At 61.9% G+C, this 55,730-nt stretch carries 55 protein-coding genes and 1 pseudogene (2 of these 56 cut by a window edge); 28 read left to right on the forward strand and 28 right to left on the reverse strand.

Going from position 1 to position 55,730, the window contains the following annotated elements; all coding sequences use genetic code 11:
- A protein-coding gene (locus tag ELX51_RS14720; RefSeq protein ID WP_127754233.1) for a DUF3224 domain-containing protein crosses the window boundary here: on the reverse strand, nt 1-265 show its 5' portion. 140 nt of this gene lie to the left of the window's left edge; the window shows 265 of its 405 coding nt (coding positions 1-265); it begins with the start codon at nt 263-265; its stop codon lies beyond the left edge, outside the window.
- A gap of 229 nt (nt 266-494) precedes the next feature.
- Between ELX51_RS14720 and ELX51_RS14725 the strand changes: the two genes are divergently transcribed.
- Nucleotides 495-2,792 carry a Tex family protein gene (locus ELX51_RS14725; RefSeq protein ID WP_127754234.1) on the forward strand — a complete coding sequence of 766 codons (2,298 nt, stop codon included), beginning with the start codon at nt 495-497 and terminating at the stop codon, nt 2,790-2,792.
- Nucleotides 2,793-2,820: 28 nt separating this feature from the next.
- Here ELX51_RS14725 and ELX51_RS14730 read toward each other — a convergent pair whose 3' ends face one another.
- The 6 genes from ELX51_RS14730 to ELX51_RS14755 all read right to left on the reverse strand — a co-directional run bounded on the left by ELX51_RS14730 (nt 2,821) and on the right by ELX51_RS14755 (nt 8,016).
- On the reverse strand, nt 2,821-3,042 hold the full coding sequence (locus tag ELX51_RS14730; RefSeq protein WP_127754235.1) for a hypothetical protein: 222 nt from the start codon (nt 3,040-3,042) through the stop codon (nt 2,821-2,823).
- 57 nt (nt 3,043-3,099) lie between these two features.
- Entirely contained in the window at nt 3,100-3,993 is an 894-nt protein-coding gene (locus ELX51_RS14735; protein WP_127754236.1) for an SDR family oxidoreductase, read from the reverse strand.
- 145 nt (nt 3,994-4,138) lie between these two features.
- On the reverse strand, nt 4,139-5,077 hold the full coding sequence (locus ELX51_RS14740; protein WP_127755307.1) for an ABC transporter substrate-binding protein: 939 nt from the start codon (nt 5,075-5,077) through the stop codon (nt 4,139-4,141).
- Nucleotides 5,078-5,153: 76 nt separating this feature from the next.
- Nucleotides 5,154-6,185 carry a zinc-binding alcohol dehydrogenase family protein gene (locus ELX51_RS14745; protein ID WP_127754237.1) on the reverse strand — a complete coding sequence of 344 codons (1,032 nt, stop codon included), beginning with the start codon at nt 6,183-6,185 and terminating at the stop codon, nt 5,154-5,156.
- A complete protein-coding gene (locus ELX51_RS14750; RefSeq protein ID WP_206524636.1) occupies nt 6,182-6,955 on the reverse strand; it encodes an ATP-binding cassette domain-containing protein in 774 nt (257 codons plus the stop codon). The genes ELX51_RS14745 and ELX51_RS14750 overlap by 4 nt, the downstream gene beginning before the upstream one ends.
- A gap of 41 nt (nt 6,956-6,996) precedes the next feature.
- Entirely contained in the window at nt 6,997-8,016 is a 1,020-nt protein-coding gene (locus tag ELX51_RS14755; RefSeq protein ID WP_127754238.1) for an ABC transporter permease, read from the reverse strand.
- A gap of 109 nt (nt 8,017-8,125) precedes the next feature.
- Between ELX51_RS14755 and ELX51_RS14760 the strand changes: the two genes are divergently transcribed.
- Nucleotides 8,126-9,028 (forward strand): GntR family transcriptional regulator, encoded by a 903-nt coding sequence (locus ELX51_RS14760; protein WP_127754239.1) that lies wholly within the window; start codon nt 8,126-8,128, stop codon nt 9,026-9,028.
- A gap of 17 nt (nt 9,029-9,045) precedes the next feature.
- Here ELX51_RS14760 and ELX51_RS14765 read toward each other — a convergent pair whose 3' ends face one another.
- Both ELX51_RS14765 and ugpC (ELX51_RS14770) read right to left on the reverse strand, forming a co-directional pair.
- A complete protein-coding gene (locus ELX51_RS14765; RefSeq protein ID WP_127754240.1) occupies nt 9,046-10,014 on the reverse strand; it encodes a sugar-binding transcriptional regulator in 969 nt (322 codons plus the stop codon).
- A gap of 108 nt (nt 10,015-10,122) precedes the next feature.
- On the reverse strand, nt 10,123-11,172 hold the full coding sequence (gene ugpC / locus ELX51_RS14770; RefSeq protein WP_127754241.1) for a sn-glycerol-3-phosphate ABC transporter ATP-binding protein UgpC: 1,050 nt from the start codon (nt 11,170-11,172) through the stop codon (nt 10,123-10,125).
- Nucleotides 11,173-11,406: 234 nt separating this feature from the next.
- Between ugpC (ELX51_RS14770) and ELX51_RS14775 the strand changes: the two genes are divergently transcribed.
- From ELX51_RS14775 to ELX51_RS14795, 5 genes are read left to right on the forward strand one after another with little or no spacing between them, the layout of a single operon-like run.
- Complete coding sequence (locus ELX51_RS14775; RefSeq protein ID WP_248305358.1) at nt 11,407-12,660, forward strand: extracellular solute-binding protein; 1,254 nt, start codon at nt 11,407-11,409, stop codon at nt 12,658-12,660.
- 58 nt (nt 12,661-12,718) lie between these two features.
- Nucleotides 12,719-13,639 carry an ABC transporter permease subunit gene (locus ELX51_RS14780; RefSeq protein WP_127755309.1) on the forward strand — a complete coding sequence of 307 codons (921 nt, stop codon included), beginning with the start codon at nt 12,719-12,721 and terminating at the stop codon, nt 13,637-13,639.
- 2 nt (nt 13,640-13,641) lie between these two features.
- Entirely contained in the window at nt 13,642-14,559 is a 918-nt protein-coding gene (locus tag ELX51_RS14785; protein ID WP_127754243.1) for an ABC transporter permease subunit, read from the forward strand.
- Nucleotides 14,560-14,583: 24 nt separating this feature from the next.
- Nucleotides 14,584-15,327: a glycerophosphodiester phosphodiesterase family protein gene (locus tag ELX51_RS14790; RefSeq protein WP_127754244.1), complete on the forward strand. Its 744-nt coding sequence runs from the start codon at nt 14,584-14,586 to the stop codon at nt 15,325-15,327.
- Nucleotides 15,320-16,099, forward strand: a complete 780-nt coding sequence (locus ELX51_RS14795) for an HAD family hydrolase (protein WP_248305135.1) — start codon at nt 15,320-15,322, stop codon at nt 16,097-16,099. Before ELX51_RS14790 ends, ELX51_RS14795 begins: the two co-directional genes overlap by 8 nt.
- A gap of 62 nt (nt 16,100-16,161) precedes the next feature.
- On the opposite strand, the gene ELX51_RS14800 is transcribed toward ELX51_RS14795, so the two are convergent.
- Complete coding sequence (locus tag ELX51_RS14800; RefSeq protein ID WP_127754245.1) at nt 16,162-16,395, reverse strand: hypothetical protein; 234 nt, start codon at nt 16,393-16,395, stop codon at nt 16,162-16,164.
- Between the two features lie 168 nt (nt 16,396-16,563).
- Between ELX51_RS14800 and ELX51_RS14805 the strand changes: the two genes are divergently transcribed.
- The 7 genes from ELX51_RS14805 (at nt 16,564) to ELX51_RS14835 (ending at nt 24,084) form a co-directional block, all read left to right on the forward strand.
- Nucleotides 16,564-17,370, forward strand: a complete 807-nt coding sequence (locus ELX51_RS14805) for an aspartate dehydrogenase domain-containing protein (RefSeq protein WP_127754246.1) — start codon at nt 16,564-16,566, stop codon at nt 17,368-17,370.
- A 116-nt stretch (nt 17,371-17,486) separates the two neighbouring features.
- Nucleotides 17,487-18,704, forward strand: a complete 1,218-nt coding sequence (locus ELX51_RS14810; RefSeq protein WP_127754247.1) for a pyridoxal phosphate-dependent aminotransferase — start codon at nt 17,487-17,489, stop codon at nt 18,702-18,704.
- 176 nt (nt 18,705-18,880) lie between these two features.
- Complete coding sequence (locus ELX51_RS14815; protein ID WP_127754248.1) at nt 18,881-20,143, forward strand: ABC transporter substrate-binding protein; 1,263 nt, start codon at nt 18,881-18,883, stop codon at nt 20,141-20,143.
- An 80-nt stretch (nt 20,144-20,223) separates the two neighbouring features.
- Entirely contained in the window at nt 20,224-21,171 is a 948-nt protein-coding gene (locus ELX51_RS14820; protein ID WP_127754249.1) for a sugar ABC transporter permease, read from the forward strand.
- Nucleotides 21,171-22,010, forward strand: coding sequence for a carbohydrate ABC transporter permease (locus tag ELX51_RS14825; RefSeq protein ID WP_127754250.1), 840 nt, complete (start codon nt 21,171-21,173; stop codon nt 22,008-22,010). Before ELX51_RS14820 ends, ELX51_RS14825 begins: the two co-directional genes overlap by 1 nt.
- Nucleotides 22,007-23,062 carry a Gfo/Idh/MocA family oxidoreductase gene (locus tag ELX51_RS14830; RefSeq protein ID WP_127754251.1) on the forward strand — a complete coding sequence of 352 codons (1,056 nt, stop codon included), beginning with the start codon at nt 22,007-22,009 and terminating at the stop codon, nt 23,060-23,062. The genes ELX51_RS14825 and ELX51_RS14830 overlap by 4 nt, the downstream gene beginning before the upstream one ends.
- 8 nt (nt 23,063-23,070) lie before the next feature.
- Nucleotides 23,071-24,084 (forward strand): ATP-binding cassette domain-containing protein, encoded by a 1,014-nt coding sequence (locus tag ELX51_RS14835; protein WP_127754252.1) that lies wholly within the window; start codon nt 23,071-23,073, stop codon nt 24,082-24,084.
- Between the two features lie 3 nt (nt 24,085-24,087).
- On the opposite strand, the gene ELX51_RS14840 is transcribed toward ELX51_RS14835, so the two are convergent.
- The 5 genes from ELX51_RS14840 to ELX51_RS14860 form a co-directional block, all read right to left on the reverse strand.
- The gene (locus tag ELX51_RS14840) at nt 24,088-25,596 is read right to left on the reverse strand and encodes a tripartite tricarboxylate transporter permease (protein ID WP_127754253.1); all 1,509 of its coding nucleotides are present in this window, start codon (nt 25,594-25,596) and stop codon (nt 24,088-24,090) included.
- 9 nt (nt 25,597-25,605) lie between these two features.
- Nucleotides 25,606-26,133, reverse strand: coding sequence for a tripartite tricarboxylate transporter TctB family protein (locus ELX51_RS14845; RefSeq protein WP_127754254.1), 528 nt, complete (start codon nt 26,131-26,133; stop codon nt 25,606-25,608).
- A gap of 66 nt (nt 26,134-26,199) precedes the next feature.
- A complete protein-coding gene (locus ELX51_RS14850; protein ID WP_248305136.1) occupies nt 26,200-27,237 on the reverse strand; it encodes a tripartite tricarboxylate transporter substrate binding protein in 1,038 nt (345 codons plus the stop codon).
- Between the two features lie 155 nt (nt 27,238-27,392).
- The gene (coaBC, locus tag ELX51_RS14855) at nt 27,393-28,607 is read right to left on the reverse strand and encodes a bifunctional phosphopantothenoylcysteine decarboxylase/phosphopantothenate--cysteine ligase CoaBC (RefSeq protein ID WP_127754255.1); all 1,215 of its coding nucleotides are present in this window, start codon (nt 28,605-28,607) and stop codon (nt 27,393-27,395) included.
- A complete protein-coding gene (locus ELX51_RS14860) occupies nt 28,604-29,479 on the reverse strand; it encodes a carbon-nitrogen hydrolase family protein (RefSeq protein WP_127754256.1) in 876 nt (291 codons plus the stop codon). The genes coaBC and ELX51_RS14860 overlap by 4 nt, the downstream gene beginning before the upstream one ends.
- Before the next feature lie 358 nt (nt 29,480-29,837).
- Between ELX51_RS14860 and ELX51_RS14865 the strand changes: the two genes are divergently transcribed.
- From ELX51_RS14865 to ELX51_RS14900, 8 genes are all read left to right on the forward strand, one after another.
- A complete protein-coding gene (locus tag ELX51_RS14865) occupies nt 29,838-30,992 on the forward strand; it encodes a Gfo/Idh/MocA family oxidoreductase (RefSeq protein WP_127754257.1) in 1,155 nt (384 codons plus the stop codon).
- Nucleotides 30,993-31,004: 12 nt separating this feature from the next.
- The gene (locus ELX51_RS14870) at nt 31,005-31,892 is read left to right on the forward strand and encodes a sugar ABC transporter permease (protein WP_127754258.1); all 888 of its coding nucleotides are present in this window, start codon (nt 31,005-31,007) and stop codon (nt 31,890-31,892) included.
- Nucleotides 31,893-31,987: 95 nt separating this feature from the next.
- On the forward strand, nt 31,988-32,830 hold the full coding sequence (locus ELX51_RS14875) for a carbohydrate ABC transporter permease (protein WP_127755312.1): 843 nt from the start codon (nt 31,988-31,990) through the stop codon (nt 32,828-32,830).
- A gap of 94 nt (nt 32,831-32,924) precedes the next feature.
- Complete coding sequence (locus ELX51_RS14880) at nt 32,925-34,148, forward strand: extracellular solute-binding protein (RefSeq protein WP_127754259.1); 1,224 nt, start codon at nt 32,925-32,927, stop codon at nt 34,146-34,148.
- A 64-nt stretch (nt 34,149-34,212) separates the two neighbouring features.
- On the forward strand, nt 34,213-35,289 hold the full coding sequence (gene ugpC / locus ELX51_RS14885; RefSeq protein ID WP_127754260.1) for a sn-glycerol-3-phosphate ABC transporter ATP-binding protein UgpC: 1,077 nt from the start codon (nt 34,213-34,215) through the stop codon (nt 35,287-35,289).
- A gap of 25 nt (nt 35,290-35,314) precedes the next feature.
- Nucleotides 35,315-36,181: a MurR/RpiR family transcriptional regulator gene (locus ELX51_RS14890; RefSeq protein ID WP_164854882.1), complete on the forward strand. Its 867-nt coding sequence runs from the start codon at nt 35,315-35,317 to the stop codon at nt 36,179-36,181.
- 123 nt (nt 36,182-36,304) lie between these two features.
- Complete coding sequence (locus tag ELX51_RS14895; protein WP_127754262.1) at nt 36,305-38,317, forward strand: beta-N-acetylhexosaminidase; 2,013 nt, start codon at nt 36,305-36,307, stop codon at nt 38,315-38,317.
- A 129-nt stretch (nt 38,318-38,446) separates the two neighbouring features.
- Nucleotides 38,447-39,340 (forward strand): LysR family transcriptional regulator, encoded by an 894-nt coding sequence (locus ELX51_RS14900; protein WP_127754263.1) that lies wholly within the window; start codon nt 38,447-38,449, stop codon nt 39,338-39,340.
- 12 nt (nt 39,341-39,352) lie between these two features.
- Here the strand turns inward: ELX51_RS14900 and ELX51_RS14905 are convergent, their stop codons facing one another.
- Nucleotides 39,353-39,895, reverse strand: coding sequence for a cupin domain-containing protein (locus ELX51_RS14905; RefSeq protein ID WP_206524637.1), 543 nt, complete (start codon nt 39,893-39,895; stop codon nt 39,353-39,355).
- 155 nt (nt 39,896-40,050) lie between these two features.
- Nucleotides 40,051-40,272, reverse strand: coding sequence for a hypothetical protein (locus ELX51_RS14910; RefSeq protein WP_127754264.1), 222 nt, complete (start codon nt 40,270-40,272; stop codon nt 40,051-40,053).
- A gap of 83 nt (nt 40,273-40,355) precedes the next feature.
- Here ELX51_RS14910 and ELX51_RS20350 point away from each other — a divergent pair.
- Nucleotides 40,356-40,537, forward strand: a pseudogene (locus ELX51_RS20350) (hypothetical protein); the annotation flags it as partial.
- A 168-nt stretch (nt 40,538-40,705) separates the two neighbouring features.
- Here the strand turns inward: ELX51_RS20350 and ELX51_RS14915 are convergent.
- The 7 genes from ELX51_RS14915 to ELX51_RS14945 form a co-directional block, all read right to left on the reverse strand.
- Entirely contained in the window at nt 40,706-41,683 is a 978-nt protein-coding gene (locus tag ELX51_RS14915) for a tripartite tricarboxylate transporter substrate binding protein (protein ID WP_127754265.1), read from the reverse strand.
- Between the two features lie 101 nt (nt 41,684-41,784).
- A complete protein-coding gene (locus ELX51_RS14920; RefSeq protein WP_127754266.1) occupies nt 41,785-42,417 on the reverse strand; it encodes a nuclear transport factor 2 family protein in 633 nt (210 codons plus the stop codon).
- Nucleotides 42,418-42,454: 37 nt separating this feature from the next.
- Nucleotides 42,455-43,960, reverse strand: a complete 1,506-nt coding sequence (locus ELX51_RS14925) for a tripartite tricarboxylate transporter permease (RefSeq protein ID WP_127754267.1) — start codon at nt 43,958-43,960, stop codon at nt 42,455-42,457.
- A gap of 9 nt (nt 43,961-43,969) precedes the next feature.
- Complete coding sequence (locus tag ELX51_RS14930; RefSeq protein WP_164854883.1) at nt 43,970-44,440, reverse strand: tripartite tricarboxylate transporter TctB family protein; 471 nt, start codon at nt 44,438-44,440, stop codon at nt 43,970-43,972.
- A gap of 36 nt (nt 44,441-44,476) precedes the next feature.
- Entirely contained in the window at nt 44,477-45,901 is a 1,425-nt protein-coding gene (locus tag ELX51_RS14935; protein ID WP_206524638.1) for an aldehyde dehydrogenase family protein, read from the reverse strand.
- 105 nt (nt 45,902-46,006) lie between these two features.
- The gene (locus ELX51_RS14940; RefSeq protein WP_127754270.1) at nt 46,007-46,768 is read right to left on the reverse strand and encodes an SDR family oxidoreductase; all 762 of its coding nucleotides are present in this window, start codon (nt 46,766-46,768) and stop codon (nt 46,007-46,009) included.
- A gap of 16 nt (nt 46,769-46,784) precedes the next feature.
- Nucleotides 46,785-47,558 carry an aldolase/citrate lyase family protein gene (locus ELX51_RS14945; protein WP_127754271.1) on the reverse strand — a complete coding sequence of 258 codons (774 nt, stop codon included), beginning with the start codon at nt 47,556-47,558 and terminating at the stop codon, nt 46,785-46,787.
- Nucleotides 47,559-47,760: 202 nt separating this feature from the next.
- On the opposite strand from ELX51_RS14945, the gene ELX51_RS14950 reads away from it, so the two are divergent.
- Nucleotides 47,761-48,654 (forward strand): 3-keto-5-aminohexanoate cleavage protein, encoded by an 894-nt coding sequence (locus ELX51_RS14950; RefSeq protein ID WP_127754272.1) that lies wholly within the window; start codon nt 47,761-47,763, stop codon nt 48,652-48,654.
- 31 nt (nt 48,655-48,685) lie between these two features.
- On the forward strand, nt 48,686-49,600 hold the full coding sequence (locus ELX51_RS14955; protein WP_127754273.1) for a hypothetical protein: 915 nt from the start codon (nt 48,686-48,688) through the stop codon (nt 49,598-49,600).
- A gap of 76 nt (nt 49,601-49,676) precedes the next feature.
- Here ELX51_RS14955 and ELX51_RS14960 read toward each other — a convergent pair whose 3' ends face one another.
- Nucleotides 49,677-50,615, reverse strand: a complete 939-nt coding sequence (locus ELX51_RS14960) for a DUF6282 family protein (RefSeq protein WP_127754274.1) — start codon at nt 50,613-50,615, stop codon at nt 49,677-49,679.
- A 118-nt stretch (nt 50,616-50,733) separates the two neighbouring features.
- On the opposite strand from ELX51_RS14960, the gene ELX51_RS14965 reads away from it, so the two are divergent.
- Nucleotides 50,734-51,540: a helix-turn-helix domain-containing protein gene (locus ELX51_RS14965; RefSeq protein WP_127754275.1), complete on the forward strand. Its 807-nt coding sequence runs from the start codon at nt 50,734-50,736 to the stop codon at nt 51,538-51,540.
- Nucleotides 51,541-51,796: 256 nt separating this feature from the next.
- Here the strand turns inward: ELX51_RS14965 and ELX51_RS14970 are convergent, their stop codons facing one another.
- Nucleotides 51,797-52,606 (reverse strand): SDR family NAD(P)-dependent oxidoreductase, encoded by an 810-nt coding sequence (locus tag ELX51_RS14970; RefSeq protein WP_127754276.1) that lies wholly within the window; start codon nt 52,604-52,606, stop codon nt 51,797-51,799.
- 47 nt (nt 52,607-52,653) lie between these two features.
- Between ELX51_RS14970 and ELX51_RS14975 the strand changes: the two genes are divergently transcribed.
- Nucleotides 52,654-53,031 carry a helix-turn-helix domain-containing protein gene (locus tag ELX51_RS14975; RefSeq protein WP_127754277.1) on the forward strand — a complete coding sequence of 126 codons (378 nt, stop codon included), beginning with the start codon at nt 52,654-52,656 and terminating at the stop codon, nt 53,029-53,031.
- A gap of 78 nt (nt 53,032-53,109) precedes the next feature.
- Here the strand turns inward: ELX51_RS14975 and ELX51_RS14980 are convergent, their stop codons facing one another.
- Complete coding sequence (locus tag ELX51_RS14980) at nt 53,110-53,424, reverse strand: SDR family oxidoreductase (protein WP_127754278.1); 315 nt, start codon at nt 53,422-53,424, stop codon at nt 53,110-53,112.
- Between the two features lie 162 nt (nt 53,425-53,586).
- Between ELX51_RS14980 and ELX51_RS14985 the strand changes: the two genes are divergently transcribed.
- Nucleotides 53,587-54,834, forward strand: coding sequence for an MFS transporter (locus ELX51_RS14985; RefSeq protein ID WP_248305138.1), 1,248 nt, complete (start codon nt 53,587-53,589; stop codon nt 54,832-54,834).
- A gap of 139 nt (nt 54,835-54,973) precedes the next feature.
- On the opposite strand, the gene ELX51_RS14990 is transcribed toward ELX51_RS14985, so the two are convergent.
- Nucleotides 54,974-55,730, reverse strand: the 3' portion of a protein-coding gene (locus ELX51_RS14990) for a LysR family transcriptional regulator (protein WP_127754279.1). It continues 134 nt past the right edge of the window; 757 of the gene's 891 nt are visible here — the last part of the coding sequence; its start codon lies beyond the right edge, outside the window — the gene reads right to left on this strand; the stop codon is at nt 54,974-54,976.

Consider the following 55,730-nt stretch of genomic DNA (forward strand, 5'->3'; position numbering starts at 1 on the left):
GGGTGGCCGCCGAATGAAGGAAGTTGAAGCTGCCCCGCTTGTCCCCAAGCGCACCTTCAAAACTCTCCATGGCAAGGTACGACCCCACGCCCGAGACGCGATCAAAGGCAAAGGTGAAGATCGTGGTTGAGCGGCCGCTGACCTCGCCGATGTAGAGCTTTTCCATCGTGCTCACCCCCACGGGCAAGCCGGTGACCACCGCGTCTGGCACGGCTAGGTCTGCCTGCTGGAACCCCGAGACGGTGAATGTTCCACTGACCTTCATTCCCAACCTCCCCTCCGGTTCTGCTGCTATCATGCACGAGAACATTCAAAGAACAATACCGCTGCGAGCGCAAGGTTCATCTGCCAGGGCGCGGGTTCCGACACCGGCATATTGCGGACATGGTTTATCCCCATGGGAACGCACAACCGGGGAAAAACCCGCCCGATCGGGTGTGACCTGCCGCGCGAGGCGACTATGGTCGCGCCAGCCGAACCCAAGAAGAAGAGCCATGTCCGAACTCGACACCCGCATTGCCGCCCAGATCGCCACCGAGGTGGGGGCCCGCCCGGCCCAGGTTGGTGCGGCGGTGGAACTGCTCGATGGTGGCGCCACGGTGCCCTTTATCGCGCGCTACCGCAAGGAAGTGACGGGCGGGCTCGATGACACGCAGTTGCGGCTCCTCGCCGAGCGGCTGACCTATCTGCGCGAACTCGAAGCGCGGCGGGCGGCGATCCTTAAATCGATCAACGAGCAGGGCAAGCTCACCCCCCAGCTCACCGCCTCCATCACGGGCGCGGCGACCAAGGCGGAACTGGAAGACTTCTACCTGCCCTTCAAGCCCAAGCGGCGCACCAAGGCGGAGATTGCGCGCGAGCGCGGGCTGGGGCCACTGGCAGAGGCCATTCTCGCCAATCGCAATGCCGACCCGGCAGTGCTGGCACAAGCTTACCTCAACGAACACGTACCCGGCACCAAGGAAGCGCTGGAGGGCGCGCGCGATATCGTGGTCGAGGGACTGACCGAGAATGCCGGTCTGCTCGGGCAATTGCGCAGCTATATGCGTGACAAGGCGATGCTGAGCGCCAAGGTGCTTAAGGGCAAGGAAGAGGCCGGGGCCAAGTTCTCGGACTATTTTGCCCATTCGGAACGCTGGAACAAGGTCGCCGGCCACCGCGCGCTGGCGATGATGCGCGGACGCGACGAGGAATTTCTGAGCCTCGACATCGAGGTGGACGCTGACCTGCCCGACCCCGTCAAGCCGGCCGAGCGACTGGTGGCGGGCGCGCTCAAGGCGCAGGGCAATAGCGCGGGCGACAACTGGCTGCGCGAGGTTGCCGGCTGGGCCTGGCGGACGCGGCTGCGTGCGTCCTTGTCGGTGGACCTGATGGTGGAACTGCGCGAGCGGGCTGAAGCCGAGGCCATTTCCGTGTTCGCCCGCAACCTCAAGGACCTGCTGCTCGCGGCTCCCGCTGGCGCTCGGGCCACGATGGGGCTCGATCCCGGCATCCGCACCGGGGTCAAGGTCGCGGTGATCGACCCCACCGGCAAGGTGCTCGATACGGCGACGATCTACCCGTTCCAGCCCCGCAACGACGTGGTGGGGGCGCAAGCGGCTATCCAGGCGCTGATCCAGAAGCATCGGGTTGAACTGATCGCCATCGGCAATGGCACGGGCAGCCGGGAAACCGAAAAGCTCGTCGCCGACCTCATCGAACGCCTGCCCGCGCCCAAACCCACCAAGGTGATCGTTTCGGAAGCGGGGGCTTCGGTTTATTCGGCCTCCCAGCTTGCGGCGACCGAGTTCCCCAATCTTGATGTGTCACTGCGGGGGGCGGTTTCCATCGCCCGGCGCCTGCAGGATCCGCTGGCCGAGCTGGTCAAGATCGAGCCCAAGGCCATCGGGGTCGGGCAATACCAGCATGATGTGGACCAGAACCGGCTCGGGCGCTCGCTCGATGCGGTGGTGGAAGATGCGGTGAATGCCGTGGGCGTTGATCTCAACACCGCTTCGGCGCCGCTCCTTGCGCGGATTTCGGGGCTTGGCGGCTCGGTTGCCGAAGCCATTGTCAGCTATCGCGATGCCAACGGGCCGTTCCAGTCGCGCAAGGCGCTGCTCAAGGTGCCGCGGCTGGGCCAACGCACTTTCGAGCAAAGCGCGGGGTTCTTGCGCATCACCGATGGCACCGAGCCGCTCGATGCCTCCTCAGTTCACCCCGAGGCCTATGGCGTCGCGCGCCGGATCGTTGCGGCCTGCGGGCGGGATTTGCGCACGTTGATGGGGGACAAGGCGGCGCTGGCCGGGCTTGATCCCAAGAGCTTTGTCGATGAGCGGTTCGGCCTGCCCACTGTACGCGATATTTTGGCGGAGCTGGAAAAGCCCGGCCGCGACCCGCGCCCGGCGTTCAAGACCGCGACCTTTGCCGAAGGCGTCGATGACATCAAGCATCTCAAGCCGGGCATGATGCTGGAAGGCACGGTGACCAATGTCGCCGCCTTCGGCGCCTTCGTGGATATCGGCGTGCACCAGGACGGGCTGGTGCATGTTTCCCAGTTGGCCGACAAATTCGTCAAGGACCCCCATGAGGTGGTCAAGGCGGGGGACGTTGTGAAGGTGCGGGTGGTGGAAGTGGACCTGCCGCGCAAGCGCATCGGACTGACCATGCGCAGGGATGGCGAGGCCGCCGCGCCGCGCGAACGTGGTCGCGAGCAGCCAATGCGCCCCAGCCAGCGCCCGCCGCAGGAGGCCAAGCGCAGCACCGGCTCGCTGGGCGACATGCTGAGCGCTGCGATGCGCAACAAGAAGTAGCGCCGCCGACTGTGAGCCGGCGGCTAAATCAGAACAGCCGCCGGCGGGCGCGGCTACCAGCCGAAACAATGGGCACTACCGCAAGCAGGATCATGCCGACCATGCCCCCGATCGCCAGGAACCCGGCGGGGGTAATCTCGGCATCGACCTCAAGGCTTGCCCGGCCCCAGGCCCAACGGACGCGGGCCCGCGCCGGCGCATTGGGTGTTGCCCGAACCGGCACGAGCTTGCCGGCAGCCTCCTCGTCCATGATGAACTCCGTTGCTGAGAAAAGGAGCCGGGCACAGGGGCCCGGCCCATGCTGGCGTCAGGCGATGCCGGCGCCGCCGGTGACGCCAAACACTTCGCCGGTGATGTAGCTGGCTTCCTGGGACGCGAGCAGCACATAGATCGGGGCCAGCTCGACGGGTTGGCCCGGGCGGCCAAAGGCGCTGTCCGAGCCCATCTGCATGACCTTTTCTTCGGGCTGGCCGCCGCTCGACTGCAGGGGCGTCCAGAACGGGCCGGGGGCCACGGAATTGACCCGCACGCCATTCTCGATCAGCTGCTTGGAGAGGGCCTTGGTATAGGCGACGATCCCGGCCTTGGTGGTGGCATAATCGAGCAGGATGGCGGAGGGCTCATAGGCCTGGATCGAGGCCGTGGTGATCACGGCGGCGCCGGGCTTGAGATGGGGCACGGCGGCCTGGGCGATCCAGTGCATGGCGTAGAGATTGGTCTTCATCGTCTTGTCGAAATCGGCCGAGGTGACCTTGTCAATCGACTCGCGGTTCTGCTGCCGGCCGGCATTGATGACGAGGATATCGAGCCCGCCCAGCCCCTCGACGGCCTGGCTCACCAGCTGCTGGCACCAGTTTTCATCGGTGATGTCGCCGGGAAGCGCGATGGCTTTGCGCCCTTCGGCTTCGATCAGCTTGATCACCTCCTGCGCGTCGGCGGATTCGGCTTCGAGGAAGGAGATCGCAACGTCGGCGCCTTCGCGCGCATAGGCGATGGCAGCAGCACGGCCGATGCCGGAGTCGCCGCCGGTGATCAGCGCCTTGCGGCCCTTGAGCTTGCCCGAGCCCTGGTAGGAGGTTTCGCCGTGGTCGGGCACCGGATCCATCTTGCCGGCGAGGCCGGGCACGGGCTGCGGCTGGCGGGGAAACGGGGGCTTGGGATATTGGCTGCGCGGGTCCTGCATGGTGAGGCGGTCGGTCATGGCTCTCTCTCGAAGTGGGATGCCATGACCAACGATGGGTGCGGGCGTGAGTTCCGCAGCAGGAGCGCACGGCAGCTTGCGATGGCGCTCGACCTTCGGATTGAAAAGTCCCGGACAGACGCGGTGCCTGCCCGGGTAGAGTTGCTTAGTACAGCACGTTCTGCGCTTCGGGCTGGTCGATATTGTCCTTGGTGACAAGGACGACGCCGGTATCGATCTGCTCCTCGAGGGTTTTGCCGCCCAGAAGATCGAGCACGGCCTGCACGCCCAGCTCGCCCATCTGATAGGAGCCCTGGACGAGAATGCCAGAGAGCGTGCCGTCCTTGACAAAGGCCTGGAGGTCCTCGTTGCCGTCAAAGCCGATAGCGGTGAGCTGGCCGGCCTTGCCGGCCTGCACGATGGCGCGGCCCATGCCGATGGCGGTGGGCTCATTGGCGCCGAAGATCGCCACCAGGTCGGGATTGGCGGCCAGCACGTCGGTGGTCTGGTTGAGCGCGGTGGCCATCTGGGACTGGGAGTAATAGGGGCCGACGATTTCGAGCTCGCTATTGCCCTTGAGATATTCGGTGAAGCAGCCGACGCGGCCGATTTCCGAGCCAACACCGGCGACATAAGACATGACGGCAACCTTGCCGGTGGTGCCGGCGCCATCGATCACGGCCTGAGCGGCCATCTCGCCGGCCTTGCAGTTATCGGTGGAAAGGAACGTCTGGTAGAGGCCTGCGCCGCTTTCGCCCAAGGCGGAGTCGATGATGGCAACGGGAATGCCCGCTTCGTTGGCGCGGCGCACGACCGGCACCAGTGCTTCGGGGTCGGAAGGGGCCAGGACGATGCCCGCGACGCCGCGATTGACCGCGTTTTCCACCAGGTTAACCTGGTCGGCCACTGCGGCTTCCGAAGCGGGGCCGTCAAAGCTCAGCGTGTGCTCGGAATTGCCTTCGAGTGCGGCGGCAGCGCCCTTGTTGACGTTCTGCCAGAAGTTCGAGTTGGTGGTCTTGACGATCACGGCGATTTCGCCGGCCGAAGCGGCGGCGATGGTGAGGCAAAGCGCGGATGCGACGGTGCCGAGCAGGACAGATTTCATCATGTTACTCCTCCGATAATGAAGCTTGGTGGTTAGGCGTTCTGACGAGCCGTAAGCCGGCGCGTTTTGCTGATGATCATGGCCGAACCACAGCCTTGATCAGGCTTTCCCGATCCTCCGCAAGTTCGGCAAAGCGGCGGGGCAAATCGACAAGGGCGATCTCTTCGGACAAGAGGGCTGATGTATCGATCTGCCCCGCCCGAATCGCGGCCATCACCCGCTCGAAATCGGCGCGCAGGGCATTGCGGCTGCCGACGATACGGGTTTCGCGCTTGTGGAACTCGGCGTCGCTAAAGCGGATGTCGTCCTTGACGACGCTGACCAGCACATAGGTGGACCCATGCGCAAGGAGAGCAAAGCCGGCCTCGATGGCGCGAGCGGAGCCCGTGGCATCGAACACGACATCGAAACCATCGGCGAGATCGCCAGCAAGAATGCTGCCAGGATCGCTATGGAGATGCTCAAAGCCAAAGCGCTTGCCGGCCAGCTCCAGCCGCCGAGGGCTCAGATCGAGCAGGTGCACTTCGGCACCCGCGAGCCGGGCGAACAGCGCCACGCCCAGTCCGATCGGGCCGGCGCCGGTCACGAGCACACGGTCGCCGGCGGCCAGTTCTGAGCGCGCTACGGCATGGGCGCCAATGGCGAGGAACTCGACCATGGCCGCCTGCAGATCGGAGAGACCGGTGGCGGGATAAAGATTGCCGATGGGTACGGCGATGCGGCTGCACAAGCCGCCGTCACGATGCACACCGAGAACTTCAATCCGGGTGCAGCAATTGGGCTTGCCCCGGCTGCAGGCGCGGCAGGTGCCGCAGGAGACATAGGGGTTGATGACGACGAGCTCGCCCGCGGCCATGTCCCCGGCCGCCTCGACCAGCCGACCTGAGAGCTCGTGCCCGATCACCCGAGGATATTGCAGATAAGGGTGCTTGCCCTCAAAGATATGGTAATCGGTGCCGCACAGCCCGACAGCGGCAATGTCCACCAAGGCCCAGCCTTCCGGCGCTTCGGATGGACGGGGAAGCTGGCGCAGCTCGAACAACCCCGGCTCCACGCAGGTGCCGGCGGTCATGGTGCCCAACGCGTTGACCTGAACGGCCTCGTTCATTGCAGAACTCCTTGTTGGCGCGACTGCCAGTTGTCGGGCAGCGCGCCCTTGATGATGAGGCTGAGCACGTCGTCCTTGCTGACCTCGCCGATGGCGTGGGAGCCCACTTTTTCGCCGCGGTTCATCACGACGACGCGGTCGCAAAGGTCGAACACGTCGTGCATGTCGTGGCTGATGAGGAAGATGCCCAGGCCCTCGTCGCGCAGCTGCTTGATGAGTTCGCCCACCATGGCGGTTTCGGCCGGCCCGAGCGCCGCGGTAGGCTCGTCCATGATGAGGATCTTGGCGTCGAAATAGATCGCGCGGGCGATGGCAATGACCTGGCGCTGGCCGCCCGAAAGGCGCGCCACAGCATCGGTCAGGTTGCGGAAATTGGGGTTGAGCCGCGCCAAGACACGCTTGGATTCCTCAAGCATGCGCTTGTCATCGAGATTGCCCCAACGCGTGCGCAATTCGCGCCCGAGAAAGAGGTTGGCCGGCGCATCGAGATGTTCGGCCAAAGCCAGGGTCTGGTAAATGGTTTCAATACCCTGGTCGCGGGCATCGGTGGGGGAGTTAAGGGAGGCAACTTCCCCCCGGATGCGGATTTCCCCCGCGCTCGGAGTCATGGCGCCCGAGAGGATGCGCATGAGGCAGGACTTGCCCGCGCCATTGTGGCCGAGCAGGCCCACCACTTCGCCGGCATGCAGATCAAGGCTGACGCCGTTGACCGCGCAAACGCCGCCAAAGTGCTTCTCGATATTGATCATCTCAACCAATGGCGTGGTCATGGCCTGCCCCTGATGTGACGCTGGTGTTTGCTGGGAGATGATCATCGGTGGCGCAACTGATCGATAAAGACAGCCAGGATCACCACGATGCCGATGACGATCTGCTGGATGAAGGATGAAACACCGGCCATGTTGAGGCCATTGCGCAGCACGCCGATGATGAAGGCGCCGATCAGGGTGCCCGAAATGGTGCCGACACCACCCATGAGGGAAGCGCCGCCGATCACCGCCGAAGCGATGGCGTCGAGCTCGTACATTACCCCTTCATTGGGCTGGGCGGTCACGAGGCGCGACATCAGCACATTGCCCGCAACTCCGGCGAGACCGCCCGACAGCATATAAGCGGCGATCTTGGTGCGATCGACATTGACGCCTGCCAGCCGCGCCGCTTCCTCGTTGGAGCCCGTGGCATAGAGATGCCGCCCCAACGGGCGGCGGCGCAGCACATAGGCGGCAACGAGGGCGATGATAACGAGAAGAATGACTGGGTAGGGGATACCCGGAAAGACGACGCGCGACAGGCCATTGGGCAGCTTTTCGACCATGCGCCAAAGCGCGCCATTGCCCAGCCACCCAAAGGCCTCGCCCAGCTGCGAAATCGGCGCGGCGCCGGTCAGCTGCAGCGCAGTGCCGCGCGCGATCAACATCATGCCGAGTGTGGCGACAAAGGGCGTGATCTTGAGCTTGGTGATGACCAGACCATTGGCAAGGCCGCAAAGGGCCCCTACCCCGACGCCGGCCAGCATGCCGAGCGGCACGGGAACGCCGGCCTTGACCAGCATGCCGGTGGCTGTTCCCGAGAGAGCGAGCACTGCGCCCACGGACAGATCGATGCCGCCGGTGATGATGACCATGGTCATGCCGATGCCCAAGAGCGCGATCACCGAGGTCTGCAGCAAAACGGTCAGGCCGTTATTAACCGACAGGAAGGCTGCATTGCCGAAGGCGAACACGGCAATGAGGATAGCCAGCGTGAACAAGGCGGAGAGCTTGTGCAGCGTTTCCCCGTTGATCCGGCCCGTGGACCAGGATGTGCCGGTGGTGCTTTGGACGGCCGCCATGACTCTCCCAACTTTTCTGTTTTAAATTATTGAAACCAGCCTTTCGCCATTGCCTCCACCCTGTCAATTGTTTTTAATCATTGTCGACAAATGTACCGGGAGGTGCTGCGTGGCCCGAACAGATGAGCGCTTTCGCGAAGCTTTCAACAGCTTGCTGGATCGTTGCGAGGCGCTTGTACCAGGCGACCAATTGCCAGCCGAACTGGCGCTGGCGGCCGACCTGGAGGTCAGTCGCACCGTGGTGCGGGCCGCGCTTGAGCGTATGCAGGCCGAAGGCTTGATCGAGTGGAATGGCCGGCAAAAGACCTTGGTGCGTTTGCCCAAGGCGACCGACAGGCTGGCGGTGCAGGCCGACCAGATTTCCCCCGAGGAGCTTGAGCGGCAGTTTCTTGACTGGATCTTGCGGTTCGACGTGGCGCCCAGAACCGCGCTCAACGTCACCTATCTGGCCAAGACCTTCCGGGTCACTGCCTATGGCTTGCAGGAGTTTTTGGCTTCACTCAGCCGTTTTGGGCTGGTGCGGCGGCGCCCGAGAGGCGGCTGGGAGCTGGTGGGGTTCACCCGGGACTATGCCGTTGAACTGTCCGACTTCCGCATGGTGCTTGAGCTCAATGCGGTTTCCCATGTGATTTCCTTGCCGCCGAGCGATCCCATCTGGGATCGGCTTGCCGTGCTCGAGGCGGATCACCGGCAACTCGCCGCTGAGATCGATACGCGCTACCATGATTTTTCGCTGCTCGATGAGCGCTTCCACACCACGATCGGCAAAACGGTGCGGAACCGTTTTGCCAGCGAGTTCCAGAAGGTCATCACCCTCGTTTTTCACTACCATTACCAGTGGGACAAAAAGGACGAGCGCGAGCGCAACACGGCTGCGGTGGGCGAGCATTTGCGGCTGATTGAGGCCTTGCAGGCGCGCGACGAGCAGGCAGCCCTCGCAGCTGCCCGGGAGCATCTGCAGACCTCCAAGCAGACCCTGCTCAATTCGCTCCGCATTCATGCCCTGCCCTGATGGCGGCAGTGCCGGGCCTACCTCTCCCGCGTTAGTGCAAGCGCCTTGCGAGCGGTGTCTTCGTCGCAGACCAGGGCGCTACCCATGCGGGAGCGCAGGGCCCCGGCAATAGCGGCGGCCTTGGACAAGCCGCCGGCGGCAAAGATGACACGAGGCACCTTGGCGAGGATGGCGAGGGGAAGAGCAACGGCCCGGCTGTTGATCTCGTGGTCGATCAGGGCGCCGTCCCGGTTGATGAACTGGCCCAGGATATCGCCGACCGCGCCGGCATCAAGGAGCGACTGCAGCTCCACGTCCTGGGGCAGGCCATAGCGCATCAGCAGTGAGCGATCCGACAGGTCCCCGATACTGACGAGGATGATGTCGTTCCGAGCGATGCGGTCAAAGGCGCTTTGAAACTCGCGTTGGTTGAGGATGGCGTCGCGCGACTGGGCACTGTCGGCATAAACCGGCGCGGCGAGATAAGCGCATTCGGCATTGAGCTGGCGGGCCAGATCGCTAGCGATATCGAAGGTGTTGATGGCCAGCCCGCGGGTGAGGCCGCCGATCACCGAGCTGACGCAAAGCTGGGGATATTTGGCGGCGGGCACGAAGCGCACCATCTCGCGCAAGGTCGCGCCCCAGGCGGTGCCGACGCCCGAGACCTCGTTGCTGCTGAGGAGCTGCATCAGATATTGCGCGGTGGCTTCCCCGATCAGCACCGGCACCATGTCGGGGTCCTTGGGGGTGGGCAGAATGATGGCCCGCTCCAGCCCGAACTCCGTCATCAGTTCCTGCTCGAGCTCGATGCAACTGGTCAGGCTGGTGTTGAGCGTGATGGTCACAAGCCCGGTGCGCCGCGCATCATTGATCAGCTTGTTGATGCGCGGGCGATTGGTCGAGAGCAGATCGGCTATCTCGGCCTGCGTGCGCCCTTCCTTGAAATAAAGCCAGGCGACGCGCACCAGGGTTTGGTCAAAAGGATGCTCGCCTGGCGTCAATTGCATGAAGATCTCTACCCGTCTGGCCGTAACACGGTCAGGCCCTTACCACAATTGCACAGTGGCCCGGCTCAGTTTCACTGTGCAAGCGCCTGCGGTCACTGCCATGCCCAACTATTGCGTGGCAATACGCTGGGTGGTTTCGGCGTTGAACTGGTGCAAGGCCGCGTGCTCTGCCCAAAGGGTGATGGTCTTGCCGTCCTTGATGCCGCTGGCATCGTCGAGGCTGGCGACCAGCGGATCGGCATAGCCGTCCATTCGTAGATGCACATGGAACTCGTTGCCCAGCGGCTCCACCAGTTCCACGACGCCGGTGAAGCTGATGGCGGGAGCGGTAGGCTGGACCAACGAAAGCGAGTCCGGACGAACGCCCACGATGTCGGCCGCAGGATCATAGATGGGATGACCGGCCGCAGCCGGTTCCAGCGCCTTGATCGGCAAAAGGTTCATCGGCGGGGAGCCGATAAAGCTCGCGACAAACAGGGTCGCGGGGGTCCGGTAGACCTCCATGGGCGTGCCGATCTGCTCGATCCGGCCGGCATTCATCACCACCAGCCGGTCGGCAAGGGTCATGGCCTCCATCTGGTCGTGGGTGACGTAAATGGAAGTCGTGCGCAGGCGGCGCTGCAGCTTGCGGATTTCCACCCGCATCTGCACGCGCAGTTTGGCGTCGAGGTTGGACAAGGGCTCGTCAAAGAGGAACGCGGCAGGGTTGCGGACAATGGCGCGCCCCATGGCCACGCGCTGGCGCTGCCCGCCCGAAAGCTGTCCAGGACGGCGATCGAGCAAGGGGCCGATCTCGAGAATGCGCGCGGCTTCTTCCACCCGGCTGGCAATATCGGCCTTGGAATAATGGCGATTGCGCAGGCCGTAGGAGAGGTTCTCGCGCACCGACATATGCGGGTACAGCGCGTAGTTCTGGAACACCATGGCGATGTCCCGATCGGCCGGTTCGACCGTGCTCACATCCTTGTCGCTGATGCGCAGAACGCCCGAACTGATCGATTCGAGCCCGGCCACCATGCGCAGCAGCGTCGATTTTCCACAACCCGAGGGCCCCACCAGGACGATCATCTCGCCATCCTCGATGCTGAGGCTAACCCCTTTTACCGCCTCAACATTTCCGTAGCGCTTGCGCAGGTTTTCAAGCTCGATGCTGGCCATATCCGGTCTCCTCCAATCACTGTCTTACATTTGTAACATGACGTTGACACTATTCAAGGGTCCCGCTAGCGTTGCTCATGCTCCGTTAGAGAGCGGACTGGCCGCCCAGTCTGGGCGAACCCCAATGAGGAGGGCTTAATGAAGATTTCCAAGTCCAGATTGCCTGGCTTTATCAACGCTGCTGCGGGCCTCGTGACCGCTTCGGTGTCGGTTCTGGCGCTGACCGCTCCCGCCATGGCGCAGGATCGCATCACCATAGAGTGGTGGCATGCACTGGGTGGGCGCCTGACGCCCATCGTCGACGAGCTCGTCACCAAGTTCAACGATTCCCAGGACGAGTTTCAGCTGGTTGCCACCAACAAGGGCAACTACGAAGAAGCCATGGCTGCCATGATCGCGGCTTATCGCGTCAAGCAGCACCCCGTGCTGTCGCAGACCTCAGAGCGCACCTTCCTGACCATGATCCATTCCGGCGCCACCAAGCCGGTGCCTGAGCTGATGGAAGAGCAGGGCTATGACATCGACTGGAGCAATTTCGTTGCCCCTGTCGCCGAATACTATTTCCAGGATGGCAAGCCGGCAGCGATGCCGTTCAACTCCTCCACCCCAGTGTTCTGGTACAATGCGGACCACTTCAAGGCCGCCGGCTTTGATGCACCGGGCGAAACCTGGCAGGAAGTCGAGCAGCAGCTTTATGCGATCAAGGAGCAGGGCATCAATGATTGCTCCATGGCCTTGGCGCGCGACTTTGTCTGGAGCCTGATCGAGAACTATTCGGCCATGCACGACCAGCAATATGGCACGCTTGCCAATGGCTTTGATGGGCTGGCAACCGAGTTCACCTTCAACAAGAGCCCACTGGTCGTCGGCCAGCTCGAGCGCCTGGACAAGTGGATGGATGACGGCGTCCTCCAGATCGCCGGCCAAGGCCTCAACCCCGAGGAGCTGTTTATTTCGGGCAAGTGCTCCACCATCACTGCCTCCACCGCCGCGCATGCCGGCGTGGAAGCGGGCGCGCAGTTCAACTGGGGTGCCACTTATCTCCCCCACGAAGAAGGTGTTGAGCCCAAGAACAGCACCATTGGCGGCGGCGCACTCTGGGTTTTGGCCAACAAGAGCGAAGAAGAATACAAGGGCGCTGCAGCGTTCCTGAACTTCGTGGCCTCTCCGGAAATCCAGACCTGGTGGGCTGGTGCGACCGGCTATGTGCCCGTGACCAACCAGGCCTATGACAAGTTCAAAGCCGAGGGTTATTACGACGAGCACCCGACCCGCGAGATCGCCATTCTCCAGCTCAACCGCGGCACCCCGACCGAAAACTCGCGCGGCTTCCGCTTTGGCAACCACAACCAGATCTTCGAGATCATGAACCAGGAAATCCAGGGCGTCTGGACGGGTCAGCAGACTCCCCAGGAAGCATTGGACAAGTCCGTTGCTCGCGGCAACGAGGTCCTGCGTCAGTTCGAGCAGCTCAATGCCAACAAGTGAAGACGTCATTCTAGCAGGGAGCGCCTCCGGGCGCTCCCCCAGCTTTGACCTGCGCGGCATGGCGGCAGGGCTCCTGCGTCCGTCCGATGCCGGGCTCAAAGCCAACCATTTCAAGCGGCCTGGCCTGGCTGCCGCGCTGCTGGCGCCGCAGCTGCTGATCCTGCTGTTTTTCTTCTTTATCCCGTCCTACAAGGCGCTCTCGCTGGCCTTTGTGCAGGTGGATCCGTTTGGCGGCAACACCATGTGGGTGGGCCTTTCCAACTTCACCCAGCTGTTTTCCAGCGCCGAATATCGCGCCAGCGCCTCCTTCACCGTGTTTTTCACCGTGGTGACGAGCGTCGCTACGCTCCTGCTTGCGGGCATCTTTGCTTTCGCCACCGATTTCGTGGTGCGCGGCAAGGGCATCTACAAGAGCATCATCCTTCTCCCCTATGCCATTGCCCCCGTGATCTCGGGCGTCCTTTGGGCTTTCCTGTTCAATCCGGCAGTTGGCCCCATCGCGCAGTTCCTCCACTCCCTCGGCATCCCGTGGGACCCCAATCGCCGTCCGGCCGATGCCCAGACGCTGCTGATCATCGCCGCGGTGTGGAAGCATATCTGCTACAACTACATCTTCCTGGCCGCCGCCTTGCTGGCCGTCCCTACCTCCCTGCTTGAAGCGGCCACGCTCGATGGCGCCAAGCCCCTGCGCCGGTTCTTTACCGTGTCGCTGCCGCTGGTGACGCCGACCATCTTCTTCCTGATCGTCATGAACTTCGTTTACGCGATGTTCGAGACCTTCGGCATTGTCGATGCGGTTACCAGAGGCGGTCCGGCAGCAGCCACCAATATCCTGGTCTACAAGGTCTACCAGGAAGGCTTTGTGCAGCTGAACCTGGGTTCATCGGCCGCCCAGTCGGTGGTGCTGATGATCGTGGCGATTGCCTTCACCGTCCTGCAGTTCCGCGCCCTTGAGCGCAAAGTCAATTACGGGGTCTGAGCATGATCCAGAACCGGACCCTCACCATTGTCTGCCATGGCATCCTGATCTTTGGTGCCTTGCTGGTCTGTCTGCCGCTTTACTTCGCCTTTGTGGCCAGCTCGCACACGCTTCAGGAAGTGCAGCAATCCCCTTTCCCGGTGCTACCGGGGCTGCACTTCTTTGACAATGTCGCCGAGGCCTGGAACGAAGGCAATTTCGGCCGGCTGTTCCTCAACTCGATCATCGTCACCTGCGGCATCGTCATCGGCAAGCTCGCCATCTCGCTGTTGGCGGCCTTTGCCATTGTCTACTTCCGCTTCCCCTTCCGGATGACGGCGTTCTGGCTGATCTTTGTGTCCCTGATGCTGCCCGTGGAAGTGCGAATTATCCCCACCTATGAGGCCGTTGCCGACGTGGCGGGGCCCCTGCGCTGGGTGGTGGATATTTCTGGCCTGTCCGGGTTGATCGCCTCCCTGACCGGCTACCGGGTGGAAACCGCGCTCAACTGGAGCCTCGTCAACACCTATCAGGGCCTGATCCTCCCCCTGATTGCCTCGGCTTCGGCGGTGTTCCTGTTCCGCCAGTTCTTCCTCACCGTGCCCGAGGAGCTCTGCGAAGCGGCGCGCCTCGACAAGGCGGGGCCCATGCGGTTCTTCTGGGATATCCTGCTGCCGCTCTCCAAGGCCAATATCGGCGCGCTGGCGATCATCCTCTTCATCTTCGGCTGGAACCAGTATCTCTGGCCCCTCCTCTTCACCACCGACAAGAGCATGGCCACCGCCGTGCTGGGCCTCAAGCAATTGGTGCCCGTTGCCGATGCGGAACCGGCCTGGAATCTGGCCATGGCCGCGGCGTTCTTCGTCATGCTGCCCCCAGCCGTCATCATCCTGGCGATGCAGGGCTTGTTCACCAAAGGACTTGTCGATTCCGGCAAGTAAGCTTCAACCAAGAGGGTATCTGAAGTGGTTCAAATCGTCGGTCACCGCGGCGGTCGCAACGTGTGGCCAGAAAACAGCCTGGGCGGCTTCGAGAAGGTGCGCGCGCTCGGCGTTGATGCCGTGGAGTTCGATATCCACCTGACCAAGGCGGGCGAGCTCCTGTGCATCCATGACGCCACGCTCGAGCGCACGACCCTGGGCACCGGTCTTGTGGCCGATCTGCCGGTGGATGGACGCAAGAACGTCATCTTGCGCGACAGCGACAACGAGCACATCCCGACTTTCCGCGACGTGCTCGAACTGTTCGCCGATAGCACGCTCGAACTCCATATCGAGCTCAAATCGGATCACGACCACAAGCCCTATCCGGGCATTGTGCCCGCCGTGCTCGCCGAGATGGAGCGCTTCAACTTCGGGGATCGGGCGGTGCTCACGAGCTTTGATCCCGATGTGCTGCGCGACATCCGTGCAGCGGTGCCCAATGGGCGGCGCCTCGCTTCGATTGACCGGCACTCGGCCGAGCGCCTCGGCGGGCTGCCGGCCGCGCTCACCATGCTCGGCGAACTCGTCGAGATCGTCGCGGTGGAACGCAGCGTCCTGCTCGAAAATCTTGATCTGGTGAAGTCCATCGTGCCGATGAACCGGTGGGCGGTATGGATGTGCAACGATGCGGAAAGTATCGAACACTGGCTGCAGCAGCCCGTGTTTTCCATCACCTCCGATGTTCCCGATCTCGCCGTTTCCGTAAAGGAAAAGCTTCGTGGCTGATTCAATACTCGATACGGATAGGGCCGCGGCCGACCCCATCATCTTGCACAACACCGACCTCGTGATCTTCGATTGCGATGGAGTGTTGATCGACAGCGAGATCATTGCCAGCCGCACCATGGCCGAAGCCCTTACCGATGCGGGCTTTCCCATGACGCAAACCGAAGCGCATGTGACTTTTACCGGCAATTCCGAGCGGGACACCAAGGCTTATCTGACTGAAAAGCTCGGCGTCACGGATCTCGACGCGCTGTTCACCGCCTGGGGCAAGCGCCTTTACAAGGGCTTTGAAGCCGTCGAAGAGATCGAGGGCATTGCCGATGTGGTGACACGCCTCAACCGCCCGATCTGCGTGGCCTCCAACAGCTCGCTCTACCGGCTGACTCGCAGCCTTGGGCGCGTCGGGCTCTGGAAGGCCTTTCATGGTCATGTGTTCAGCGCCGACCACGTTGCCCACCCCAAGCCAGCACCGGACCTGATGCTGCACTGCGCCGCTGAAATGGGGGCCGATCCGCGCCGCTGCATCATGGTGGATGACAGCCCCCACGGGGTCGAGGGCGCCCTTGCCGCCGGCATGATCGCCATCGGCTTTGTGGATCTGCGCGATCCCCGCGGCAAGCGGGCCGAAGTGCTGCTCGAAGCGGGGGCACATCTGGTCGCGAACGGCAGCGGCGAATTGCAGGCCTGCCTCGAGCAAGCAGATCTGCTGCTGGGCAACACTTCGGGCCGCCCTCAAAACGCTACCCTGGGCTCTGGCTCAGAGGCCCGCTAAACACGTCCCATATCCGGCCGCCCCTCGCGTGGCCGGGTATCCAGGCTCGAAATGCCCGAGCCCTACCAGTTGCTTTCCAGCGCTTCGCGAGCCTGATCGTCGCTCCAGCTGGCGGGCACCCAAACCCCGATCTGCTTGCCTTCGCGCTCGATATGAGCGTGCCGCATCGGCGTCGCGCCCGTAGCGCCAGGGCTTTCGTCATGCTCGTATTCGGCCAGCTCGTGGCTGAATTCCTTGCCGTGCCAGTCGCCGTGATGCAACCATCGGCCAGTGAATTTTTCTTGCGCAATGCTCATGGTAAACCTCGTTGTTACGGTAACAACGCCCAATCGGCTGATCCGGCTCCGCACAAAAGCTAGGGACACAGACCAGTTTGTGCCATTCCCGGCCTGCCCTCAGTGAAAGGCGCAAGATCGACAAGAAGAAGCCACGCACTCGATTGCCAAGCACGCGCCCGCAATAGTATGCCCGCAGGAACAAGCCAAAGCCGAGGTCACCAAATCTACCAGCACAAGAAAATTGGCCTGATCGGGGCGGGGGCAATCGGGCAGTCGCTGTTGCGTGCCATCGCCGCCATACCCGAGGTTGAACTGGCATTCATCTTGGTGCGGGATGCGGGCAAGCTGGAGGGCCTCGATGTGGACCCCAGCCTGGTTGTGACCGATCCCGCCGCGGCAATCGAGCGGGATGCCGACCTGGTGCTCGAGGCGGCAACGCCAGCCTTGGTTGCTGCGCTGGCGCCAGGCTGGCTCGAGCGAGCCGATTTTTGCGCCTTCAGCTGCTCGGCGCTGGCCGATGCCGAGACCGACCGGGCTGTCCGCGCTGCGGCGGCACAATCGGGGCGCCGGTTCTTTGTGCCCCATGGCGCGGTTCTGGGGCTCGACGGCATTGCCGATGGGCGCGACCTCATTGAACGCGTTACCATCACAACGACCAAGAGCGGCAAGAGCCTTGGGCTCGATCCGGAAACGGAGGGCCTGGTGTTCGAGGGATCTGTGCGCGAAGCCTGCCGGCTGTTTCCGCGCAACGTCAATGTTCACGCCGCAATTGCCCTGGCGGGGATCGGTTTTGACCAGACGACCAGCCGGATTATTGCGGAACCAGGCCTCGCCACCAATCAGCATCGCATCGAAGTCACGGGCGAGGGCTTCGACTGGGATCTTGGCGTATCCTCGCGCTCCTTGGGTGGGGTGACGGGATCCTACACGCCGCTCTCCGCTGTTGGCTCGCTTCGGCGTATCCTCGGGGGCACAGGCGTGGCCTTGGTCTAGTGGCTGGCGAGCAAGGACTAACTCGGATTTAACTGCCTCCCGAGCCCCTGGAGCTCAGTCTTCCCCTTCCAGGATGCCCCATCAAATGCCGTTCGGTTGAGAATAAAGGACGTTGAATGTCGATCCACAGCAAGTTCAGCAAACTAGGCACCCAGAATGCCCCCGGCCAGGAAACCCGGCAGGCAATTGCCGGCACCGAGAGCTTTCTGAGCGGCGAGAAGCTCGCGGGCACGCCCGTCGATTTTTCGCATGGCGATGTGGACGCCCATGAGCCCACGCCCGGTGCTCTCGATCTCTTCAACGCCGGCGTCGCCAAGGGCGGAGCGCAGGCCTATACGGAATATCGCGGCTCTGGCGAGATCCGTGACGCAGTGGCTGCCCGCCTCGCCGCCTTTACGGGCGCGCCGGTCGATGCCCGCGACGGCCTGATCATCACACCCGGCACTCAGGGCGCCCTGTTCCTCGCAGTGGCCGCAACCATGGTACGCGGCGACAAGGTCGCGATCGTCCAACCCGATTACTTTGCCAACCGTAAGCTCGTCGAATTCTTCGAAGGCGAAGTGTTACCGGTGCAGCTTGGCTATCGGCAAGCGCCAGCCGGACAGGCCGGACTGGATCTCGACCAGCTGGAAGCCGCCTTCCAGGCCGGCGCCAAGCTGTTTCTCTTTTCCAACCCCAACAACCCCACCGGTGTCGTTTATTCGAGCGACGAGATCGCCAGCATCGCCGCCCTCGCCACACGCTATGGCGCCAGCGTGATCGTGGATCAGCTTTATTCGCGGCTGCTTTATAAGGGCGTCGCCTATACCCATCTGCGCGCAGGCGCGGTCGACGCCGAGAACGTCGTCACCATCATGGGGCCATCCAAGACCGAATCCCTCAGCGGCTATCGCCTGGGCGTCGCCTTTGGCTCGAGCGAAATTATCGAGCGCATGGAAAAGCTCCAGGCCATCGTTTCACTGCGCGCCCCGGGCTACAACCAGGCTGTCCTGCGCAACTGGTTCAATGAACCAGCTGGTTGGATGGAGGACCGCATCGCCCAGCACCAGGCAATCCGCGACGATCTGGTGGAGCAGTTCCGCTCCATCGAGGGCTGCTTTGTCCGCACGCCCGAAGCGGGCAGTTACCTCTTCCCGCAATTGCCCGAACTGAGCATCGAGCCGGCGCAGTTCGTGACCGTGCTGCGCGTGCTGGCCGGTGTGACCGTGACACCCGGCACCGAGTTCAGCCCCCATTCGGGTGCCAGCATCCGGCTGAACTTCTCCCAGGATCATGCCGCGTCGGTCGCTGCCGTCCAGCGGCTTGCCACGCTGGTGGAGCGCCATCGGGGTTAGAGCGTAAACTCGCGTCAAGCTGGGCAAATAGTGGCGGGCTCGAGAGATTGGATTGACCGCGCCGATTGGGCCTGATGAAGTAAAACTTACAGGCAGCGGCGCAGCTTAGCTGCGCTCTGCCGCCCACACCGCAATAATAAGCTGCCCAATATGGGCGCGACCGGGAGACCACCAAGATGAAGCGAATTGTAACGGGACTGCTGCTGGCATCCACTTTCCTGGGCTCGTCGGGGCTGGCTTTCGCCCAGCAAACCACGCTGACCATCGAAAGCTGGCGCAACGACGATCTGCCCATCTGGAACGAGAAGATCATCCCAGCCTTTGAGTCCGCTCATCCCGAGATCAATGTCGAGTTCGCGCCGCTGGGCCCGACCGAATACAATTCGGCTGTTGGCGCCAAGCTCGAAGCAGGCACTGCCGGCGATCTCATCACCTGCCGCCCCTTCGATCTGGCGCTCGCCCAGTTCACCCAGGGCTATCTGGCCGCGCTTAATGACCTGCCCGGCATCGAGAATTTCTCCGATGTCGCCAAGTCTGCCTGGACCACCGATGATGGCGCCACGACCTTTTGCGTGCCCATGGCTTCGGTGATCCATGGCTTTATCTACAACAAGGACATCTTTGCCGAGCTGGGCCTTGAAGTGCCAGCGACGGAAGACGAGTTCTTTGCCGTGCTCGACGCCATCAAGGAAGATGGCACCTATACGCCCCTGGCCATGGGCACCAAGGACCAGTGGGAAGCGGCCACCATGGGCTACTACAACATCGCCCCCAATGCCTACAAAGGCGAGGAAGGCCGTCTCGCCCTGATCTCGGGCGAGCAGAAGCTGACCGACCCGCAATGGGTAGAGCCCTATACGACCCTGGCGCGCTGGAGTGCTTATCTGGGTGACGGCTTTGAAGCCCAGACCTATCCCGATAGCCAGAACCTGTTCACCCTCGGTCGCGCCGCCATCTTCCCAGCTGGCTCGTGGGAAATCTCGGTGTTCGAGCCGCAGGTCGACTTCGAGATGGGCGCCTTCAAGCCACCGGTGAAAGCCGCCGGCGACAAGTGCTATATTTCCGATCACAACGATATTGGTTTGGGGCTTAATGCAGCTTCCCCCAATGCGGAAGCTGCGCGCACCTTCCTGTCCTGGGTTGCTTCCACCGAATTCGCCGAAATCTACGCCAATGCTTCTCCGGGCTTTTTCAGCCTGAATTCGGCGGCAGTGCCGCTCGAGAACGAGTTGGCCCAGGAATTCGTCTCCTGGCGCGAGGATTGCGAGACCACCATTCGCCACCCAGCCGCCATTTTGGGCCGCGGCGAGCCCAATCTTGACATCGAGACCTGGCGTGAATCGGCCAATGTGATCAACGGCACCACCACTCCGGAAGATGCTGCCAAGATCACCCAGGATGGCCTCGCCTCCTGGTATGAGCCGCAGCAGTCCAACTAAGCGCCTATGACCATGGGGCTGCGAAGGCTTGATCCTTTGCAGCCCTTTTTGCTCGCCGCCCCCGGCCGCACTGGAACAGCATGACCGTCGACGCCCCCTCCCCACCCATTGCCGCCGCGTCCAAGCCACGGCGCTGGCACATCCTGGTGTTTCTGGCGCCAGCCCTGCTGGTTTACACGGTGGTGATGATCTATCCGCTGCTCGAGACCCTGCGCCTGTCCCTGTTTGTCGCCGGGCCCGAGGGGCAGCGTTACGTAGGACTCGACAATTTTGCCCGCCTGCTGGGTGATCCGCGGCTGGCCGCGAGCTTCTGGAACGCGCTTTCCAACAACTTCATCTTTTTTGCCATCCATATGCTGGTCCAGAACCCCATCGGCATCCTGCTGGCGGCGCTGCTATCCATGCCCGGCCTGAGGCTGCGTGGCTTTTACCGCACTGCCATTTTCGTGCCGACCATCCTGTCCTTCGTGATCATCGGCTTTATCTGGAAGCTGATCCTGTCCCCGCTGTGGGGCGTTTCGCCCTATCTGCTCGATCTGGTCGGGCTCAAGCATCTGTTCGCCCCCTGGCTCGGGCAGGCACAATCGGCTCTCATCACCGTGTCGCTGATCTCGGTCTGGCAATATGTCGGCATTCCCATGATGCTGATCTATGCCGCGCTGCTGTCGATCCCGGACGATGTGATCGAGGCGGCAGAGATCGATGGCGTCACCGGCTTTTCGCAGTTCTTCAAAATCCAGCTGCCGCTGATCCTGCCGACCATCGGCATCATCTCGATCCTGACCTTCGTCGGCAATTTCAATGCGTTCGACCTGATCTATGCGGTCCAGGGCGCCATTGCCGGGCCGGATGGATCGACCGACATCCTGGGCACGCTGCTCTATCGCACCTTCTTTGGCTTCCAGACCCAGCTGGGCGACCGGCATCTTGGCGCCACCATCGCAACGCTGATGTTCTTCATCATCCTGGCCGGCGTTGCCGTTTATCTCTTCGGCATCCAGCGCCGCATGCGGCGGTACCAGTTCTGATGGCCCAGACCCGCACGTCCCTCCGCAGCCAGATCGCGGCGCATGCCATCCTCGTCACCTATACGGTGATCGCGCTGTTCCCCGTCTTCCTGATCATCGTCAACTCGTTCAAGTCCAAGCGCGCGATCTTCAACTCGCCCCTCGAAGTGCCGACGCCCGAAACCTTCACCCTGATTGGCTACGAGACCGCGCTTGGACAGGGCAATTTCCTGCTCTACTTCTCCAACAGCTTGCTGGTGACGGTCGCGTCGCTGTTTTTCGTGCTGCTGTTCGGCGCCATGGCCGCTTTTGCGCTGTCCGAATACCGCTTCCGTGGCAACACGCTGATGGGGCTATACCTAGCGCTCGGCATCATGATCCCGATCCGGCTGGGCACCGTCGCCATCCTGCAGCTGATGGTGGCGGGCGGGCTGGTCAACACGCACTGGGCGCTGATCCTCGTTTACACCGCCCAGGGGCTGCCGCTCGCGATCTTCATCCTCTCCGAATTCATGCGGCAGGTGTCCGACGACCTCAAGAATGCCGGCCGCATCGACGGGCTTTCGGAATACAAGATCTTCTTTCGCCTGGTGCTGCCACTGGTGCGCCCGGCCATGGCGACCGTCGCCGTCTTCACCATGATCCCAATCTGGAACGATCTGTGGTTCCCGCTGATCCTGGCCCCGGGCGAGGCGACCAAGACCATCACCTTGGGCTCGCAGATCTTTATCGGGCAATATGTCACCAACTGGAATGCGGTGCTGGCGGCGCTGTCGCTGGCGATCCTGCCGGTTCTGGTTCTTTATCTCATCTTCTCGCGCCAGCTGATCCGCGGGATTACCTCGGGTGCTGTGAAATGACCGATCAACCTGTTCGCGTGCTTGTTGCCGGCTTAGGAACCATGGGGCGCAGCCATGCGCTGGCCTATCACAATGAACCCGGTTTCGAGATCGTCGGCGTGGTGACCCGCAGCGGCAAGGTGCCCGAAGAGCTCAAGGCCTATCCGCATTTTGCCGATTTCTACGAGGCGCTGGCGGCGACCAAGCCGGAGCTCGCTTCCATCAACACCTATACCGACACCCACGCCCCCTATGCCATTGCGGCGATGGAAGCAGGCGCCCATGTGTTTCTGGAAAAGCCGATCGCCGCCACGGTGGAAGACGCCCGGCGCGTGGTGGAAACGGCGAGGAAACACCAGCGCAAGCTCGTTATCGGCTATATCCTGCGCCACCATCCGTCCTGGATCGACTTCATCGCCAAGGCGCGCGAACTGGGCCCGCCATATGTGTTCCGCCTCAACCTCAACCAGCAATCGGCCGGCTCGTTCTGGAAGGTGCACAAGACCTTGATGGAGTCCACTTCGCCTATCGTCGACTGCGGCGTGCATTATGTCGACGTCATGTGCCAGATCACCGATGCCAAGCCCGTGCAGGTGCGCGGATTGGGCGTGCGGCTGACCGACGAGATCGCGCCCGAGCAGTTCAACTACGGGCATCTGCAGGTCGCGTTCGATGACGGCTCGGTTGGCTGGTACGAAGCGGGCTGGGGCCCGATGATCAGCGAAACGGCGTTTTTCGTCAAAGACGTGATTTCGGCCAAGGGGGCGGTGTCGATCGTCATGGACGAAGGCGCACGTTCCTCAGACCATTCGACCCACACCAAGACGGCACGCATCCGCACCCACCATGCTGAACTGCAGGCCGATGGCAGCTTTGCGCGGGCCGATGAATGGCTGTCCACCGAGGATGAGCCCGGCCACGATGAGCTGTGCGCACGCGAGCAGCGCTTCATGCTGCGGGCCATCCGCGAGGACATCGATCTGTCCAAGCACAATGAAGACGCGGTGCGCTCGCTCGAGATCGTCCTGGCCGCCGACCAGAGCGCGCGCGAAATGCGCGCCATCGACCTTTAGGACCAGACATGGCTGACATTGCTACCCGCCTGCGCCTCAATGCCGTAACCAAGAACTTTGGCTCGACCGAGGTTATCCGCGGCGTCGACCTCGAAGTGGGCGACGGGGAATTCGTGGTTTTTGTCGGCCCCTCCGGCTGCGGCAAGTCCACCCTTCTGCGCATGATCGCCGGGCTCGAGGACGCCAGTTCGGGCAGCATCGAAATCGACGGCAAAGTGGTCAACAACCTGCCGCCGGCCAAGCGCGGCATCGCCATGGTGTTCCAGACCTATGCGCTTTATCCCCACCTGACGGTGCGCAACAACATGGCGCTGGCGATGAAGCAGGCGGGCGAGCCGGCCGCCGACATCGAAGCACGGGTGGCGGAAGCCAGCCGCATGCTGTCGCTCGAGCCCTATCTCGAGCGGCGGCCCGCCGAGCTTTCGGGTGGCCAGCGCCAGCGTGTCGCCATCGGCCGCGCGCTGACGCGCAAGCCCAAGCTCTTTTTATTCGACGAGCCCCTCTCCAATCTTGATGCCGCGCTGCGGGTCAATACGCGGCTTGAGATCGCCCGGCTGCATCGGCAGCTCAAGGCGACGATGATCTATGTCACCCATGACCAGGTCGAAGCGATGACGCTGGCCGACCGGATCGTCGTGCTCAACGCCGGCAGGATCGAGCAGGTCGGCTCCCCCATGGAGCTTTACAACAAGCCCGCCAGCACCTTTGTCGCCGGCTTTATCGGTTCGCCGCAGATGAACTTCATTCCGGCTGAAAAGCTGGGTGTTGCCGACGCTGCCACCATCGGTATCCGGCCCGAGCACCTGACGGTCAGCACCACCGAGGGGCAGCTTGCAACCCGCGTGATGCATGTGGAGCATCTGGGCGCCGACACCAATCTTTACCTTGAAAGCGAGGCGGCGGGACTGATCACCGTCCGCTTGTTTGGCGAACAAGCCTTCACGCCCGAAACGACGGTATTTGTTACCCCCAACCCGCTTTACCTGCACCGCTTCGATGCACAAGGCCGGGCCGTAGCCTGACCGTCAGGACATTTGCCGTTTCAACACCGCTCCCGCCCGCCTCGACACAGCCGGCACCGACATGATTATCGTGATCACGATCACGAGGCAAAGGACGGCACTGATGGGGCGGGTGAAAAATGGCGAGGGATCGCCATTGGTCAATTGCAGGCCGCGGCGCAAATTGAGGTCGAGCAAGTCACCCAAGATGATGCCGAGCACCAGCGGGGCCATGGGGTATTTCATCTCTCGCAAAACGAACCCGACAATGCCAAAGCACAGCATCACATAGACGTCGAACATGCGTTGCGTGATGGCGAACGAGCCAACCACGCAGAGAACATAGATCACCGCCATCAGCCGTTCCCGCGGCACCATCAGGACCTTGATGAACAGCTTGGTGAGCGATAGCCCGAAGATGAAATTGGCCAAGGTGGCCAATAGCAGCATGGCGACCACCTGGTAAAGGAAGGCCGGGTTCTCCACCATCAGCATCGGGCCGGGTCTGATGTCGTGGATATACATGGCCGCGATCAGCACCGCTGCCGCGGCAGAGCCGGGCAATGCCAGGGTCAGGGTCGGGATCATGGCAGCCGAAACGACGGCATTGTCCCCGGTTTCGGCGGCGATCAGGCCTTCTTGGCTGCCTTTGCCGAATTCCTCGGGATGCTTGGAGGCGCGCTTGGCGGCGGCGTAGGACGTCCAGGAGCCAACGTCTTCACCGACGCCCGGGATGATGCCGACAAAGGTGCCGATCAAGCCCGAGCGAATGATCGTGCGCCAATAGCGAAAGACTTCCCCGAGGGTAGGAACGACCCGGTCATTGACCGCGGCAATCTGGGCCACCGCGCGCCGCTTCATCGCGGAAAGAATTTCGGCAAAGCCGAAGGCACCGACCATGGCGGGGATAAGGTCGATGCCGCCGCCAAGCGCCTGGATGCCGAAGGTGAAGCGCTGATGGGCATGCAGGGTTTCCATTCCGATCATGGCAATGAGCAAGCCCAATATGCCGGCGATATAGCCCTTGAGCGGCGTGTCGCTACCCGACATTTGGCCCGAGATCACCACCCCGAACAGCGCCAGCCAGAAATACTCATAGGAGCCAAACTTCAGCGCGGCCTCGGACAGAAGCGGGGCGATGATGGCGAGAAAGAAGATTCCGACCAAGGTGCCCAGTGTCGAGGAGGTTGTCGCGAGCCCCATCGCCAGCCCCGCCTTCCCTTGCAGAGCCAATGGGTGACCATCCAGCGCTGCGGCAGCATTGGCGGGCGTCCCCGGAATATTGAGCAGGATGGCGGTGCGGCTGCCGCCATAGATGGCACCCAGATAAACGCACATCAGCGTCAGGATCGCCTGATCGGGTGCCATTTTGTAGGTGAGCGTGACAAGGAGGGCAACGCCCATGGTGGCGGTCAGACCCGGCAGGATGCCAATCACGAGGCCGAGGAGCGTAGCCCACACGACATTGAACAAGGACTGGGGATTGAGGAAGTGACCAATCCCCTGCCCCAGCAGCAGCAATCCATCGAACATGAACAAATCCTAGGGCAAGCGCACCAGAAAAACGCGGGCAAAGACGAGGTAGATTCCGGTGCCGCCCGCAACCCCGATGCCGAGCGCCCAGACCGCACTTTGCAGCAGGGGCATTGGCGCATCGGTCAGAACGACCTCGAACAGCACGATAAAGCTGAAGATGAAGAGCATGGACGCCGCCCAGAACGGCAACCAACCCACGAGGATAAGGGTGTAAAACAGGGCGAGGGCCATCACCGCGAGTACGCGCCGCGCTTCGGGGGTCACCAGTAGTGCCGCAAGTCCCTGCCACGCACCAGGCGCCTTGATGCGCCAGGAGCGCACCGCGAGCAGAGCGCTACACAGTGTCAGCAAGACGCCCAAGACAAGGGGAACCAGCCCCGGGATTGTCGCAGGATTGATCCGGCGCGCTTCGAGCCGCGGCATGGTCCAAGATAGGTAGATCACGGCCAACCCCAGTGCGAGCAGCACCAGGGCCGTCAGGAGATCGGCGCGAGAGCGAATTGCTTCGTCCCCGGGGGTGTTCGTAGTGTCCATCGCGGTACTCTTGAGACGGCCTGACGAAGAGGGAGGAGGTGGCGGGCTCCCACCCGCCACGATGCTCTAGGGCGTGCCAACTTCGGCGCGGGTTGCGCAATCAATGCCGATGGTCGAAGGATCGTTGACGGCCTCCCCCCGGTCCACTGAAGAACAAGCCTCAAGAATAACAACAGGCATGGCCAGTTCACGCGCCTTGGGGCCGTAAGAAGGGGCGAACACGGCGCCGAAGGTTTCGGCATAGGACTTCAGTTCGGGCGAAGTCATTACCTTATCCTCCCAAATCCGGTCCAGCGTCGCCAGCACTTCGGGTGGCGAATCGGCAGGAAGGAAAATGCCGAAGTAATCGGGTGCCAGTTCCATTTCCGGCAGCCAGTTGGTGATCGGCGGAATGGGCTCAACACCCTCCAGCACCAGCGGCTGGTCGGACAACACGGCCAGAGCCTTGAGACGACCGCCTCGGATCAACTCGGTCTGCTCCACGGCCAATTGCGTGGTCACCATGGCTTCGCCCGATGCTGTCGCAATGGCGGCGGGGCCACCGCCATCATAGGTGATCATGTTGTATTCAAAGTCGGCAGCGTCGCTGAGCGCGGCAACAGCAGTACCCCCCGACGAGGTTATGCCGGCAGTGGCAACCGTAATCTCCTGGCCCCGGGTCTTAAGCGCTTCGAGCAACTGGCCGAAATCGGTGAATTCGCTATCAGCGGGAACGCTGACCACCGGCACATTGGCGACGGAAAGGTAGATATGCCAGTCGTCGATGTCGGTATCTTCGAGCAGTCCCGAAACCGAGTAGGTCGCGTTGTTGGCAATCGCGTTTGCCGTCCAGGTATAGCCATCATGGGGGGCGTTCAGCACCTCTTGGGTACCAATCGCACCAGAAGCGCCCGGCTGATTGACGACCACAACTTCAACGCCCAGGGCCTCAGCCAAGATGGGAGCTGTGACCCGGGTAACCTGATCAGTGGAGCCGCCAGCCCCCCAAGGCACGATCAGATTGATTGGACGATCGGGCTTCCACTCCTGCGCGGCCGTCAAGGACGTGCCCAGCATCAGCGCTGACGCGCCGCTCGCCAAGACAAACAGCATTCGTCTGTTCATCGAATTTCCTCCCAAGGTGCACGTGATCCGGATATTTCCGTGATCACCCCGCCAGATTGCTGTTCCTCCGCAGCCTCTGTCAACCACTAAGTAACCGCCTGGTTACAGAGTGAAGGCTTCTAGACCGACGTCTGCCCATCCCGGCAAGCGGACCGTCAAGCGCGACCAAAGAATTGGGCGACACGCTCGATTATGCGATCGGCCAGATCCTGTTTGGTTCCGGCGCCAAGATCGGTGACCCCGTCGGCGGCAACAAGATGAATGTGATTTAGCTCGCCGCCAAACACACCAGCGGCGGATGACACGTCATTGGCGAGGATCCAGTCGGCGCCCTTGGAGCGCAGTTTGGCCTGGGCATTGCTGATAAGGTCATCGGTTTCAGCGGCGAACCCAACGACTAATTGTGGCCTCTGATGATGGTGGCCGATGGTCGCGAGGATGTCAGGGTTGCGCACGAGCTGAATAGAGAGTTGTTCGTCGTCGCCGCCCTGCTTCTTGAGCTTGCTGGAAGCAATTGTTGCCGCCCGCCAGTCGGCCACCGCGGCGACAAAGACTGCGCCGTCTACCGGCAGAGCGCCGGTGGCGGCCTCCAGCATTTCCGCTGCCGTCTTGACGTTGATAACCGTTACACCTTTGGGGTCCTGCATGGTGGTTGGGCCGGAAACCAGCATGACGCCAGCGCCTTCGCGCGCCAGGGCGGCCGCGATGGCATGGCCCTGCTTACCCGAGGACCGGTTGGAGATGAAGCGCACAGGATCGATCGGTTCTTCGGTCGGGCCCGAGGTCACGAGAAAGGAAAGTCCGGCGAGCCTTTGCTGTTTTGGCGTGAGGGCTTGTCGGGCAGCCTCGAGTATTTTGATTGGTTCTGCCATTCGGCCAAGCCCGGCTTCCCCAGACTCCGCCATTTCCCCGCTCGCCGGTCCAACAAACAACACGCCGTCGGCCTTGAGTGTCGCGACATTGCGCCGGGTGGCGGGGTTGTCCCACATCTTTGGGTTCATGGCTGGGGCAACGAGGACCGGACTGTCGCGCGCCAACAAAATTGCCGTTGCAAGGTCGTTGGCGAGGCCAAGCGCCATCCGGGCCATGAAATCGGCGGTGGCGGGCGCGACCACAATGAGATCGGCCTCGCGTGCAATTCGGATATGGCCGACATCGGCTCCGGCGACCGGCTCGAAGAGGTCGGAAGCAACCGGCTGGCCGCTTACCGCCGCAAGGGTAGTCGGGGAGATGAAGTTGTGCGCGCCCTCCGTCATCACACAGCGCACCTTGGCGCCCTGTTCTCTCAGTCGGCGCACAAGATCGGGTGCCTTGTAGGCGGCAATGCCGCCCGAAACGATAACCAGGATCTGCTTGTCGCTCATACTCATGGTTGCTCCTGTCGCAGCCCGGCGATCTCAAAGCCCCGGGACCTTTGGTCGGCTCGCAACAAGCGGCCAGCTTCGAGATCGATGTCGAAAACGCGCACCTGACTGCGGCCAAGCAAGCTCAGGAGGTCTGCGGTGGTTTGGGGGTCAGGATGGGCGAGGCCGGCCACGCCCGAACTTGGGTGCTCGCCCCCACCGCCGCGCACCGGATAGGCCCAGTCGCTGACGGCGATATATGCGGCCTGTTCGAAGGCGCGCGCAATCATGGCATGTCTCCAGCGCGCCCGGGCCATGTGGGGAGTGCTTTTTCGGCTAACGGAGAGGGCTGGAACAAAGATGATTTCCGGCGGGATCTCAAGATGGCGGTAAGTCTCGACATGAAAGAAATCGGCACAAACCAGGACGAAACACTGCACCCCACCAATGTTGAAGCTGGCTCCCGCGCGTTCCCCCGCTTGGGAGATGTTCCGTTCCCGGCCGTAGGGATTAGCCTTCTGGTACCGTGCAATAACGGCGCCGCCGGGGTCGACAACAATGCCTTGGTTTACGGGGAGAGCGCCGAGGTTGTCGAACTGGCTGCCACCAACAACATGGCAGCCGAACTCTCGCGCCAGCTCGGCAACGGCCGTGTGGTAGTCCGCCGGTGAGTAGCCCTCCCCAACCAGCTCGGGCAAGAGAATGACGTCATCCTGATCACCCTTGAAAGCGCGTCTTTCAATGGTCTTTGCGATCCTGCCGATATCCTCTCCATCGAGCATTCGGACCTTGGGCTGTGTCAACACGACCTTCAACGGCGCGCTCCAATACGGTTCCAAAGGCACATGGCCGGTGCAAGCAAGAAAATCAACCGCTGCCCAGCGATCGACAAAGGCCAAGATAACAGCGGCGACAGACGCGGCTGCACCATCCGCTGCCTTGATAGGGATTTTCAGGGTCAGCGTTGAACGTGCCCTTTCCCCACAGCTTGCACAAGTGCCTCCAGCAGGCAGGCTGTGCCTTGCTGCACCAAGATGGAGCGCTCACATCGCCGGAGCGTGAACCGGGTTTTTGCCTGAACATACGGCAACTTGCTGCCGCTTTGAGCAGAATAATCGCTGTGCTGTTTGCTGTTGTGCGAGCCACACAATGAATGTTGACACGTGCTTTGAAAGCCGCCTAGCTTGAAAATACTTTACAAGAAAGTACTGGCCCCACCCGGGGCCCGCACAACAAGAACGCGGGGGTAGCGAATTCATGCGGGTCGGCATAATCGGTCTCGGATTTCGTTTGGGCTATCTAGCGCGGGTGTTTTCCGCAGCCCGGGACGACTTCGAGATTGTGGGCTATGTGGATCCCGCTCCCGCCGGCCTGTCCTATGCGCAGGAACACGGTGTTTCCGTCGGTTATGCCTTCCAAAGCCTTAAGGCGCTGATCGAAGAGGGCCAGCTCGATCTCCTGATGGTCGGTTCACCCAATCACCTGCATCTCGAGCACATCCGCATCGGGCTTGAGCGCGGCATGAAGATTTTTGCCGAAAAGCCCGTCGTCACCTCGGTCGATGACACCATGGCGCTGGCCGAACTGCTCGGGCAATACGGCTCGGATCGGGTTATGGTCGGCCTCGTGCTGCGCTATGCGCCGCTATACCAGGATTTGCGCCAGGCGCAGGCGGAAGGCCAGTTGGGCGATATCGCCGCCATCGAGGCTTCCGAGACCATCCCGCCCTATCATGGCGCTTTTTTCATGCGTGATTGGCGCCGTTATGAGCGCTATGCCGGCAGCTTCATGCTCGAAAAATGCTGCCACGACCTTGATCTTTATAATGGGGTAATGGGATGCCGGCCGCTGCATGTGGCGAGCTTCGGCGGTCGCCGCAGCTTCACGCCAGACAATTCACCACAGGGCGCCGGCGCCAACGATCTTGAAGTTTATCATCGCAAGCCCTCGGGCTGGGAAGGCTCCGACAAGGTCTTTGATAGCGATGGCGACATCATCGATTTCCAGACTGCGATCGTGCAGTACGAAACTGGCGCTGCGCTCACCTTCCACACCAATCTCAACGTGCCCGACGATTACCGGCGCTTTGCGGTGATTGGCGCCAGGGGCATGGCCGAAGGCGACTTCGTGCGCAATTACTTCAAGGTCACCGATAGTCGCACCTCTGAGCGGCTCGAAGACAAGAACTACAAGGCAAGCGACCTCTCGGTACATTACGGCGCCGATGAGCAGATGGCCGAGGACATTTTGCGGCACCTAACCGAGGGGGCGCCCCTGCCGGTGTCGGTCACCGACGCGCTTGAGGCAGGCTTGCTGGCGCTGGCCATGGACCAAGCGATGAAAACGCGATCGGTGGTCGACATGACCCCGATCTGGCAGCGCTTCGACACTGCACTCGGCCGAAGCCAGTAAGGGAAACCGCCGATGACCAGCACCAGAAGCGCAACAGTTTTCGCTCTCGCCCTGCTGGCTCCGGCCCTGATCTACATCCTGACCATTGTCGCCTATCCGCTGGTCGACACCGTCATTCTCTCCTTCACCAATGCCGCCCTGCGCCCCGGCTATGATTTCGTGGGCTGGGCCAATTACCAGCGCATCTTTGGCGCCGGCAATTTCACCGAAATCATCATCCGCACCATCATCTGGACCTTCTTTTCGGTCTCCATAAAGATGATCATCGGCATGTGCGGGGCCGTGCTGCTCAATGCGGCTGTCCCCGGCCAGACGCTGTTTCGCATCCTCACCATGCCGCCCTGGATCGTGCCCATCGCGATCGGCATCTTCATGTGGGGCTGGATGTATAATGGCCAATTCGGGATGATCTCGGGCCTGCTGCAGAATTTCGGTCTGATCAACGGTCCCGTCGCCTGGCTCGCCTATGGCCACACCGCCTTTTGGGCCACCATCGTCACCGATGTGTGGATCGGCGTGCCCATGGTCACGATCTATTTCCTCGCGGCCATGCAGTCGATCCCCAAGGATCTCTACGAGGCCGCCTGGACCGATGGTGCCGGGCGCTTTTATCGCTGGCGCCGCATCACCCTGCCGCTGATGGTGCCGGCTATCGTCACCATGAGCCTGCTCTCGCTTATCGCCACATTCAATTCGTTCGACATCATCTGGATCCTGACCCAAGGGGGCCCCTCGGGCTCCACCACGACGATGATTATCGACACCTACAAGACCGCTATGGGCAGCCGCAAATATGGCGAAGGCGCTGCGCGGGCCGTGGTGATCTGCATCTTCGTGTCGATATTCTGCCTCGTTTATTTCCGCGCCGTGCGCCGCCTCGGGCAAGGAGAAGCCAAATGACCGATGTGCCCCATTCCCAGGAAGTTGCGGCCCTCGATGAGGCGGCCCTGGCCTTGCGCCCTGGGCGCAAGGCCAGGGCACGCTCCACAAGGGCGATGATCGACCGCTACCAGTGGTACGAAGTGGTCGCGATCTATTCGGGGATCGCGCTATTCCTGTTCTTCGTGCTCGCGCCCTTTGTCGAGGGCTTCATGGTCTCGCTGAAGCCGCTCGCCCAGTTGTTCTCGACGCCCTACAGCTTCATTCCGAAAAACGGCTCCTTCAGCGCCTATTTCGATATGTGGTCCAGCGTCCCCATGCTGGGTCTGCACATCTTCAACTCGTTTTTCATCTCCAGCGTAGTGACCCTGATGGTCCTCGTCGTGGTGGTGCCGGCGGCCTATGCCTTCGCGCGCTTCAGATTTGCCGGCGCCGGCATGTTGCTGGGTATGTTCCTGGCCGTGAACATGTTTTCGGGCGCTGTGCTCTTGATCCCGCTGTTTCGCCTGATGCGGGCCATGGGGCTGCTCAACAGCTATTTAGCCATGATCGTGCCGGGCGCGGCGTTCCTGATCCCCTCGTCTATCTGGCTGTTGCGCACCTATATGCTGCGCATTCCGCGCGAACTGGACGAGGCCGCCTGGGTCGATGGCGCCTCACGCCTTTATACCCTGCGCCGGGTGATCCTGCCCCTGGCCATGCCCGGCATCGTGGTCGTCGCCATCATGACCTTTATCGGGGCGTATGCGCAGCAATTCATCTTTGCGCTGACCTTTAATTCCAAGACCGAGTTCATGCCGCTGCCGATCGGGCTTTATGCCTTTTTCGGCAAGCAGGAGGTGCTCTGGAACGAGCTGATGGCGGCCTCCTTCGTGGGCATCCTGCCCGTCATGATCGTGATCGTTTTTCTGCAACGCTATCTCGTGGCCGGCCTCACCGCCGGGGCGATCAAGCAATAAAGCAACCAAGGGTTTCGGACGCCGGGACCCTGCTCCCGGCCAAGGAAAGAAGCGGCTCTGGAAGGGACCGCGCATCACAAAGGGAGACTAACGCATGAAAATATCCAAGCGCTTCGTCCTGGCCTCGCTTGCCGCCCTGTCCGGCTCCACCGGACTGGCGGGAATGGCAGCCGCCGAGGAGATCAACATCATCTTGTGCGGTGATGTGGTGACCCCGGTCTACACCAAGCTCTTCGAAGAATGGAACGCCGCCAATCCCGAGTACCCCGTCGCGCCAGAACTCGTCGGCTGGGGTCAGTGCCAGGACAAGGTGACTACCCTCGCCGTCGCCGGCACCCCCGTCGACATCGCCTATGTCGGCTCGCGCACCCTCAAGCAATTCGCCCAGAACGACTTGATCGTTCCCGTCCCGATGTCGGACGAGGAGAAGGCCGCCTACTACAATTTCGTGCCCGAGACCGTGACCTTCGAAGGCGCGCAGTGGGGCATCCCGGTGGCGTTCTCCACAAAGGCGTTTTTCTGGAACAAGGATTTGTTCGAACAGGCTGGGCTCGATCCCGAAACTCCGCCCAAGACCTGGGAAGAGCAGCAGGCTTTTGCCAAGCAGATCACCGAGAACACTGACGCCGCGGGCTTTGGCATGATCGCCAAGACCTTTGATGGCACCGTGCACTGGTTCTTGCACTGGATCTACACCAACAACGGGCAGGTCATCGATGCCGATGGAAATATCGTCCTCAACAGCCCGCAGAACCTCGCGGCCCTGACCGCCTTCAAGGACATCGTTCCCTATTCCGAAGAAGGCCCCACGGCCTATGAGCAGAACGAAGTGCGCGCCATCTGGCTCGATGGTGGCCTTGCCATGATGCACTGCTCGGTCAGCTGCGCCAATCGCGGCACGGAAGCCGGCATCAACTGGGGCGTTGCTCCCCTACCGGTTGGTCCTGACGCACAGGGTCCGGGCACGCTGCTGATCACCGACTCGCTGGCCGTGTTCAAGGGCACCGGCCAGGAAGACAAGGTCATCGAATTTGGCAAGTTCCTGACGTCGCCGGCAAATCAGCTGGCTTACGAGCTGTCCGAAGGCGGTCTTACTCCGCTGCGGCCTTCTCCTGAAGTGGACGCCATGATCGCCGAAAAGCCGCACTGGAGGCCCTTCGTTGATGGCATCCAGTTTGGCGGTCCCGAACCGCTCCTCACTGACTATGTCGGCTTCCAGAACGTGATGATCGAGATGGTCCAGTCCGTGGTGACCGGCCAGGCCGAGCCGCAGGCTGCGCTGGAAAACGCCGCCGCCGAAATCGAGCAGTACAAGTAAGAAACTACAGCGATCTCGCCGCCGCCCACGGGCGGCGGTTTTCCCCATCGGAGACAGCAGATCCATGTCGCAGCTCAGCCTCAAAAGCGTTGAAAAGAGCTTCAATGAAGCCCGCGTCATCAAGGGAATCGATCTGAACGTGGCCGATGGCGAGTTCGTGGTGTTTGTGGGGCCTTCGGGCTGCGGCAAGTCCACCCTCTTGCGCATGATCGCGGGGCTCGAGGATGTGAGCGCCGGCGAGATCGTCATCTCGGGCAAGACCGTCAATGAGTTGCCGCCGGTGCAACGCGGCATTGCCATGGTGTTCCAATCCTATGCGCTTTATCCGCATATGACCGTGTTCGAGAACATCGCTTTTCCCCTGCGGGTGGAAAGGCTGCCCCAGGCCGAGGTGGACAAGCGCGTCCATGCCGCGGCCAAGGTGCTGCAGCTGGAGCCGCGCCTGCAGCATCGGCCGGGCCAGCTTTCGGGCGGGCAGCGGCAACGCGTGGCCATCGGGCGGGCGATCGTGCGCCAGCCCAAGATCTTTCTCTTTGACGAGCCGCTATCCAATCTGGATGCGGCGCTGCGCTCGGAGATGCGCATCGAGTTGATGGAGCTCCATAAGCGGCTGGGCTCGACCATGATCTATGTGACCCACGACCAGGTGGAAGCCATGACCATGGCCGACAAGATCGTGGTGCTCGACGCCGGCCAGATCTCGCAGGTCGGCTCCCCGCTCGATCTGTACCACAAGCCCGATAATCTGTTTGTGGCGGGGTTTATCGGCTCGCCCAAGATGAACTTCATCAACGGTACGGTGGCCGCCTTCGATGGCGCGATGGTGAGTTTTGATCTGGGCGTGCTCGGGACTCTGTCCCTGCCCCGTCGGTCGGCGCCCGCTATCGGTGAGCCCGTGACGCTGGGCGTTCGTCCCGAGCATCTCAATCTCGGGCCCGGCGCCTTCACGCTCACCATCATGCCGCGCATTGTCGAGCATCTGGGCATCCACACAGTGATTTATTCCGGGCTGCCGGGCGGCGAGAACTTTATCGGGCTCTTTGAAGGGGATCCCAGGATCACCGAAGGCGCGCCGATCGAGGTTAGCTTCGAGCCCGACCAGGTGCATGTGTTTGATAGCCGGGGGCTCGCCAGCTACTAGGCGGGCGCGCGCTCGGGGAGGGCCGATGCTGGACATTGTCGGGCTACTGCAGAGCGAAAAGACTGGTTTTACCCGCTCGGAGCAGGCCCTTACCGGAATCGTGCTGGCCGATGTGGAGGGCGTGCTCAAGATGAGCATTGTCGATCTTGCCGCCCAGGCCGAAGTGTCCCCGCCCACCGTCACGCGGTTTTGCCGCCGGCTGGGCTGCGACTCCTATGCCGATTTCAAGGTGAGGCTGGCGCAATCCCGCTTTGTGGGCCAGCGCTATATCGCCCCAAGCTCGGGGCCAACGAGCGTGCATGACATCGCCCAGGGAGTGGTGAACGGCATCCAGTCCACGCTTTACGACAGCTTCGAGGCGCTGGATTTCGACGCCATCGAGCGCGCGGCCGAGGCGCTGGCGGCTTCGAGCTTTGTGCTGTGCTTTGGCTCGGGGGGTTCCTCCTCCATGGTCGCGAGCGAAGCGGAGGCCCGTTTGTTTCGTCTGGGGCTCAAAGTGACCTCATCCACCGACCACCAGGTGCAACTGATGCGCGCGGCTTCCGCGCCAGTGGGGAGCGTCGTGCTCGCGTTTTCGCTTTCGGGCAATAACCTGCCGCTGGCGCGGGCGCTGGCGGCGGCGGGGGAATATGGCACGACGCGACTGGTGGTCTCGCGCGCGGGTTCGGCCATGGCTGAGCAGGCCGATGTGCTGGTGCCCGTCTTTTGGCGCGAAAACCAGGACATTGTTCGCCCCACTCCGGGGCGCTACGCCTTTCTGGCCACGCTCGATATCCTCGCCCAGACCGTGGCCGTGCGCCTGGGCTCCCGCGCCATTGGCAGCATGCGCCGCATCAAGCACCAACTGGTCATCAACCGCGACGGTGACGATGCCCAGCCGCTGGGGGACTAGGGCTTTGCGTGTTGCTTTCTTCGGTTGTCCCCGCCGACGCCTTGTTTCCCCGTCCATTTCACTCGTCCAAGGGCGGGTGCTGCCACGCCGTCCCCTTTCCAGCCTGTAAGGTGAATTTTGCCCATGACCATCGCCTTTGTCCTCCGAACCTCCTGGTCCCCTGCCGCTGACGGGGAGCCGCTCGGCTATGGTCTGGAGCTAACCAATACCGGCACCAGCCCGGTTGCCAACTTCCAGCTTGGCTTTTCAGGGCCGGCACGGATCGATCCGACCGCAACGCTGGAAAATGGCGCGCTGCTCAAGCGCCTTTCCAACCACACGCTGATCGGGCCACCCGAGGGGCTGGTGCTGCAGCCTGGCGAAACCTGGGTGGCGACCGCCCGCGGCCTGTCTTATGGCCTGCGGCACTGGAGCGACGGGGCCAATGCGGCCTATGTGGTGCTGGAGGACGGGACGGCGGTGGCGGTAACGACCGCGCCCACCCAGGGCAAGGGGCACAATTCCCCACTCCTGAAAGGCGCAGCCCGGTTTGCGGTGCCGGCCCGATCACCCGCGCGCCATGCGATCATTCCCTGGCCGCGCCGGGTGGCGACCACGGGCAGCCGCATTGCGCCCACCGGTTTTGACCTTAAACCGCAGGGCGAAGCGGCAAACCGCGCGGCGGCGGCCTTTGCCGGGCTAGTGCATGATCTGTTCCCCGTGGAGGCCATTGTGCGCCCGGCGTCCGAAGCGGGCTTGCCGGTAAGGTTGGTGGAGCAGCCGGGTATGGCGGCGGAAGCCTACCGGATCGAATTTGCCGAGGCTGGCGCCATCGTGGCGGCGACCACGCGGCATGGGCTGTTTTATGGGCTTGTGACCTTGGGGCAGATGCTGCGGGGAGCGCGGCTCCATCCAGGCACGTTCAGCTTCCCGACGGGGGGCACCATTACCGACGAGCCCGGATTTGCGTTTCGGGGCAGTCACCTCGATGTCGCGCGCCAGTTCTACACCGGCGCCGAGGTCAGCCAGTTTCTCAAGATCCTGGCCTGGAACAAGATGAACAAGTTCCACTGGCATCTGACCGAGGACGAAGCCTGGCGCATCGAGATCGATGCTTATCCCGCGCTCACCGAGGTTGCGGCCTGGCGTGGCCATGGTCTTGCGGTGCCGCCGCTGTTGGGCTCGGGGCCGCAGCCCACAGGGGGGTATTACTCCAAGCCGGTTATTCGCCAGATCGTGGCCTTGGCCGATAGCTTGGGGATCGCGGTGATCCCCGAAGTGGACATGCCGGGGCACTTCTATGCGGCGCTGCAGGCGCTGCCCGAATTGCGCGATCCCAGTGAGACCGGCCAATACCAAAGCGTTCAAGGCTTCCCCAACAATAGCCTCAACCCAGCCCATGAGCCGGTCTACTGGTTCGTCGAGGCCGTGGTGGATGAAGTGCTGGAGCTGTTTCCGGCCGGCATCTTCCACATCGGCGCCGACGAGGTGCCGCTGGCGGCCTGGTCAGGCTCGCCGCTGGCGCTGGACATGCTGGAGCAGCTCGCAGGGTCCGAGATGCGTCAAAAGCACGAGGCACAGTTCAACCAGCTAGGCAACCATCATGGCGCCGACGAGATCGAAGGCTCCCCCACCGCGATCCTGCAGGCCGAGTTCATCAAGCGCGTCCACGCCTACATCACCAAAAAAGGCGCCCTGACCGGCGGCTGGGAGGAGGCGGCGCATGGCGATGCCGTGACCAAGGAGCATTCCTATGTGATCGGCTGGCGTAATGTGGAGGTCAATGCCGAGTTGGCCGAGCGCGGATTCGACATCGTTGTTTCCCCGGGCCAGCGCTATTATCTCGACATGGCCAATGGCGTCTCCTGGGCCGAGCCGGGTGCCGGCTGGGCGGGATGGTCCGGCCCGCGCGAAACCTATGAGTTCGAGGCACGGGAGGGTTTTTCGCCAGAGGCGCTCAAGCACCTGTTGGGTATCCAGAGCTGCATCTGGTCGGAATCGATGACTGACCGCGCCATCTTTGATCGCCTGGTTTTCCCCCGCCTTTCCGCCGTCGCCGAAGCGGGCTGGACCCTGCCCGAGCATAAGAGCTGGGAGCGCTTCGCCTCCATGGTCGGGCTGATGCCCATCATGTATGGCCACTGGGCCAGCGAGTGACAGCTTAACCGGGTTCACGGCAATAGCCGTGTCATCATCGTTCAAGACACAAGGGGAGCCAAGGCTCCCTTTTCGCTTGGTCACCCAATAGGCGATATGTCTGGGCCCAATGTCTTAGAGGTGAAACACATGGATTTGCTCGCTCTCGCTGACTTCAATCTGGTTGCCCGCCATGGCGGGTTCGGCAAGGCGGCAAGAGAAGCTGGGCGCCCCAAGGCAACATTGTCCCGCCGGGTGAGCGAACTGGAAGCGAGCCTGCAACTGCGCTTGTTTGAGCGGGGCGGGCGCGCCCTGAAGCTCACGCAGGAAGGCCGCGCTTTGTTCGAGCGAACTGGCGTTCTGCTCACTGAACTCGAGGAGGCTGCGGCAGCTATTGCATCCGGTGGCGAGAATCCACGCGGCACGCTCCGGATCAGCGCGCCATTGTTGTTCTCCCAGATGGCGATGGGAAAACTCGCCGCCGAGTTTGCGATGAAATACCCCCAGGTCCGGCTCGAGGTGACGGGTGAGGACCGCAATGTCGACATGGTTGAGGAGGCCTATGATCTGGTGATCCGGGTCAACCCAAAGCCCGATGAAAGTCTGGTCGGACGCGCCTTCCTGCATGATCGGCTCGTTGTGGTTGGGAGCCCCGCCTTGGCGCGTCCGGATAAGGGCGAGCCGGTTCCAGCGGTTGTCCGGGTTTCAAGCGAGCGCGCCGTGACCTGGAGCCTGCGCTCGCCGACCGGACCCAAGAGCATAGCCGTTGATCCAATTCTTAAACTCTCATCGCTGCCCATGATCCGCGATGCTGTCCGTGCAGGGGTTGGCGCCGGGCAACTGCCGATCTCGTTGGTCAGCCATGACCTGGCCGCCGGCCGGCTGGTGCATTGGGGCGACATCGATGCTCCCGACACCACTCTTTGGGCGCTTTATCCGTCTCGGCGCCTGCTAAGTGCGCGGGTATCGGCCTTTCTCGAGCATTTGCGGCTGGCCTTTCCTGAAGGCACGCCGGACGAGTTGGCGGCCTATGTCGCGTGGTGACGAAAGGATGGTTCATCCACGAGGAGGCAGAAACTCACTATGAAAACGGGCGGCATTGGCCATCAGGATTTCGCGGCGCTCCGCCAGGATTTCGGGAGTTGGCGGGGTCGGTGGCGCGGTGCGGCTCGGGAGCACTTCACCGACGAGTTTGAAGAATTCTTCCTGCCCCGCCGGCAGGCAGATGCAGAGGAAGCGGGCCGGAGCGGCCGACGCCACGCGAAAGCCATGCGGCGCATTGGCCGGGATGTTGATGGATTGGCCGGGGCCGACGTGATGGACCTCGTCACGAAAGGCAATTTCCAACTCGCCTTCGAGGATGTGGAAAATCTCCTCGAAATCATGCCGATGGGGCGGTGGACCACCGGCCGGCACCAGCATGTCGATCATTGTATAGCGACCGCCGGTCTGCTCGCCCGAGATCAGGATGGTATAGGTGCCAGTTCCGATGCCCAAATGGGTAAGTCCTGCATCCTCTGGGTGGACGATGGTCGCGGTGCGGCTGGGATCATCGGGTGGAAGCTGGGTGGATTGTTCGCTCATTTGGCTGTTGCTCATGTCGTTTCTCCTAAGAACATGAACAAGATATGCCGTTGCACTGGCGAGCGGCAGATCGCGCATTTGGACGATCAGTCTCGCCCATGGAACACCGGCCTGACATCCTTCCGCTGCCACGCACTGCCTATAACGCCGGTTGACGCTCGATGGCCGGGTTAGAGCAGTTCCAGTTGGTCAAGCAGCGCCAGGCCTAACCCCAGGCTCGCGCCGGTGTTGATCAGCATGGGCGGCAAGGTCAGCCATTCCAGCGTCCATGCTGCGCCCGAGCGTTCATATTCATGCACCATGGCATGCTGCAGCGTACCGGCAAGGCCGGCATTGGCGCGCGCGAGTACAACGAGCACCTCGCCATTCACCGGGCGAGATTTATGCGCCATGGCCAACGAGCTGCCGCCGCCTTGCAGCGCACTGCCGCCACCTCGCTTTTGGGCCAGCAAGGCGACGTCAGCAGCGCGCTGCCAATAATCTTTATGACCGCATGCCGACGGGGAGTTCTTCCAGCTATATTCGCGCAATATCGGGGAAGGCTTCTTTTTAGAGATTGTGCAACGCCAGGCCAGCTATGCCGGCTACGGCGCTCTCAACGCCCCCTTCCGTATCGCCGCGCAGAAGCGAGCGCTGACAATGGTGGCTGGTAATTGAGGAAGGCCGACCTTGGGAGCTGAAGGTACAGAACAACGAAATTGCTGAAGTGCAGGAATCGCCCCTGCATTCGAGAGCCCGCCAACATGGTCGGCGGGTCGATACTCGTGGCGGGCATTACCGCCCCTGAGCGAGGGGCGGTAATAAACATGCGTTGAGAACGTGTCCTTAGGTCGGCTGCACGAGCCCGGCGTCGACGAGCGGCCGGATCGCCTCGATCTCACGGGCAACGGTTTCGCGCATTTCGTCCGGTGTGTTCAGGACAGGCGCCACGCCGAGCGAAACCAGCAGCGCCTGCGATTCCGCCAATTTGCTCCAGGTCTTGAGCGTATCGTTGATCTTGCTGATGATCTCGGCCGGCATGCCCTTGGGGCCAACAATACCAAACCATAGGGTTTGCTGATAACCGTCAAACCCCTGCTCGGCAACGGTTGGCACATCCGGAAGCTCGCCCATGCGCTGGGCCGAGGTGACCGCAAGGGCCTGCAGCTTGCCGGCCTTGATATGCGCAAGGTAGTTGGCCGGGGCGTCGGCGGAAAAATCTATGTGCCCGCCAAGCAGGTCGGCGGCCAGAGGCGGCGAGCCCTTGTAGGGGACGTGGTTGATTTCCACTCCCGCCTGTTGGCCAATGATGGCAGCACAAATGTGACCCTTGGTGCCGGCGCCGGGATTGCCGATATTGACCTGCCCCGGATTGGCTTTGGCATAGGCGATCAACTCCGGCAGCGTCTTGGCTGGGGCGTTCATGCTGGCAGTCAGCAGCGCCGGGCTTTCGGCAAAAACCGTAATGGGCTCAAAATCAGCTTCCGGGTCATAGGCAAGGTTGGTTTGCACCACCTTGTTCGCCGCCAGGGGTGCGCTGCCGCTTACCAGGATAGTGTAACCATCCGGCGCGGACCGCGCGAGCTTGCCACCGGCCAGCGCGCCAGCGGCACCAGCAATATTCTCAAGCACGAATTGCTGGCCGTATTCTTTGGTCAGGATATCGGCAACGAGGCGCGCAAGGATGTCGCTGGTGCCGCCCGGCGGATAAGCTGAAAGAACTGTAACCGGCTTGCTGGGCCAGCTATCTTGCGCGAACGAAATTCCTGTTGAGGCCAATAGTCCTGCGGTACCGCCAAGGACGATAAATTCGCGTCTTTTCATGTTTCCCTCCTGCACGCCCTCTTCGATTGTTTGGGCTTGGCTGGAGCGATACTTAGCGCATAGCTACAGCAGCAGGTATTCAACAAGCCGCCCATTCCACCTCACGAAACAGGTCCCTCGCCTGCCAACCACTGCTCTTCGTTGGCATGAAAGTCCGCGAGTTCCTCCGGTCGGTCATCACCAAGCAGGTCCTGGTTGACCATCACGCCACGGCTGCGCTGGATATAGGTGAGAAACTTGTAGGAGGGCCGCATGGTGTCGAGCAAGGCGCGGTCGATCGGCAGCGGGTCAGACGCGAGCGTGGGCGCCATCACGTCACGCTCGAAAAAGACGTGGAAGCTAGCCAACTTCCAGTCGCCACCCTCGCATATAGCGCGGGAGAAGAACCGGCAGAATACCTGGAAGTCGACGTCCACCCCTTCGAGCTTGGCCCGGTTGAAGATCATGGCCGGGCTTTCGATTGTGGCGCGGTTCCCAATGATCTGAGCAAAAGCGGGAAACACCCAATGCTTGCTGTTGCCGGTGTTGCTCATCCACTTGCGCGTTGCCGCGACATAGGCGTCGCCCCCTCTGCCGTCGTACCAGCTAGTGCGGACATAGGCGTCACGATGAAAGCACGCAGCCATCACATCGAACCGGCGCTGGTCGCGCGCAAAGCGTTCGCGGCGTACCAGGTCGAACAGCACCGCACGGTTGAGATAGTCGCCCTCACCTTGGCCGACGTTAATTTGCATGACTGGTCCTCGTGTTTAGTGAACGGGCGGGTTGAGGTCAGTCTACTTCCTGGAGCCCATCCTGCCGCACCTTTCGGAAGGCAGGCAGGAGGATCGAGACGAGGAGGACCGCTGCGATCAGCAGGGTTGCGACACTGACAGGGCTCGTGACGAAAACCGTCGCGTCTCCGTGCGAGATCAGCAGCGCACGGCGCAGATATTCTTCCGCCATGGGACCCAGGATCAATGCCAGGATCAGAGGGGCTGGCTCGGCGCCAGCCTTCCGGAAGACATATCCCAGCACGCCGAACAGGGCCATGAGGTAGACATCGAACGCGCTGTTGCGGATGCTGTAGACGCCAATGGCGGTGAATACGCAAATCAGCGGGAATAGATATTTATAGGGCACCGAGATCAGCTTGGCCCACATGCCGACAAGCGGCAGGTTGAGGATAAGCAGCAGCAGATTGCCGATCCACATCGACACGACGAGTCCCCAGAAAAGGGCGGGTTGCTCGGTCAGGATATTGGGGCCCGGCTGCACGCCCTGGACCACCAGCGCTCCTATCATCAGAGCCATGGTCGCGGTGCCTGGCAGGCCCAGCGTCAGCATGGGGATAAAGGCGGTTTGGGCGGCAGCATTGTTGGCAGCTTCGGGCGCAGCCACGCCCTCAATGGCACCTTTGCCAAACTCTTGCGGATGCTTGGAGATTTTCTTTTCCAGCGCATAAGCTGAGAATGAAGATAGCAGCAGGCCCGCGCCCGGAAGGACCCCCAGCAGCACGCCGATGCCTGTACCGCGCATGATGGGCATTGTCATGCGCTTCCAGTCGTCCCGGGTGGGAAACAGCGAGCTCACCTTTGCGATGGTTGCAGCCCGCGTATCCTCATTTTCCAGATTAGCCAGGACGTCGCCCAGACCGAAGATGCCAGTGGCGATGATGACGAAGTTCAGCCCGTCCATCAGGTCCGGTGAGCCGAAGGTATAGCGCGCGGCCCCTGAATTAACGTCGGTGCCGATGAGGCCCAGCAGCATGCCCAGCAGCACCATGCCAAACCCTGTGAGCAAAGAGCCGGATGTCAGTACCATCGAGGTAACGAGACCGAGTACGATCAGCGAGAAATATTCGGTCGGACCAAAGCTGAGAGCCATGCCGGCAAGAATTGGTGCGGCGATGACGATGAAAAGAGTGCCGACCGTCCCGGCAAAAAAACTTCCGATGGCGGCTGCGGCGAGCGCCCGACCCGCCTTGCCCTGCTTGGCCATCTCGTGGCCATCAAGCGTGGTCACCACCGAGGAGGCCTCGCCGGGCAGGTTCATCAGGATCGCGGTGGTGGAGCCACCATATTGTGAGCCGTAAAAGATGCCCGCCAGCATGATCAGGGCGGTGTCGACCGGCAGCCCGAAGGTGAAGGGCAGGAGCATGGAAATGGTGGCAATAGGACCGAGGCCCGGCAACACGCCGACGGCGGTGCCCAGCAGCACGCCCGCAAAACAATATGCGAAATTTGTAAACGTGCTGGCAGTTTGTAGGCCGAGCAGCAGCCCGCTGAAGATGTCCATGTCGACCTCTTAGATACTGGGAGCGCCCAGAGCCTGCAGCCAAGTCCCGACCAGCGGGATGGGCAGACCCAACAGCGAAACGAACAGGACGCCGCAGACAACCGAAAAGGCTGCGGCTCCACCAACGGCCTTCCAGTTCAGTTCGAACCGGATGCTGGCCATGCCAGCTCCAAGACACAGCAGGAGAACCGCAAGAGGCAATCCCAACTTGTCGAGCAGGAAGCCGAACACGCAGATCGCACCCGAGACAATGGCGATAGGCAACCAGCGCGTCAGTCCGATTGCCTCGGAGGTACCAAGGCGGGCTCGCGCCAGGATGGCAAATCCGGTTAGAGTCAGCAGAGCTGAGATGACGACCGGGAAAAAACCTGGGCCCATTCGGCCCGGCGTGCCCAGCGGATAACCGAGCGCCATTAGCAGGGCGATGATGCCGATGGCGGTGAAAAGTCCGCCCTGAACAACATCTTGCGTAATCTTCACGTGCATACTCCTGAAGCTGATGCTGGTGTTCAGGCGCTAGCCTGGATAGCCCAGCACAGCCTTGACTTCGAGATACTCACGGAAGCCGTAGACCCCGAACTCGCGGCCGTTTCCGGACTGTTTGTAGCCGCCGAACGGCAGACTGCGATCGAATGGTGCGCCATTAAGATAAACGCGCCCTGCCCTGATGCGCTTGGCCAGTTTGAGCGCGCGCTCAGGGTCGCTGGACTGGATGAAGCCTGCCAGACCAAAGGGCGTGTCGTTGGCGATCTCGATCGCCTCCTCTTCGGTTTCGTAATTGAGGATTGAAAGGACCGGGCCGAAGATCTCTTCGCGGGCTATGGTCATCTGCCTGGTGACATCGCCGAACACCGTCGGGTGAACGTAGTAGCCCCGGTTCATCTCGGCTGGACGGCCAGTCCCGCCGGCGACCAGGGTGGCGCCCTCGTCGATGCCGCCCTGGATAAGCTTTTGCACCTTGTCGAACTGGCTCTGGCTGACCAGCGGTCCCAGAGTGGTCTCCGGCAGGAGCGGGTCGCCGAGGCGGATCGAGGCTACGGCGGTTCTTGCCGCATCGAAGGCGGCGTCGCGCTGCGAGACGTGGACAAGCATGCGGGTTGGCGACTGGCAGTTCTGGCCAGCATTAGTGTAGCAAGCGTGGACGCCCGCGATCACCGAGGCGCGAATATCAGCATCACGCAGGATGATGTTGGCGGACTTGCCACCCAATTCCTGTGCCACCCGCTTGACAGTTGGGGCCGCCAGCATGGCCACGCGAATGCCGGCATTGGTCGAGCCGGTGAAAGAAACGAGGTCGATCTCGGGGTGTGAGGCAAGCGCCTCCCCCACCGTGGGCCCGTCGCCATTGACCAGATTGAACACGCCGGGCGGCAGACCTGAATCATGGATGATCTCGGCAAGGATCATGGCGCTGAGCGGAGCGATTTCGCTCGGCTTCAGCACCACGGTGCAGCCGGTCGCAATGGCCGGCGCAACCTTGGAGGCCACCTGGTTGAGCGGCCAGTTCCATGGCGTTATCAGCCCACACACGCCGATGGGCTCGTGGCGCACGATGCCGGGGCTCATGCGTTCCTCGAAAGCAAAGTCGGCGAGCACACGGGCGGCTTCCTCGAAGTGGAACAGCGCGACGGTGGCCTGGCGTTCGGTGGAAAAGGTGATCGGCGAACCCATTTCCAACGTCATGGTCCGCGCCAGTTCGGGCAGCCGCGCGCGGAAGCCCGAGATAATGCCGCCAAGCCAGATCAAGCGCTGCTCGACGCTGGTCTCAGAGTAGGATGCGAAAGCGCGACGGGCTGCGCTCGCGGCGCGATCCACATCGGCAGACGAGCCCAGGCTGATCCGGCCGATGGTTTCCTCCGTCGCCGGATTGACTACGCCCAAAGTCGTGGCGCCGACGGGCTCGACCCACTGGCCATCGATATAGAAGTTCAGCTTATCCATGCCTGCCACCTAAGCCCGTAAGGCCGATCGCTTTCATCACTAGTGCATCATCCTCTGGTCGCAAGGCACCGGCAGCAGGCGTTCCGCCTGGCGAGGCGAACTGTCTCAGAGGTGCCGGCCCTCATCCACCGGCACGACGATGCCGGTGGAGCTGGTCAAATTGACGATACAGGCCACCACGGCGCGAGCCACATCGTCAGGTGTGGTGACATGGCCAAGCGGCAGCCGTTCGGCGGTCTTCTCCAGTTGCTCGAGCGTGCGTCCCGGCACAAAGCCCGTATCGACGCCAGCGGGCGAGACCGAAAACACCCGGACCTTGGGTGCCAGCACCTTGGCCAAAGCGATGGTGAGCGCATCGACACCCGCCTTGGCCGCTACATAGGCCAGGCTGCTGCCGATTCCCGTTTTTGCGGCAATTGACGAGACATTGACGATCGCTGCGCCGGTGCCGCGCTCCAGCAGGGGGCGAAAGGTTCGCATGACTGCAAATGGCCCCCGCAGATTGATCAGAACCGTTTGATCAAAAATGTCGTCGCTCAGAGCGGCGAGGTCGGCCACTGGCACAGGTGTCGTGGATCCGCCTGAGTTGACCAGCGCGTCGAGGCTGCCGAAGCGTTGCTCGATGGCAGCGGCCGCCTCGGCGATGGTCCCGCCATCCTCCATGGAGATCCGCATGGCAAGGTGGCCGCTGCCCTTTAGACCAGCAACAACTTCATTGGCAGTTTCAGCGTGGCTGTTGTAGCCAACGACAACGGTTGACCCTAAGGCGGCAAGTCGCGCGGCGGTCGCCCGGCCGATGCCACTGCTGCCGCCAGTCACCAAAACGGTGCGTGGGACGGCGAGCGGCGGAACATCAATTAAATCCATGCCAGATCTCCGATTCTTACGCAGAGAAATCCTTGAGCGCCGCCGTGGCGGCGTTGCGGATGAAGCCGTGATCGCTTGAGAGCACGATGGCTGTGGCGCCCAGGGCGGTGACGAACTCCATGTCCGGCTTGGTCGTCGGCAGCATCATGAGGGGGGTATTGGCGTCCTTGGCGGCATCAGCCACACGGCGGACAATGTCCGCGACTTTGAGCGCGGCGTCCGGGTTGTCACGGAACGAGGCCGTCAGATCGCCCCGCCCCACAAAGAGGGCGTCGATGCCCTCAAGTTTAGCGATGTCGCCGGCCTGATCAATGGCGTCCTGATCCTCGATCATGGGGATCACGGCGATCTGACTATCCTGCAATGCCATATGCTGGACTGAACCTACGCTGCCCCAGTTGCTCGCCCGCGACAAGCCGACAAAACCTCGGCCGCCGGGAGTGTAGTGGGCAGCGCGCGCGATTGCCCGAGCTTTTTCAACGGAAGCAACATGGGGGACCATGATGCCCATCGCCCCAGAGTCGAGACAAGACAGAACATTGGCTTCGGTAAATTCAGGAATTCGAACGATCGGCGCGAGGTTTGCGGCGCGGGCAGCGAAAATCATCAGGTCGGTGATCGAGCGATCCAGCGGCGCATGCTCCTGATCGATGATGATGAAGTCGTAGCCAATCTGCCCCAGCATTTCGATGACTTGGGTAGTTGGCAGCTTAACGAAGGTGCCAAAGAGACGCTCGCGCGCCAAAAGGCGGGCACGAAAGGTGGAGAAGTGGGGGCGCTGCTCAGACATGGATCGTTCCCTTTTGCGCACCTTCTATACGTAGACGGCAGCAGCGCGAGACGTTGAACAGGCGCCATTTCCCTGTGCGAAATGGCCTCGACACGGCGTTTCCTTGAGCGAAACGGTGCCGGAATCCGGTTGCTGGTGGCAGACAGCAAGTGGGACTTAGCCCTCACCAAGCCGCCTATGCGGCCGTTCGAAGGACCTGACCGTGGCCGATCCCACCATCCTCACCTGCGCGGTGACGGGCAATATCACGACCTTGGCGCAAACGCCTTATCTGCCCGTAACGCCCGAGCAGATCGCCAATGCTGGGCTTGAGGCTCTCCGAGCAGGCGCTGCAATCATCCATGTGCATGTGCGCCATGACGATGGGCGTCCTAGCATGGAACTCAAACATTACCGCGAAGTGGTCGAGCGCCTTCGTGCGGCCGATGAAGATGTGGTCATCAACCTGACTACCGGGCCGGGGCAGCGGTTCATTCCAAGCGAGGAAAACCCCAGCATTGCCGCACCCGGCACAACGCTGATGCGACCTGAACCGCGCGTGTCGCATGTGGAAGTGCTTCGACCGGAGCTGTGCAGCCTCGATTTCAATACGATGTATTCGGGCACGTCGGTGGTTATCAATACGCCGACAAACCTGTCCATCATGGCTGAGCGCATTCAGGCGGCAGGCGTTCGCCCGGAAGTCGAGGTGTTCGACAGCGGCGACATTCAACTGCTCAACGACATGGTGCGTCAGGGCAAGCTGGAGGCGCCGGTATTCTGTCAGATCGTGCTGGGGGTACGCTACGGCGCCGTCGCCACGCCAGAAACGATGGCTTATCTCAAGAGCCTGCTGCCGGCAGGGTCAAACTGGGGTGGGTGCGGCATCGGCCGCTTTGAATATCCCATGCTGGCCCAAGCCTGGCTGCTGGGCGGCCACATCCGGGTCGGGCTCGAGGACAACATTTTCCTTGAAAAGGGCGTGCTAGCCCAAAGCAACACGCAACTGGTTGAGAAAGCGGTTCGGCTCGTGCGGGAGTTGGGCGGCCAAGTGGCTACGCCTGGCGAGGCGCGGGAAATCCTCGGACTCAAGAAGCAGGCGCCGCTTTCCGAATAGTGCCTGCACAATAATCTTAGGGACAACTGACATGTATAATTCCAGCGATCCGCGATCCACCCTGTCGGGCGATAAGCCGAAGCCCGAAGCGAGCTGGGTGCACAACTCGTTCTTCGGCTCGCAACTCGCGCTGTTCTACGGCACCCCGCCCCAGATCAAGGACGCCAGTGGCGAGACCTGGATCAGCCGGGGGCAGAACTTCGTCGTAGCCTACAGCAAGGCCTTGGAAGGCGGCGCGTTCGAGCGTACCGCGCAGGCCGACGAATACGCTGTTGTCATCCCCGATGCAGAAACGCGGGTCGAGATCACAACCGAAGCTGGCACCGAGCTGGTACCAGGATATTCGGTGGTATTCGTGCCCCCCGGCAAGAGCACTATTCGGATGCTGACGCCGGGTACAATCGTGCGGCTGCTGACGCCGAAATCGGCGGATATGGCCAATGCCGCTTCAAATGCCGACGCCTTCGCTGACCCGCACCCCAATGTGCCGCCGTTCCAGGCTTGGCCCGAGCCTGCTGATGGGCTGAAACTGCGGTGGTACACGCTGGACGTGCCCGAGGATCCGTCGCGCTTTGGCCGTATCTTCCGCTGCACCACCTTCATGGTGAACTTCCTCACCCCCCGCGTTGGTCCGCGGGCGCGCGACAACGTCTCGCCGCACCACCACGAAGATTTCGAGCAGTGCTCGCTGGCGCTCAGTGGCGCCTTTACACACCATCTGCGCTGGCCGTGGACCACGAACATGAATGTATGGCGTGAGGACGAGCACCTTTATTGCGAGTCCCCCTCGATCTGCGTGATCCCGCCGCCTTCGATCCATACCACGACAGCCGAAGGTCCGGAGGTGAACCAACTGGTGGACATTTTCGCGCCGCCGCGGCTGGATTTCTCGCTCAAGCCCGGCTGGGTGCTAAATGCAGACGACTACCCGCTGCCCAACGGATAGCGAGGGCCGAGCCGTAGACACGAAAAAGCCGGGGCATCAGCACCCCGGCTTTTTCTATTAGGTAGTGGCTCCCGCCTCAGGTCGCCAGGCCCACGAGGCGCGCAGGATTGTGGGTGACCATGGTGCGAACATCGGCCTCGCTGTAGCCCAGCGCCAGGCAGAGCTTGATTGCCTGTCGCATGCCTTCGACCGGGGTGGGATTGTCCACCTGGCCAAGGTCAGATCCGATCGACGAATTGGCGACACCCGCCGCATCAATGTGGTCCTTGAGTTCCTGGGGCGAATAAACATTGAAGCGCGAGTCGACATACATGGCGGCGGACTGCTCTACGATCACGCCAAGATTGGCGAAGTCGCGCACGTCTTCAGGGGTGAAGTGCAATCCGTACATCGGGTGGTTGATCAACAGGCGCTTGACGCCACGGCTGCGTGCCTCGTCGAACAGCTTCCAAATTTCCCAAACATGCAGGTGGCCTGACGACAGGATAACGTCGAACTCGGCGATCTGATCAAGGATTTGCTTAACAACGTCGAGGACATTGCCCAACTCATCGACGACCGTCAAAGCCGGCGAATTCATCAGTTGCACATTGGAGACGAGCCGCGACTTGCGGTGCGAACTGCGGATGTGGTTGGCGGACTGCGCTGTGGGCATCCAGATCAGCTTGGCGCCCATCTTGAGTTGGGCGTCGACCACATAGGGGTTCAGACCGCCCGTGGAGTTGTTGAGCACGAGCCCGCTGAACATGGAGAATTCGTCGTTATCGATCAGCCGCTCCATCAGCGGGATGAACGGGGCGGAAGAATAGTGATGATCCTTGAACAGCACGGCGCGCATACCAGCGGCTATGGCCTCTTCGGCGGCCTGCATATGGTCAAGCTGGCGCGGCATGGTCGAAGGGCCGGAATGCACATGCAGGTCCAATGCACCCCGCAGCAGACCCGCCGCGACGTCTTCATCGACGCCGGCCATAAGCTGCCGCACCTGTTCCCGATTTTGTGCACTCGTGCCCATAAAACTCTCCCGCCTGATACCCAGTCGGCATAGAGGTTGACGCCGGCGCGGCTCAACCTATAGTCCCCCCTGTTTCGTGCTGCGGAACAACAATGCGCCATGGAATAAGGGGCAAACGGTGGGCATACGGTCGATCGAACGGTGTCTAAATGTGCTGCTGGAACTCAACCGGCAACCTATAAACACGATCGCGCAATTGCATGCCCGCACAGGACTGCCCAAGCCCACGCTCGTTCGTATCCTCAAGACCCTGGAAGAGGCGGGCTATGTGGAGAACGATACGCGACAAGGCGGCTATCAGGTGAGCGGGCTGGTGACCTCGCTTAGTTCGGGCTACCATAAGAGCCCGCTCGTAGTTGAAGCCGGCCGTGCCTGGGCGCTGGCCATTACCCGCAAGCACAAGTGGCCCATAGCCATCGCCCTGCCAGACTATACCAGCATGGTTGTGCGCTTCAGCACGGTGCCCGACAGCCCGGTGTCGCCATTCCATAGCACGGTCAACCGACGCCTGCAGATGCTGACACGAGGCTTGGGCTTGGCCTATGTCGCGTTTATCGAGAGCGAAGAGTTTGCGCTTATCCTTGACGCGCTGACCAAGTCGGAAGATCCCGAGGATGGCCTCAGCCATCATCCACAGGAGGTCCACCGTTTGCTGGCACAGGTGCGCAAGGCGGGCTACGCGACGCGGGCCTCATTTGTCGAGCCGCGCAATTCGAACACCATTGCCGTGCCGATCATTAGCCTTGAGGGACGCGTGCTGGCGAGCCTGGGGCTGACCTATTTCAAATCCGCCTTCACATCTGAACTGGAGGCCTGCGAGCGCTTTGTTCCAATCCTCCAGTCAGCAGCCGTCGCCATCGCGGATGACCTTGGCCGCCTTTCCAACAAAATGGCGGTGGACGTGTCGGAATTCGGCGCGATCTGAAGGCGCTCGCCAGACCTCGCTTCGAAAGCGGCGCGATAATTTGCGCCATGGCGCGGCCGTACTGGAGCCCGTTGTCGAAACTACCCGGGGGTAAGCACTCTGCGGGGGACAACGTCCACCCGCTCGCTTGGCCCAAGGACGCCAGGCGACCGCCATTCGCCGGCTGCCCGCCTGCAACTAGGATGCGCCTAACCGGTCAAGTCACCGACATGAATGCTGACGTGGTCGAAAATGCTCATTGATCGTTCCGCATCACTTAAGTGGTCGGCAACATGCCGCCATCCAATCGCAGGTTCGACCCAGTGATATAGCCGGCTCTAGGGCTGACCAGGAAGGCGATGGCGTCCGCAATTTCCTCCAATGTTCCAACGCGGCCGAGTGGGACTTGCGCAAACATGGGCAACACGGTCTGTTCAACCTGCTCCCAAGCCGCGCCCGCGGGAATACCGTTGGCAATGCCAACAGTTCGGAAACCGGTCTCGAGGCTGGTGCTGCGAATAGTGCCAGGCGACACGGTGTTCACCGTGACGCCGTCGAGCGCCACCGCCTTTGCCAATGATGCCGTCATCGCGATCATCGCGGCTTTCCCCGCCGAATAGTCCGGCCGCGTCGCGGGCGGCATCATACCAGCCAGGCTCGCGATGTTGATGACCCGCCCCCACTTGGCCGCCCGCATATGCGGCAGCAACAAAGCCGTTACCCTGACCGCGGCCACCACGTTGCGATCAAAAGCGGAAGCCCAGGTGGCCGCCCGCGTATTAGTCCAGTCCTCGGTGCCGCCGGAGCCACCGGCATTATTGACCACGATGTTGATCGGGCCAGCAAGGTCCCGTGCTTCGGTAACGAGGCGCTGCACGTCCCCATCAAGTGTCAGGTCCCCGACCACCGCATGGGCGCGCCCGCCATCGGCCACGATCTCTTTTGCAACCTGCTCGGTTTTGCCACGATCGCGACCATGGACAATGACGGTCGCCTTCTCGCGAGCGAGCCCACGCGCAATCGCCTCGCCGATCCCTTTGCTGCTCCCGGTAACGAGTGCGACTTTGCCGTCCAGTTTCAAATCCATGCCGTAGCGCCTATCGTAAAGTTCGTTTTGCATAGATAGACCCGCCCATGACCCAGACAATTACGCACTTAAAAGTGCCTGCACCCAATCCGGATCGGTCTGTTTGCCTCGGGCCAGAGGGATCGGCGGCCCACGTCACGAGAGTGTTGGCCATGGTCAGCGGTCGCTGGAAACTTCCGGTCCTGTTCCGTCTTTTCGAGCGACCGAGACTGCGAAACTCAGAACTCAGACGGGACATGCCGCAGGTTTCCCAGAAGATGCTGACGCAGCATCTGCGGGAGTTGGAGATTGACGGGTTGGTGATCCGACAAGATTTTGGCGAGCAACCACCGCGGGTCGAGTACAGCCTCAGCGATGCCGGCCGCGGTTTGATCCCGGTGCTGGCAGCCGCAAAGCGGTTCTCGGAAAGCCACCCAGGCGGTTAGGTCCGGAGCCCGAAGCCGACGTGCCAAGACATCAATGGTCCTGTCGTTCAGCCGCTGTCTGTTGGCGCGGTCGGAGCGTCAAGGTCCCGGGGCGATGAGAGTGCGGATCAGCCCGGGCGCAATGGCGTTCACATTGGTGCGCAAGTCGGCGACTTCTAATGCCACGCTGCGGGTGAAGGTGAGCAGGCCCTTTTGCAGCGCCAAAGGATGAAGCCCCGGGGTCCGGATCGCCTCATGCACGCAGGTGATGTTGATGATCTTGCCGGCTCCCTCCGCGTCGCGGCGGCGCCTAGTGAACTCTCGGCTAAAATGGAACGCACCTTTCCAACTGAAGCACTTTGCCGTTGCAGATAGATAGCGAAGTGAATACGTAAGCCGTGTCGGAAAAGGCATGACTTGGTGTGGTTGGCCCAAGTCCTTTCGGAAACGGAAGCTCTGCCCTTGCCTAGCGCATGAGGTCCCACGACGAACATCTGCCGCCGTTACAGGCGCCGACTGTTCGTCCGTGGTTCGCAACCGACGAGCTGCTCCGGTCGAACGACACAGGAGCAATTCATGCACGATCCACAGCCGACTCCTTCGCTGTTTACCCGTTTGACTGGTCGCACCGGCGTTATTGCGATCTCGGTCTTCCTCAACTTTGCCGGTTTTACGCTCATCATCCCGGTGCTGCCGTTCTCAGTCGCGCGCTACGTCTCCGCCGCGGAAGTAGCGTTTTGGGTGTCGCTGATCATAGCCGTCTACGCGCTTTGCTCCTTCGTCGCGGCGCCAGTGCTAGGGGCGATGAGCGACCGCTTCGGCCGACGCCCGATCCTGCTACTATCCCTGTGCGGGTCGGCGCTGAGCTTTGCCGTGTTCGGCATCGGGGGGGCCCTCTGGGTCCTTGTGCTGGGCCGCATCATCGAGGGCCTTACGGCGGGCAGCATTTCGGCAATGTACGCGTATGTCGCCGATACCCATGCTCCCGAAGAGCGCGGACCGGCCTTCGGTTTGCTTGGTGCTGCCGGTGGCTTAGGTTTCATGCTTGGGCCGGTCCTCGGGGGCCTGCTCGGGCAAATATCGCTTTCCGCTCCGCTCTATGGGGCCGCGGGGCTGGCAGTGCTCAATGCAGTTCTGGTCCAGCTTTATATGCCAGAAAGCCATCCTTCCGAGAGTCGCAGCGCGGGCCTTCATTGGGGTCAGTTCAACGTTTTCGCGCAACTGGCGGGAGCACTTCGTAACCGGCGTCTGCGGCTGCTCTTTGGTGTGGTGTTCTGCTTTGCTTTCGGCAGCACGGTGCTCCAGTCGAATCTGGCGGTGCTGCTCAAGGAACTGCTGGCTTTCGGCCCTGCAGCTGTTGGGTTCGTGCTGGCGGGTATTGGTGTGATGGACATCGTCAGCCAAGGGCTTGTCGCACCCCGATTACTGCCACGCTTCGGCGAACGGCGCGTGGCCATCGCTGGGCTTATCATCAACGGGACCGGACTCGTTATGCTGTCACTTCTTGCCATTTTTCCCACGTTGCTGCTGCTGATCTGCGGGATGGCGATGTTCACGTTTGGTGACGGGTTATTTCAGCCATCTGTCAGCGCGCTAATCTCCGACGCTGCCCCAGCCGGACGGCAGGGGGAGGTGCAGGGGGCAAACCAGTCCCAGCAATCAATTGCTCGCATGTTCGGCCCGCTTGCCAGTGCATGGCTCTACGGGCTCTTTGCCGGTGCTCCGTATGCCGCGGCAGCAGCTTTTGTGTTCTTGGCTGCCAGCACACTTTATGCGCGCTCGACTAGTACAGCGCGCAACTCGGCATCCGTTTGCAACGCTTGACCTAATGAAGCCAGCAGCTGTTCCGGCACTATGCGCCGATCGGCGGCAGCTTTCGGGCTACGGCATTTGGTTTGGAAAGACCGAAAGGGGTGGGTTCCGTCCGGACGGTCGTCTGCGGAGGCATTGCCCGCCTGCGTGCCTATGGTGCCTTCATGGCATCGATAAAGGCCCGAAGGGCTGGAGGTTGGTTGAGCCGGCCAGCATAATACAAATGATTGGGCGGCACGTGGTAGTGCCAGTCTTCCAGCACCCGAACCAGCTCTCCCGAGGCTAGATAAGGCGCAACATGTCGCTGCAGCACGATGGTGACGCCCACGCCTTCGCGGGCGCAGGCGAGCAGCAAATCATTGTCGCTCGTCACGAACGTGCCGGGAGCGTCTAATGCCAGCGTCTGGCCATCGCGCTCAAAGGTCCAGCGGTGGATGAAGCGGGCCGAAGGGTAGCGAAAGTTGAGGCAGTTGTGCCCTGTTAGATCCTGAGGGTGCTGCGGCGTTCCGAATTGAGCGATATAGGACGGCGCGGCGACCACATAGAGCGTATCACCTTCATCAAGCCGAATGGACACCATGTCCTTTTCCAGCGAGGGCGCTCGCCTGATGCCGGCATCGAACCCTGCAGCCACGATGTCCACCAAGCCATCATCAATCACCAGCTCTACGACGATTTCGGGGTAATCTGTCGAGAAGCGGCGCAGCTTGGGCAGCACCAGCTCAAACGCTGCTGAGCGATGCGTTGTAACCCTGACCCGCCCGGAGGGGCGGCCGCGATCAGCGTCAAGATCGGCGATGGCCAGATCGATTTCAGCGATGGCGGGCCGCAAGCGGGCGAGAAGACGTTCGCCGGCCTCGGTCGGCGCAACGCTGCGAGTGGTGCGATTGAGCAGGCGCACGCCCAGT

It is taken from the genome of Devosia sp. 1566 (assembly GCF_004005995.1).
Taxonomy (GTDB): domain Bacteria; phylum Pseudomonadota; class Alphaproteobacteria; order Rhizobiales; family Devosiaceae; genus Devosia.

Excerpts from the sequence above, each read along its gene's own strand:
- coaBC (WP_127754255.1), bottom strand. The coding sequence starts at position 28,607 with ATGAGTATGAGCGACAAGCAGATCCTGGTTATCGTTTCGGGCGGCATT.
- ELX51_RS14920 (WP_127754266.1), bottom strand. The coding sequence starts at position 42,417 with ATGCAAATTAACGTCGGCCAAGGTGAGGGCGACTATCTCAACCGTGCG.
- ELX51_RS14755 (WP_127754238.1), bottom strand. The coding sequence starts at position 8,016 with ATGGCGGCCGTCCAAAGCACCACCGGCACATCCTGGTCCACGGGCCGG.
- ELX51_RS14875 (WP_127755312.1), top strand. The coding sequence starts at position 31,988 with ATGATCGACCGCTACCAGTGGTACGAAGTGGTCGCGATCTATTCGGGG.
- ELX51_RS14740 (WP_127755307.1), bottom strand. The coding sequence starts at position 5,077 with ATGAAATCTGTCCTGCTCGGCACCGTCGCATCCGCGCTTTGCCTCACC.
- ELX51_RS14925 (WP_127754267.1), bottom strand. The coding sequence starts at position 43,960 with ATGGACATCTTCAGCGGGCTGCTGCTCGGCCTACAAACTGCCAGCACG.
- ELX51_RS14780 (WP_127755309.1), top strand. The coding sequence starts at position 12,719 with ATGGCGGCAGGGCTCCTGCGTCCGTCCGATGCCGGGCTCAAAGCCAAC.
- ELX51_RS14820 (WP_127754249.1), top strand. The coding sequence starts at position 20,224 with ATGACCGTCGACGCCCCCTCCCCACCCATTGCCGCCGCGTCCAAGCCA.
- ELX51_RS14890 (WP_164854882.1), top strand. The coding sequence starts at position 35,315 with ATGCTGGACATTGTCGGGCTACTGCAGAGCGAAAAGACTGGTTTTACC.
- ELX51_RS14835 (WP_127754252.1), top strand. The coding sequence starts at position 23,071 with ATGGCTGACATTGCTACCCGCCTGCGCCTCAATGCCGTAACCAAGAAC.
- ELX51_RS14910 (WP_127754264.1), bottom strand. The coding sequence starts at position 40,272 with ATGGCGCATAAATCTCGCCCGGTGAATGGCGAGGTGCTCGTTGTACTC.
- ELX51_RS14730 (WP_127754235.1), bottom strand. The coding sequence starts at position 3,042 with ATGGACGAGGAGGCTGCCGGCAAGCTCGTGCCGGTTCGGGCAACACCC.
- ELX51_RS14865 (WP_127754257.1), top strand. The coding sequence starts at position 29,838 with ATGCGGGTCGGCATAATCGGTCTCGGATTTCGTTTGGGCTATCTAGCG.
- ELX51_RS14745 (WP_127754237.1), bottom strand. The coding sequence starts at position 6,185 with ATGAACGAGGCCGTTCAGGTCAACGCGTTGGGCACCATGACCGCCGGC.
- ELX51_RS14830 (WP_127754251.1), top strand. The coding sequence starts at position 22,007 with ATGACCGATCAACCTGTTCGCGTGCTTGTTGCCGGCTTAGGAACCATG.
- ELX51_RS14970 (WP_127754276.1), bottom strand. The coding sequence starts at position 52,606 with ATGGATTTGAAACTGGACGGCAAAGTCGCACTCGTTACCGGGAGCAGC.
- ELX51_RS14840 (WP_127754253.1), bottom strand. The coding sequence starts at position 25,596 with ATGTTCGATGGATTGCTGCTGCTGGGGCAGGGGATTGGTCACTTCCTC.
- ELX51_RS14735 (WP_127754236.1), bottom strand. The coding sequence starts at position 3,993 with ATGACCGACCGCCTCACCATGCAGGACCCGCGCAGCCAATATCCCAAG.
- ELX51_RS14955 (WP_127754273.1), top strand. The coding sequence starts at position 48,686 with ATGTATAATTCCAGCGATCCGCGATCCACCCTGTCGGGCGATAAGCCG.
- ELX51_RS14825 (WP_127754250.1), top strand. The coding sequence starts at position 21,171 with ATGGCCCAGACCCGCACGTCCCTCCGCAGCCAGATCGCGGCGCATGCC.
- ELX51_RS14785 (WP_127754243.1), top strand. The coding sequence starts at position 13,642 with ATGATCCAGAACCGGACCCTCACCATTGTCTGCCATGGCATCCTGATC.
- ELX51_RS14805 (WP_127754246.1), top strand. The coding sequence starts at position 16,564 with ATGCCCGCAGGAACAAGCCAAAGCCGAGGTCACCAAATCTACCAGCAC.
- ELX51_RS14750 (WP_206524636.1), bottom strand. The coding sequence starts at position 6,955 with ATGACCACGCCATTGGTTGAGATGATCAATATCGAGAAGCACTTTGGC.
- ugpC (WP_127754241.1), bottom strand. The coding sequence starts at position 11,172 with ATGGCCAGCATCGAGCTTGAAAACCTGCGCAAGCGCTACGGAAATGTT.
- ELX51_RS14975 (WP_127754277.1), top strand. The coding sequence starts at position 52,654 with ATGACCCAGACAATTACGCACTTAAAAGTGCCTGCACCCAATCCGGAT.
- ELX51_RS14905 (WP_206524637.1), bottom strand. The coding sequence starts at position 39,895 with ATGAGCAACAGCCAAATGAGCGAACAATCCACCCAGCTTCCACCCGAT.
- ELX51_RS14815 (WP_127754248.1), top strand. The coding sequence starts at position 18,881 with ATGAAGCGAATTGTAACGGGACTGCTGCTGGCATCCACTTTCCTGGGC.
- ELX51_RS14765 (WP_127754240.1), bottom strand. The coding sequence starts at position 10,014 with ATGCAATTGACGCCAGGCGAGCATCCTTTTGACCAAACCCTGGTGCGC.
- ugpC (WP_127754260.1), top strand. The coding sequence starts at position 34,213 with ATGTCGCAGCTCAGCCTCAAAAGCGTTGAAAAGAGCTTCAATGAAGCC.
- ELX51_RS14895 (WP_127754262.1), top strand. The coding sequence starts at position 36,305 with ATGACCATCGCCTTTGTCCTCCGAACCTCCTGGTCCCCTGCCGCTGAC.
- ELX51_RS14985 (WP_248305138.1), top strand. The coding sequence starts at position 53,587 with ATGCACGATCCACAGCCGACTCCTTCGCTGTTTACCCGTTTGACTGGT.
- ELX51_RS14915 (WP_127754265.1), bottom strand. The coding sequence starts at position 41,683 with ATGAAAAGACGCGAATTTATCGTCCTTGGCGGTACCGCAGGACTATTG.
- ELX51_RS14980 (WP_127754278.1), bottom strand. The coding sequence starts at position 53,424 with ATGCCTTTTCCGACACGGCTTACGTATTCACTTCGCTATCTATCTGCA.
- ELX51_RS14775 (WP_248305358.1), top strand. The coding sequence starts at position 11,407 with ATGGCGCAGGATCGCATCACCATAGAGTGGTGGCATGCACTGGGTGGG.
- ELX51_RS14725 (WP_127754234.1), top strand. The coding sequence starts at position 495 with ATGTCCGAACTCGACACCCGCATTGCCGCCCAGATCGCCACCGAGGTG.
- ELX51_RS14850 (WP_248305136.1), bottom strand. The coding sequence starts at position 27,237 with ATGAACAGACGAATGCTGTTTGTCTTGGCGAGCGGCGCGTCAGCGCTG.
- ELX51_RS14960 (WP_127754274.1), bottom strand. The coding sequence starts at position 50,615 with ATGGGCACGAGTGCACAAAATCGGGAACAGGTGCGGCAGCTTATGGCC.
- ELX51_RS14870 (WP_127754258.1), top strand. The coding sequence starts at position 31,005 with ATGACCAGCACCAGAAGCGCAACAGTTTTCGCTCTCGCCCTGCTGGCT.
- ELX51_RS14900 (WP_127754263.1), top strand. The coding sequence starts at position 38,447 with ATGGATTTGCTCGCTCTCGCTGACTTCAATCTGGTTGCCCGCCATGGC.
- ELX51_RS14940 (WP_127754270.1), bottom strand. The coding sequence starts at position 46,768 with ATGGATTTAATTGATGTTCCGCCGCTCGCCGTCCCACGCACCGTTTTG.
- ELX51_RS14945 (WP_127754271.1), bottom strand. The coding sequence starts at position 47,558 with ATGTCTGAGCAGCGCCCCCACTTCTCCACCTTTCGTGCCCGCCTTTTG.
- ELX51_RS14810 (WP_127754247.1), top strand. The coding sequence starts at position 17,487 with ATGTCGATCCACAGCAAGTTCAGCAAACTAGGCACCCAGAATGCCCCC.
- ELX51_RS14800 (WP_127754245.1), bottom strand. The coding sequence starts at position 16,395 with ATGAGCATTGCGCAAGAAAAATTCACTGGCCGATGGTTGCATCACGGC.
- ELX51_RS14845 (WP_127754254.1), bottom strand. The coding sequence starts at position 26,133 with ATGGACACTACGAACACCCCCGGGGACGAAGCAATTCGCTCTCGCGCC.
- ELX51_RS14880 (WP_127754259.1), top strand. The coding sequence starts at position 32,925 with ATGAAAATATCCAAGCGCTTCGTCCTGGCCTCGCTTGCCGCCCTGTCC.
- ELX51_RS14935 (WP_206524638.1), bottom strand. The coding sequence starts at position 45,901 with ATGGATAAGCTGAACTTCTATATCGATGGCCAGTGGGTCGAGCCCGTC.